At 60.8% G+C, this 57671-nt stretch carries 51 protein-coding genes and 1 riboswitch (1 of these 52 only partly in view); of the genes, 34 read left to right on the top strand and 17 right to left on the bottom strand.

Features of this window, described 5'->3' with window-relative positions; genetic code table 11:
* The 3 genes from KVT38_RS11050 to KVT38_RS11040 form a co-directional block, all read left to right on the top strand.
* Positions 1-20, top strand: partial view of a GNAT family N-acetyltransferase gene (locus KVT38_RS11050; RefSeq protein ID WP_217593774.1) — the final stretch only. Its footprint begins 499 nt before the window's first position; only the last 20 of its 519 coding nucleotides appear in the window; its start codon lies beyond the left edge, outside the window; its stop codon occupies positions 18-20.
* Between the two features lie 399 nt (positions 21-419).
* Positions 420-1145: a hypothetical protein gene (locus KVT38_RS11045; RefSeq protein WP_217593773.1), complete on the top strand. Its 726-nt coding sequence runs from the start codon at positions 420-422 to the stop codon at positions 1143-1145.
* Between the two features lie 42 nt (positions 1146-1187).
* Positions 1188-2525, top strand: coding sequence for a polysaccharide deacetylase family protein (locus tag KVT38_RS11040; protein ID WP_217593772.1), 1338 nt, complete (start codon positions 1188-1190; stop codon positions 2523-2525).
* 54 nt (positions 2526-2579) lie between these two features.
* Here KVT38_RS11040 and KVT38_RS11035 read toward each other — a convergent pair whose 3' ends face one another.
* Positions 2580-3233, bottom strand: a complete 654-nt coding sequence (locus KVT38_RS11035; RefSeq protein ID WP_217593771.1) for a DUF2306 domain-containing protein — start codon at positions 3231-3233, stop codon at positions 2580-2582.
* 344 nt (positions 3234-3577) lie between these two features.
* Here KVT38_RS11035 and KVT38_RS11030 point away from each other — a divergent pair, with 344 nt between their 5' ends.
* The 6 genes from KVT38_RS11030 to KVT38_RS11005 all read left to right on the top strand — a co-directional run bounded on the left by KVT38_RS11030 (position 3578) and on the right by KVT38_RS11005 (position 8378).
* The gene (locus KVT38_RS11030) at positions 3578-4270 is read left to right on the top strand and encodes a response regulator transcription factor (protein ID WP_217593770.1); all 693 of its coding nucleotides are present in this window, start codon (positions 3578-3580) and stop codon (positions 4268-4270) included.
* Positions 4267-5337 (top strand): HAMP domain-containing sensor histidine kinase, encoded by a 1071-nt coding sequence (locus KVT38_RS11025; RefSeq protein ID WP_217593769.1) that lies wholly within the window; start codon positions 4267-4269, stop codon positions 5335-5337. Before KVT38_RS11030 ends, KVT38_RS11025 begins: the two co-directional genes overlap by 4 nt.
* Before the next feature lie 530 nt (positions 5338-5867).
* On the top strand, positions 5868-6284 hold the full coding sequence (locus tag KVT38_RS11020; protein ID WP_217593768.1) for a hypothetical protein: 417 nt from the start codon (positions 5868-5870) through the stop codon (positions 6282-6284).
* An 89-nt stretch (positions 6285-6373) separates the two neighbouring features.
* Positions 6374-6952, top strand: coding sequence for a TetR/AcrR family transcriptional regulator (locus KVT38_RS11015; protein ID WP_217593767.1), 579 nt, complete (start codon positions 6374-6376; stop codon positions 6950-6952).
* A 68-nt stretch (positions 6953-7020) separates the two neighbouring features.
* Entirely contained in the window at positions 7021-7581 is a 561-nt protein-coding gene (locus KVT38_RS11010) for an NAD(P)H-dependent oxidoreductase (protein WP_217593766.1), read from the top strand.
* Positions 7582-7661: 80 nt separating this feature from the next.
* A complete protein-coding gene (locus KVT38_RS11005; protein ID WP_217593765.1) occupies positions 7662-8378 on the top strand; it encodes an SDR family oxidoreductase in 717 nt (238 codons plus the stop codon).
* A gap of 62 nt (positions 8379-8440) precedes the next feature.
* Here the strand turns inward: KVT38_RS11005 and KVT38_RS11000 are convergent, their stop codons facing one another.
* Positions 8441-9331 (bottom strand): copper amine oxidase N-terminal domain-containing protein, encoded by an 891-nt coding sequence (locus KVT38_RS11000; RefSeq protein ID WP_306795313.1) that lies wholly within the window; start codon positions 9329-9331, stop codon positions 8441-8443.
* A 282-nt stretch (positions 9332-9613) separates the two neighbouring features.
* A complete protein-coding gene (locus KVT38_RS10995; RefSeq protein ID WP_217593764.1) occupies positions 9614-10042 on the bottom strand; it encodes a LysM peptidoglycan-binding domain-containing protein in 429 nt (142 codons plus the stop codon).
* Positions 10043-10262: 220 nt separating this feature from the next.
* Between KVT38_RS10995 and KVT38_RS10990 the strand changes: the two genes are divergently transcribed.
* Positions 10263-11054 carry an endonuclease/exonuclease/phosphatase family protein gene (locus KVT38_RS10990; RefSeq protein ID WP_217593763.1) on the top strand — a complete coding sequence of 264 codons (792 nt, stop codon included), beginning with the start codon at positions 10263-10265 and terminating at the stop codon, positions 11052-11054.
* Positions 11055-11281: 227 nt separating this feature from the next.
* Positions 11282-11845 carry a CBO0543 family protein gene (locus tag KVT38_RS10985; protein ID WP_217593762.1) on the top strand — a complete coding sequence of 188 codons (564 nt, stop codon included), beginning with the start codon at positions 11282-11284 and terminating at the stop codon, positions 11843-11845.
* Positions 11846-11931: 86 nt separating this feature from the next.
* Here the strand turns inward: KVT38_RS10985 and KVT38_RS10980 are convergent, their stop codons facing one another.
* From KVT38_RS10980 to KVT38_RS10970, 3 genes are all read right to left on the bottom strand, one after another.
* Positions 11932-13638, bottom strand: a complete 1707-nt coding sequence (locus tag KVT38_RS10980; protein WP_217593761.1) for a type 2 periplasmic-binding domain-containing protein — start codon at positions 13636-13638, stop codon at positions 11932-11934.
* Between the two features lie 120 nt (positions 13639-13758).
* On the bottom strand, positions 13759-15366 hold the full coding sequence (locus tag KVT38_RS10975; protein ID WP_217593760.1) for a response regulator transcription factor: 1608 nt from the start codon (positions 15364-15366) through the stop codon (positions 13759-13761).
* Positions 15367-15403: 37 nt separating this feature from the next.
* Positions 15404-17185, bottom strand: coding sequence for a sensor histidine kinase (locus tag KVT38_RS10970; protein WP_217593759.1), 1782 nt, complete (start codon positions 17183-17185; stop codon positions 15404-15406).
* 147 nt (positions 17186-17332) lie between these two features.
* Here KVT38_RS10970 and KVT38_RS10965 point away from each other — a divergent pair, with 147 nt between their 5' ends.
* Together KVT38_RS10965 and KVT38_RS10960 are read left to right on the top strand one after the other, a co-directional pair.
* Positions 17333-18274 (top strand): ABC transporter permease, encoded by a 942-nt coding sequence (locus KVT38_RS10965; protein WP_217593758.1) that lies wholly within the window; start codon positions 17333-17335, stop codon positions 18272-18274.
* A 16-nt stretch (positions 18275-18290) separates the two neighbouring features.
* Positions 18291-19163 (top strand): carbohydrate ABC transporter permease, encoded by an 873-nt coding sequence (locus tag KVT38_RS10960; RefSeq protein ID WP_217593757.1) that lies wholly within the window; start codon positions 18291-18293, stop codon positions 19161-19163.
* 643 nt (positions 19164-19806) lie between these two features.
* Here the strand turns inward: KVT38_RS10960 and KVT38_RS10955 are convergent.
* Positions 19807-22020 carry a glycoside hydrolase family 3 N-terminal domain-containing protein gene (locus tag KVT38_RS10955; protein ID WP_217593756.1) on the bottom strand — a complete coding sequence of 738 codons (2214 nt, stop codon included), beginning with the start codon at positions 22018-22020 and terminating at the stop codon, positions 19807-19809.
* Positions 22021-22237: 217 nt separating this feature from the next.
* On the opposite strand from KVT38_RS10955, the gene KVT38_RS10950 reads away from it, so the two are divergent.
* The 7 genes from KVT38_RS10950 to KVT38_RS10920 all read left to right on the top strand — a co-directional run bounded on the left by KVT38_RS10950 (position 22238) and on the right by KVT38_RS10920 (position 31028).
* On the top strand, positions 22238-23224 hold the full coding sequence (locus KVT38_RS10950) for a LacI family DNA-binding transcriptional regulator (protein ID WP_217593755.1): 987 nt from the start codon (positions 22238-22240) through the stop codon (positions 23222-23224).
* Positions 23221-26016: a glycoside hydrolase family 3 protein gene (locus tag KVT38_RS10945; protein WP_217593754.1), complete on the top strand. Its 2796-nt coding sequence runs from the start codon at positions 23221-23223 to the stop codon at positions 26014-26016. Before KVT38_RS10950 ends, KVT38_RS10945 begins: the two co-directional genes overlap by 4 nt.
* Before the next feature lie 139 nt (positions 26017-26155).
* The gene (locus KVT38_RS10940) at positions 26156-27556 is read left to right on the top strand and encodes a spore germination protein (protein ID WP_217593753.1); all 1401 of its coding nucleotides are present in this window, start codon (positions 26156-26158) and stop codon (positions 27554-27556) included.
* Between the two features lie 26 nt (positions 27557-27582).
* Positions 27583-28779 (top strand): Ger(x)C family spore germination protein, encoded by a 1197-nt coding sequence (locus tag KVT38_RS10935; RefSeq protein WP_217593752.1) that lies wholly within the window; start codon positions 27583-27585, stop codon positions 28777-28779.
* Positions 28776-28997, top strand: coding sequence for a hypothetical protein (locus KVT38_RS10930; RefSeq protein WP_217593751.1), 222 nt, complete (start codon positions 28776-28778; stop codon positions 28995-28997). The genes KVT38_RS10935 and KVT38_RS10930 overlap by 4 nt, the downstream gene beginning before the upstream one ends.
* Before the next feature lie 17 nt (positions 28998-29014).
* Positions 29015-30112, top strand: a complete 1098-nt coding sequence (locus KVT38_RS10925; protein WP_217593750.1) for a GerAB/ArcD/ProY family transporter — start codon at positions 29015-29017, stop codon at positions 30110-30112.
* Positions 30113-30185: 73 nt separating this feature from the next.
* Positions 30186-31028, top strand: coding sequence for a DUF2935 domain-containing protein (locus tag KVT38_RS10920; RefSeq protein ID WP_217593749.1), 843 nt, complete (start codon positions 30186-30188; stop codon positions 31026-31028).
* A 123-nt stretch (positions 31029-31151) separates the two neighbouring features.
* Here the strand turns inward: KVT38_RS10920 and tlp are convergent, their stop codons facing one another.
* Entirely contained in the window at positions 31152-31376 is a 225-nt protein-coding gene (gene tlp / locus KVT38_RS10915) for a small acid-soluble spore protein Tlp (protein ID WP_217593748.1), read from the bottom strand.
* An 875-nt stretch (positions 31377-32251) separates the two neighbouring features.
* Positions 32252-33136 carry a LysR family transcriptional regulator gene (locus KVT38_RS10910; RefSeq protein ID WP_217593747.1) on the bottom strand — a complete coding sequence of 295 codons (885 nt, stop codon included), beginning with the start codon at positions 33134-33136 and terminating at the stop codon, positions 32252-32254.
* A 135-nt stretch (positions 33137-33271) separates the two neighbouring features.
* Here KVT38_RS10910 and KVT38_RS10905 point away from each other — a divergent pair, with 135 nt between their 5' ends.
* Entirely contained in the window at positions 33272-34507 is a 1236-nt protein-coding gene (locus KVT38_RS10905; protein ID WP_217593746.1) for an MFS transporter, read from the top strand.
* A 137-nt stretch (positions 34508-34644) separates the two neighbouring features.
* On the opposite strand, the gene KVT38_RS10900 is transcribed toward KVT38_RS10905, so the two are convergent.
* Entirely contained in the window at positions 34645-35346 is a 702-nt protein-coding gene (locus tag KVT38_RS10900) for a glycosyltransferase family 2 protein (protein WP_217593745.1), read from the bottom strand.
* 159 nt (positions 35347-35505) lie between these two features.
* Positions 35506-35586: riboswitch (cyclic di-GMP riboswitch) on the top strand.
* A 126-nt stretch (positions 35587-35712) separates the two neighbouring features.
* On the opposite strand from KVT38_RS10900, the gene KVT38_RS10895 reads away from it, so the two are divergent.
* Positions 35713-37992: a putative bifunctional diguanylate cyclase/phosphodiesterase gene (locus tag KVT38_RS10895; RefSeq protein WP_254639145.1), complete on the top strand. Its 2280-nt coding sequence runs from the start codon at positions 35713-35715 to the stop codon at positions 37990-37992.
* A gap of 79 nt (positions 37993-38071) precedes the next feature.
* Here KVT38_RS10895 and KVT38_RS10890 read toward each other — a convergent pair whose 3' ends face one another.
* On the bottom strand, positions 38072-38695 hold the full coding sequence (locus KVT38_RS10890; RefSeq protein WP_217593744.1) for a TetR/AcrR family transcriptional regulator: 624 nt from the start codon (positions 38693-38695) through the stop codon (positions 38072-38074).
* 107 nt (positions 38696-38802) lie between these two features.
* Here KVT38_RS10890 and KVT38_RS10885 point away from each other — a divergent pair, with 107 nt between their 5' ends.
* The 5 genes from KVT38_RS10885 (at position 38803) to hmpA (ending at position 44443) form a co-directional block, all read left to right on the top strand.
* Positions 38803-39372 carry a cysteine hydrolase family protein gene (locus KVT38_RS10885; RefSeq protein WP_217593743.1) on the top strand — a complete coding sequence of 190 codons (570 nt, stop codon included), beginning with the start codon at positions 38803-38805 and terminating at the stop codon, positions 39370-39372.
* A 52-nt stretch (positions 39373-39424) separates the two neighbouring features.
* The gene (locus KVT38_RS10880) at positions 39425-40648 is read left to right on the top strand and encodes a multidrug efflux MFS transporter (protein ID WP_217593742.1); all 1224 of its coding nucleotides are present in this window, start codon (positions 39425-39427) and stop codon (positions 40646-40648) included.
* Positions 40649-40790: 142 nt separating this feature from the next.
* Entirely contained in the window at positions 40791-41825 is a 1035-nt protein-coding gene (locus KVT38_RS10875; RefSeq protein ID WP_217593741.1) for an ROK family transcriptional regulator, read from the top strand.
* Positions 41826-41870: 45 nt separating this feature from the next.
* Positions 41871-43070, top strand: coding sequence for an MFS transporter (locus KVT38_RS10870; protein ID WP_217593740.1), 1200 nt, complete (start codon positions 41871-41873; stop codon positions 43068-43070).
* A 128-nt stretch (positions 43071-43198) separates the two neighbouring features.
* Positions 43199-44443: an NO-inducible flavohemoprotein gene (gene hmpA, locus KVT38_RS10865; protein WP_217593739.1), complete on the top strand. Its 1245-nt coding sequence runs from the start codon at positions 43199-43201 to the stop codon at positions 44441-44443.
* 18 nt (positions 44444-44461) lie between these two features.
* On the opposite strand, the gene KVT38_RS10860 is transcribed toward hmpA, so the two are convergent.
* Positions 44462-44968, bottom strand: a complete 507-nt coding sequence (locus tag KVT38_RS10860; protein WP_217593738.1) for a Crp/Fnr family transcriptional regulator — start codon at positions 44966-44968, stop codon at positions 44462-44464.
* Positions 44969-45044: 76 nt separating this feature from the next.
* Positions 45045-45518 carry an HPP family protein gene (locus tag KVT38_RS10855; protein ID WP_217593737.1) on the bottom strand — a complete coding sequence of 158 codons (474 nt, stop codon included), beginning with the start codon at positions 45516-45518 and terminating at the stop codon, positions 45045-45047.
* A 182-nt stretch (positions 45519-45700) separates the two neighbouring features.
* Between KVT38_RS10855 and KVT38_RS10850 the strand changes: the two genes are divergently transcribed.
* A complete protein-coding gene (locus KVT38_RS10850; RefSeq protein WP_217593736.1) occupies positions 45701-46192 on the top strand; it encodes a pyridoxamine 5'-phosphate oxidase family protein in 492 nt (163 codons plus the stop codon).
* Positions 46193-46341: 149 nt separating this feature from the next.
* Here KVT38_RS10850 and KVT38_RS10845 read toward each other — a convergent pair whose 3' ends face one another.
* From KVT38_RS10845 to KVT38_RS10835, 3 genes are all read right to left on the bottom strand, one after another.
* Positions 46342-47241 carry a sigma-70 family RNA polymerase sigma factor gene (locus tag KVT38_RS10845; protein WP_217593735.1) on the bottom strand — a complete coding sequence of 300 codons (900 nt, stop codon included), beginning with the start codon at positions 47239-47241 and terminating at the stop codon, positions 46342-46344.
* A gap of 206 nt (positions 47242-47447) precedes the next feature.
* On the bottom strand, positions 47448-47912 hold the full coding sequence (locus KVT38_RS10840) for a carboxymuconolactone decarboxylase family protein (protein WP_217593734.1): 465 nt from the start codon (positions 47910-47912) through the stop codon (positions 47448-47450).
* Positions 47913-48013: 101 nt separating this feature from the next.
* Positions 48014-51145, bottom strand: coding sequence for a CBM35 domain-containing protein (locus tag KVT38_RS10835; RefSeq protein WP_217593733.1), 3132 nt, complete (start codon positions 51143-51145; stop codon positions 48014-48016).
* 307 nt (positions 51146-51452) lie between these two features.
* Between KVT38_RS10835 and KVT38_RS10830 the strand changes: the two genes are divergently transcribed.
* Both KVT38_RS10830 and KVT38_RS10825 read left to right on the top strand, forming a co-directional pair.
* Positions 51453-52481, top strand: coding sequence for an SDR family oxidoreductase (locus KVT38_RS10830; RefSeq protein ID WP_217593732.1), 1029 nt, complete (start codon positions 51453-51455; stop codon positions 52479-52481).
* A gap of 125 nt (positions 52482-52606) precedes the next feature.
* Positions 52607-53062 (top strand): Rrf2 family transcriptional regulator, encoded by a 456-nt coding sequence (locus KVT38_RS10825; protein WP_217593731.1) that lies wholly within the window; start codon positions 52607-52609, stop codon positions 53060-53062.
* Positions 53063-53267: 205 nt separating this feature from the next.
* On the opposite strand, the gene KVT38_RS10820 is transcribed toward KVT38_RS10825, so the two are convergent.
* Entirely contained in the window at positions 53268-53882 is a 615-nt protein-coding gene (locus KVT38_RS10820; RefSeq protein ID WP_217593730.1) for a TetR/AcrR family transcriptional regulator, read from the bottom strand.
* Between the two features lie 178 nt (positions 53883-54060).
* Between KVT38_RS10820 and KVT38_RS10815 the strand changes: the two genes are divergently transcribed.
* The 4 genes from KVT38_RS10815 to KVT38_RS10800 all read left to right on the top strand — a co-directional run.
* Positions 54061-55242: a YhgE/Pip domain-containing protein gene (locus KVT38_RS10815; RefSeq protein WP_217593729.1), complete on the top strand. Its 1182-nt coding sequence runs from the start codon at positions 54061-54063 to the stop codon at positions 55240-55242.
* 273 nt (positions 55243-55515) lie between these two features.
* Positions 55516-56055 carry a GNAT family N-acetyltransferase gene (locus tag KVT38_RS10810; protein WP_217593728.1) on the top strand — a complete coding sequence of 180 codons (540 nt, stop codon included), beginning with the start codon at positions 55516-55518 and terminating at the stop codon, positions 56053-56055.
* 105 nt (positions 56056-56160) lie between these two features.
* Positions 56161-57153, top strand: a complete 993-nt coding sequence (locus tag KVT38_RS10805) for an iron-hydroxamate ABC transporter substrate-binding protein (RefSeq protein WP_217593727.1) — start codon at positions 56161-56163, stop codon at positions 57151-57153.
* 210 nt (positions 57154-57363) lie between these two features.
* The coding region (locus tag KVT38_RS10800) for an FAD-dependent oxidoreductase (RefSeq protein ID WP_217593726.1) at positions 57364-57671 on the top strand (308 nt) is incomplete at its 3' end.

Here is a 57671-nt window from a genome sequence, read left to right as displayed (position 1 = left end):
TCCGCGAGACGGACGGCTGATGCGGGTCGCGAATAGGTGAGCAGATGGCGTCGGACTCGGGGGGACGTTATGAACCCCGATCAAAGCTAAAAAACGCTGGAAATCCCGAAATAGCGTTACCTGAGTCCGCGAGAGGCCGCGAATCGAGATCGGAGCAAGGTTAACGGCTCCTCGATCCGAAAGCGCCGCTATAGGAGCAAACCGCCGTGCCGAGAGAGGAAAGCGAATTTGCAAGGGAGAAGTAGGCGCCGCAGCGTGCAGCGAATGCGCTATCATCCTCGTTCCCCCGCCTTTTAGCCTAAGTGCCGGTATTCAAATAGGTACTTCGGCCCCGTAAATAAATTGGAAAATTCATCTATAATGAAAAATAACATCATTCGACACGAATCAACATTTATTCAGAAAAGGTGAATTCATCGATGTTTTCTCCCTTCCTAAAGAAGAAGAACGGCGCGGAGCAGCAGCCTTCGCGCGAAGAAATAGACTTGAGGAAGGAAGCGCCGGAGGCCCCGGTCGAGGGAACGGCCTTCGCGAAGGGGGCGGAGGATGGCGAAGCGTCGTCGGACGCGGCTATAGTGCCTAGGAGCCATATGGACAAAAGGTCGCTCGATCTGATTTTTGCCGTCGAACAGATGATCAAGGAAAAGCAGCATGTCGAGATGAGCCATCGGGATCTGGAGGATCGGCTCAATCATGCGAACGGCCAGACCGACCGCCTGAACCGGGATCTTAGAAACCTGGGCAAGGTCGTCGAGGAGCGCGAGAAAAGCATCCAAGAGCTTGAGCGGCGGCTGGTCGACAAAAATCTGAAGGTCGATCAGATGATGGAGGATTACCGGGAGCTGCAGGCCGCGCTTGCCGGCGAGATCGAGGAGCTCAAGGGCATGCTCGAGCTCGAGCGCCAGAACTACGCGGGGCTGCTCCAGAAGTACAACGGCACCTCCGCGGAGAAGAACAAAAAGATCGGCGAGCTTGAGGAAAAGAGCGAGCGGCTCGAGTCGGAGCTCGCCCAAATGAAGCAAAAATTCGACGCCCTGCGCCAGGAGAAGACGCATCTGCTGACGATCGTGAACGACTTCACCAGCCGGCTGACATCGCCGTTCGGCTCGAACGCGGGCAGGACGGACGGCGTCTCGGCCGACTAAGGCTTTTTCAATCGGGACCGGGAGCAGAAGGGCGAAGAAGTCATGAAGACTTACAGCATTCAGGTAATGGAGCTGCTGTCGCTCGGGCGTACCGAGGACGGTAGAAACCGGATAGAAATCGCCATGTCCTGCGAAGACAGGCAGCATACGTACGCCATCGATATCGACGAGCTTACTTATTTGGAATTGGAAGCCTTGCGGCCGCTGGACGGCGGCCGGGCGAGGCTCTCGCCCTATCCCAAGTGGGATCCGTACAGGCAAGCGTATTATAGCGCGCTGGTCCGGATGACGAACGCATTGCAGGACACGCTGTACTTCACCTGCAGCGAAGCGTATCTGGCGCAGATTCGCCGGATCAGGCAGGGCGATCCTTCGCTTCTCGCGCCGGACGGAGGAGGCGGGAAGATCGGACAGGAGCGGCCTGCCCGGAGCCGGGGGCTGCTGCCGCGGAAGCTTGCTGCATACGGTCCGAGGCTGTCGGCGCTGCTCCTGCTGCTGCTATGCGGAGCAGCGGTCGTCCTCTATGTGTCCACCGGCGGCAGGGCGGATGCACTGCCCGGCGGTGAGGCGCTTGGCGCCGAGACGAAGCCGGCCGGCGTTGCGGAGACGAGCGCCGCGGTCGAGCCTGTCGAGCCTGTCGCCGCGCAGGACAATGTCAAGGAAGCGGCGGTTCATGCGGACGTCCGCGCAGACGCGAATGAGGCTGCCGATGCAGAGGTCGCCGCGATTCCCGCCAAGCAGGCGGCGCCCGCGCAAGCCTCGCTTCAGCAGGACGCCAAGGCAACCGGATTCGTCGTCGTGGACGTCGACGCGAAGAAGAAATTCTTCGGGCTGCCCAAGGATGAAGTCGCCCTGACCTTCGATGACGGGCCGTCCCCGCTTACGAAGAAGATCGTGGATATTTTAACTGCGCACAAGATCGCGGCGACGTTCCTGTTCGTCGGAAAAAACGCGGAGCGCCATCCGGAAGGCGTAGTCTACGCGCACGAGCACGGTATGTCGGTCGGGAATCACTCATGGGATCACAGCGTGCTTACCAAGGCCTCCGCGAAGGATCGTAGCAAAAATTTGTCCATGACGAGTAGTCTGCTGGAGTCGTTGACCGGCGAGAAGGTGACCCTGTTCCGGCCGCCGTACGGCGCCGTCGACGATGCGCTCGTATCCGCAGCCGCGAAGGAGCGGATGAAGACGATCCTGTGGAACCGGGATCCGGAGGACTGGAACGCCAAAAATGCCGACGACATCATCCGGTATTTCCGCGAGGTCGAGGCTGCTGGCGGCGTGTACGTAATGCACGAAGACCAGCACACGGTAGAAGCTTTGCCTGCCATCATCAAGTATCTAAAAGCGAAGGATTTAAAGTTCGTTATTTTTAAATAAGCGCTGACAAAAAAAACGGCTTTCTCACGAAAGCCGTTTTTGGCGCGCGCGGCGCTAATGAAGCGCGCTAGTCGTTGTTCGCGGCGAACTCGGGACAGTCCGCCGGGCGATCAGCTCCGCGATCAAGGCCAGCAGCAGGATCGTGGCATAGACGCTGACCGCGTATGCCGTCGCATAGGGCACGCCGAACGCGCGCGTCAGCGCCATCTCGAGCAGATGGATGGACAGATTGGTGAAGCAGAACGCGTAGCTGCGAATCATCCACCGGCGATGCCGGTCGACTTGCTTGCGCCGGATCGTCACGAAGGCGGCGATCGTCACGGCGATCCAGATCATGTTCAGCAGGTTAAAAGCCATCGATACCGCACGGCCGCCGGTCGCGTAAGGCGCCAGGTAGCCCGACGTCACGACGACGACCAGCACGCTAAAGAGGTATAGATAACCGACCGCCCGATGGCGGCCTCTGCGCACGCCCGGCGGGCGGCCCGCGAAGTTGAGCGCACCGGCCAGCAGCGCCAGGCAGGCGAACGCGATGTGGACATCCAGTACGCGCAACCATGCCGTCAGCCGAAGCGGACGCGCGAGATCGGTCTTGTGGGCGAGGAAGGCGGCGAACTGCGGATCGAGGACGAACCGGTTCAGCAGCGTCCAGACGACGAAGCCGATCGCGACGATAACGAGGGCGCGCAGCGACGCCTTAGCGTTCATCGCTGCGTCTGCGGAAGCCGCGTCCATCGCGAAGCCGGGAGAACCTGAAGGCGACGAAAACGAAGAGGGAGACCCCGAACCAGAGATTGGCCGTGAGCAGAAGTTGACCGTGAAACGACATGCGAACAGCTCCTTAAATGAGATTTAGGCTAACGGGATGCAGGCAAGCCCTTCGTTTAAGCATAATCGGATCTTGTCTCGAAAGGGGGCGTTCATCCGTCACGAAACCGTCAACGAACGATCACGAAGCTTGCCCGTAAGACGTACGGAGAGCCCGAAGTGCTATACTGAAGGGACCAAAGAAAGGCCGCCGGCTGCGGCCGGCGAGAAGGCGGGTACCGAACATGCAGCAACGGACGATTCTGGTCGTGGACGATGACGAGAGCATCGTGGAGCTGATGCGCGACTTTCTGGAAAACGACGGATTCCGCGTTTCGACGGCGCTCCGCGCAGAGGAGGCGATGGCGACGTTCCAGGCATCCGACGTCCATCTCATTCTGCTGGCCATCATAATGCCGGGGCTGGACGGCTTCGAGCTCTGCCGCAGGATCCGCGCGATCAGCGGCGTGCCGATCCTGTTCCTCAGCGCGCGGGACGACGACATGCACAAGATTCGGGGCCTCGGCATCGGCGGCGACGATTACATCGTCAAGACAGCATCCCCCAGCGAGATCGTCGCGCGGGTGAAGGCTGCGCTGCGGCGCGCCGAGGCTCCTCCGATGCATGCCGGACCGCGGCTGCTTGACTTCGGCCGTCTGCAGGTAGACCCGGCCAGCCGCGACGTGAAGGTCGACGGCGTCAGCGTGCCGCTGACGCCGAGGGAGTACGACCTGCTGCGGCTGCTGTGCGAGCGTCCCGGCCAAGTGATCACTTACGAGCAGCTGCTCCGGCAATTCTGGGAAGGGATCGGCGACAAGCACACCGTCCGCGTCCATATCGCCCGACTGCGGGAGAAGATCGAGCTCGATTTGGACCAGCCCGGCTATGTGGCGAACGTATGGGGCGTCGGCTACCGCTTCGAGGGCAAGCCCCGATGAGGCGCCTGCGGATTCGAAGCTTGCTGGTGCTCTCGCTGCTGGCGGTCCTGACGCTCACCTGGACGACGTACGCGATCGCTGCGATCGCCGACGCGGGCGGGCTTCATCTCGGAGAAGGGGCGCCGAGCCGGATCGGCATCTGGATCGCCGCGCTGTCCGGCGTGCTGCTGGTCGCCGCGCTCCTCGAATATGGCCTGCGCCGATGGATTGCGAAGCCGCTGGAGGCGATGGGGCGGAGCGCCCGGGAGATCGCCGGGGGCGATCTGGACATCGTCCTGCCCGAATCCCGGATCCGGGAGATCGCGGAGGTGCGGGACGGCTTCGAGGCGATGCTCGCCGGACTCAGGCAGTCTTTGGCGGAACGGGAGGCGCTGGAGGAGGAACGCCGATTTTTCATCGGAGCGATCGCCCATGACTTACGGACGCCCCTGTTCGCGTTAAGAGGGTATCTCGAAGGGCTGGAGCAAGGCATCGCCGCTTCGCCGGAGCAGGCGAAGAGATACGTCGCGGTATGTCAGGACAAGGCCGGCCAGCTTGACCGTCTCGTCTCGGATCTGTTCGCGTTCGTGAAGACGGAATATCCCCGCGCGGCGCTGGACGGAGAGACGCTGGATCTGGCGGCGGAGGTCCACCGTGCCGTCGAAGGCGTGCGCGGAGCGGCGCAAGCGAAGGGTGTATCGATCGTGGCGGAGCCCCCGGGCGCCGAATCTTGCGCCGTGCGCGGCGACGCCCACCAGCTCTCCCGTGCGTTCGGCAATCTGCACGACAATGCGGTGAGACACGTCCCGCAGCAGGGGGCCGTGGTCGTGCGCTGCAAGCCGGAGGGCGACCGCGTCGTCGTCGTCGTCAGGGACACGGGCGCGGGGTTTGCCCCCGAGGACCTTGCCCGGGCTTTCGAGCCCCTGTACCGGGGCGAGTCGTCTCGCAGCCGGGATACGGGAGGTGCGGGGCTGGGGCTGGCGATCGCGCGGCGCATCTTTCGCGCGCACGGCGGGGACCTGACCGCAGCCAATCGGCCGGAGGGCGGGGCGGAGCTGCGCGGCTGGATTCCGGCCTCGCGCGCCTAGGCCGTATGGGACGTCTACCCGTCAAGAGGGCCTAAGCGTGTAGACCGTCTGGATCGTCTAGAACGTCCAGGCGTCTAGGTCGTCTATACAGTTCCGATCGTGCAGCACCATCCTGCGAAAGTGCATCCAAGGCTGGAAGGAGGTTCTTGGCGCTCAAGACAGTGCCGATAAGCGCAAATGGGCATTACCGCCACCACTGTGTGTCGCTCAAGACAGTGCCGATAAGCGCAAATGGGCACTAACGCCACCACTGTGTCGCTCAGGACGGCGGCGATAAGCGCAAACGGGCACTAACGCCGCCACTGTGTCGCTCAAGACGGCGCCGATAAACGCAAACGGGCACTAACGCCACCCCTGCAGCGCTCAAGACGATGCCCATATTGAGAACGATTGGTAAAAATAATTCTTTACTGATCGTTCTCAATATGTTATTCTGTATTCAGAAGCAAGGACGCGGAACGGCCATCGGTCCTCATTCAAGAACGATCGTTCCCGTTAAATGCGCATAATGAGAAGAGGAGTTGGACGGCATGCGTTACTTTGAATCGAAGCACGGCAAGGTCTCTTGGGACGACGAGCTGCGAAGCGTTGTCATCGAGTGGAAGGGGTTCGCATACGGCGAGGAATTTCAGACGATTCTGCTCAAGGGCGCGGATCTGCTGAAGCTGCGATACGGCAGCAAGGTGCTGATGGATATTCGCGAGGGCTCGGCGATCAAGGCCGAGGACAAGGCATGGATCGGAGAGTTTTTCATCCGGCGCGCTTACGAGAGCGGGCTTCGTCATCTGGCCATGCTCGAGCCGCATAGCGCAATCGCCAGGATGAGCGTGAATCGCACGGTCGAGGGTCTCGGCACGCTGCCTTACCGGCAAGAGAGCTTCGAGGATCGGGACGAAGCCGTACGCTGGCTGTCGGCGCAGGGGCGGGAGCTGCGCGCGATCGGTTGAGGATCGCACGCTTACATGAGCGGCTTGCCTTGCCCTTTCTTTACCGGTCGTTCTCAAAATGCTATGATGGGGATCGGGAGGGAATTTTAATGGCCAGAAGCAAAGAGTTCGAAGAAGCCGCTGTCCTGGAAAAAGCGATGAAGCTGTTCTGGGAGCAAGGCTACGAGAAAACGTCGCTGAACGATCTCGTCGAGCATATGGGCATCCATCGCAGGAGTCTTTACGATACGTTTACCGACAAGCACACCTTGTTCCTCAAGGCGCTGGAACGGTTCGAGGACCGGATCGGCGACCGGCTGACAGCCTGCGTCAAGCGGTCCCGGTCGGCCGGAGAAGCGCTGCGGCTCGTCTTTGGCTTCATCATCCACGGGGAAGAAGATGCGCCTGCCGGCTGCATGCTCGTCAACTCGGCCGCCGAGCTGGCGCTGCGGGATGCGGAGGTGGACGCGAAGGCACGCGAAGCGTTCGCGAGCACGGAGCGTCTGCTTGCTGAGATCGTCGTCCGGGGACAGGAGAGCGGGGAGTTCACCAAGCGGTACGACGCTGCGGAACTCGCGGAATATTTGCACAATGCGCTGACGGGACTTCGCGTCATGACGCGGACGACGACCGCGAAGGAGAAGCTCGAACGAACCGCCGAATTGACGATGCGCATTTTGGAGCCTTAAGCGCATCGCCCTTTTTTTCAACATTCTAGAACGATCATTCCCAATACTTCAATACAAGGAGCGTGCTTATGAAAACGTTGATTATCGTCGCTCACCCGGATCTGTCGCAATCCCGAATCAACAGGGCTTGGGCCGAACGTCTCAGGCTGCTGCCCGACATGACCGTGCACGAGCTGTATCCGACGTATCCCGACCGTCGAATCGACGTGCGCCGCGAGCAGGCGCTTCTGGACGCCCATGACCGAATCATTTTCCAATATCCGCTCTACTGGTACAGTACGCCTCCGCTGCTCAAGCAGTGGTTCGACGAAGTGCTGGCGCCGGTTTGGGCATTCGGTCCGGGCGGCGAGCATCTGAAGGGCAAGGAGATCGGCATCGCCATATCGACGGCGGGGACGGCGGCTTCGTATCGGCCCGGCGGATACAATCTGTTCACAATCGGGGATATCGCTAAGCCGATCGAAGCGCTGGCAAATTACGTCGGCGCGCATTACCTGCCGCCCTTCGCCACGCATGGCGCAAGACATTTGACGGATGAACAGCTGGCCGAAAGCGCAGAAGCGTACGTACGTCACCTGGCGACCGCGAGTCGCGTAACAGCGGCGGACCTCGTCGCAAGCAACGGGTAATGACGTCGGTCGGCCACAGCAAATATCGGAATGACGGCTTTTATCCGAAGATCGAACTTATACGAGGAGGCATTTTTATCATGGCAAACCAGAACAAAATCGCGTTAGTAACGGGTGCAAGCGGCGGAATCGGGCTTGAGGTCGCCAGGCAGCTGGGCCGCCAGGGGATTACGGTGCTGGTGTCCGCGCGCACGATCGGCGCCGCGGAGAAGGCCGCGGCCGAGCTGCGTCTGGAAGGCATTCAGGCCGAAGGCGTCGAGCTCGAGGTGACCAATGCGTCGCATATCGCGGAGCTGGCACGGTATATCGCGCAGCAGTACGGCCGCCTGGACATTCTGGTGAACAACGCGGGGATCTGGGCGGAGAGCGGCGCGTACGAAGGCGACGCATTCCGGGATACGTTCGAGGTGAACACGTTCGCGCCGTTCCTCATTACGGAGACGCTGATGCCGCTGCTGCTGAAGAGCGACGCGGGGCGCATCGTGAACCAGAGCAGCGCGCTCGGCTCGATTCACTTCATCCTGAACAACGAGCTCGCGCAGCGGATCGCCACCCCGGCCTACGCGGCCTCCAAAGCGGCGCTCAACATGCTGACGGCTTATTGGTCGCAACGGTCCAAAGGCACGAGCCTGAAGGTCAATTCCGTTCACCCGGGTCTGGTGAAAACGCGCATGGGCGGAGACAAGGCGGAGCTGACTGCGGAGGAAGGCGCGGTCACGGCCGTTCGCCTGGCAACGCTGCCCGAAGACGGGCCGACCGGCGGGTTCTACTATATGGACAGCGAGCTTCCTTGGTAATAGAAAAAAACTGCGCTGCGGGTCCGTCTCGGACTCGCAGCGCAGTTTTCGTTAACCGGTCTTTATGGATTGTCGTAGATTACAACGGATTGGGATACCGGCTCCCACTTGACCGTCGAGTCCAGCGCTTCGCTGACGAAACGCACGGGAACGACTGTACTGCCCTTCACGACGGTCGCGGTGACGTCCAGTTTAACGGTTTTCCCGTTGACGTACGCCGTCTTGCTGTTCAAGACGAGCTTGACGGATGTGCCGTCGCGGGTCACGGTGACCGTGCGGTCGGCGGCGTTATAAATGACTTCCGCCTTCAAGGCTTCGGCGATGGCGCGGAAAGGCACCAGCGTGCTGCCGTCGCGGATGATCGGCGCTACTGCGGGAATCGTCTCGTCCCCGTTTACGAACAGATTCACGCCGGTCTTGCCCGACTTTTTGTAAAGCTTGCCGAGCTTCTGGTAGCTGGCCAGGTTTTTGGCGTTGGCTTTGATGGCTTCTTTTTGCACATACACGGCGTCGACGACGCTTCCCTTTTGGTCGAGCAAGTCGGCGATCGCGGACAAGGCTTTATCTTGCTCCTGGATGGCCTCGAGTTCGGCCTTTTGCTGATCCGTAAGCTTCATCTCGTATTTGGTGAGCAGGAGATTGGCCAGGACGGGACCGGCGGGCTTGTCCTTGACGTTCTCGATGGCGTGGAGCAGACCTTTGTAGCCGTTCGGTCCTCCGTATGTAGCGGACGTGACGCTTTCCGAGTTGCCGTATGTAGCGGAGGAAGCGCTTTCCTTTTTATCATGGCCGTTGGATTCGTTCTTCTTCTCTTCCACCTGCGTTTTGACGGCGGCCGAATTGCCGCCTTTGTTGCCGTGCTGCTCGGCCGATTTGGCGAATGCCGCCGTTCCAGACATCAAGCTTGCCGCCAATACGCAGGACAGGATCGCGGTCCATTTCATTTTCATCATTTCCGTTACGCCTCCTTGAAGTTTGTACTGAGTTGATTGGTGCGGGCTGTAACAGCTGTCGGAGCGACAGGGTTCGGTCCCGCAAATCGGTCCCCCGCCGGGAACGAATTTGAGGCTTATATTACCACAAGCTCTAAACGAAATGATATGGTCGTTTTGTCGTATTGTGTCGTTTAAGGATAGGTCTTGACAGGCATTCACTGTTTCATTAAATACGCCATAGCAATTAAGCCGCCAATCTTTCCGATTGGCGGCTTATGTCTTTTTCTGTTATTCGTATTATTAATACTGGCTCTGCATCGCCGGTTGCGTCTGCTGCTCCGATGCCGGCATTTCCGTGTAAGACTTTTGGCACATCATATTGGAAATGCGGGGGATGTAAACCATCTCGCCGGCTTGAAGCTGGTTCGGATTGGACAGATGCGGGTTGGCTTCTTCCAGAATCGCATGTGGGATATTGTATTTGTGGCCTACAGAAGCTAACGTATCTCCTGGCTGAGATTGATGCTGCGCGAAAAGCATATCGTCCGATTGTCCGTCCCTGAAGAAGGGGAAAAAGAACGGAGAAAAGAAGAAAAACGGAAATAAGGCGCGGCGGGGGAAAAAGGGATGGGGGAAGGGACGAAAGAAGGGACGACCGAACCCGCCGCCGCCAAATCCGCCGCCAACTCCTCCGCCAAATCCGCCGCCGGGAAAAAATGCACGATTCATGATAAACCCTCCGTTAAAATGGTCATTTGTCTATATAGAGTATCGTGCTAGGCGAAAAAGGTGACAGATTCGGTTAGAAAAAGGAGCGGTCGTCGCCGAATGCGTTTTCGTTGTGGAGCGTTCCGACGTGAATGGCGGATATAGACCGAAGGGGACACACGCGGTAAACTGGTTTCAAGTTGCATGGCATGTGCGCCAATACGAACTTGAGGTGATACGCGTGGAATGGAAAGTGATGACGTTTAATCTGCGAACGAACGTCCCGTCGGATGGCGAAAATGCCTGGCCGCACCGGCCGCGAGCCGTCGCACAGGCGATCCTGCGCCACGCACCGGACGTCGTGTGCATGCAGGAGGCGCTTTATGCGATGCTGTTGGATCTCGCGCCGCTGCTCCCGGATTATGCGTGGGTGGGCGAGGGCCGGCGCGGCGGGCAAGCGGACGAATTCTGTGCGGTCTGGTACAAGAAAAGCAAGGCGAGGGTCGTGGAATACGGCAGCTTCGGGCTGTCGGAGACGCCCGAGCGGCTCGGCGAGCTGGGCTGGGGCGCGGATTATCCGCGGATGTGCACGTGGGCGAGGCTGGTCGGCACGGCGGACGAAGGCGGGAATGGGGGCGGCTTGACGATATTCAATACGCATCTCGACCATGTCAGCGAACCGGCGCAGGTGAACGGGATGCGGCTGATCATGGATCGGATCGAAGCGCTGCGCGCGCGATCGGAGACGCCGGTCGCGTTGACCGGCGACTTCAACGTCGGGCCGGAGCACGCGGCCGTGCACGGATTGGAGCAAGCGGGTTACGTAAACGGCTACTCGGCGCTCCCTGGCGGAGCCAAGGCAGCCGGATCGACGTTCCATGAGTTCAGAGGCGGCGAGGTTGGGGAGCCGATCGACTACATCTTCGCTTCGCCGGACGTCGCCGTGGCGCGGATCGAAGTGGACCGGGGCCAATACGAGGGTCGTTATCCTTCGGATCACTATCCCGTGTGCGCGGTGCTGTCTACGAAATAGCAAGCCATTACGAAGAACGGAGGCCGGCGGTTTGCCGACCTCCGTTTTTTGCTGGGCGGAGCGTCAATTGAACAGTGTCCCGCACGTCCGCATAGATATACCGGCTCAGGCAACAATAGCCAGAGTACGACTACGCTCAGGCTGTGCAACCGCGGCAGCGGCCGTCGCCGGAGAGGATTCGCGGTGTCGGCGGTCGGTGAATGGAATTCGGATCGGAGGTCGAACGAATGTCGAGCGAGTCCCTGCTCGGAGAAATGGAGGATGTCCATCGGAAGCTCACAGCGCTCGGCCATAAATATTGGCTGCACTACGATCTGTTCGCGCCGCAGTGGTGGCTGCTGCTCGCGGCATTCATCATTCCCTGGATCGTCTGGTGGAGACTCGTCGATAAAGCCCGGCTCCCGAACATTTTGTTATTCGGCGTGACGATCAGTTTTCTCATCTTTTTGTTGGATCATATCGGCTTCGAGCTCAATTTGTGGATTTATCCGCATAAGCTTTTTCGGTTTATTCCCGAGCTTTCGTCGATTGACCTCGTCATGCTGCCCGTTTTGCACATGCTGGTCTATCAGTACTTTCCCAAGTGGCGGTCGTTTTTGATCGCGGAAACGATTATGGGAGCGGTGTTTGCGTTCATTTTGGAGCCCATCAGCGTCTGGATCGATCTGTACGAGATGCTCAATTGGCATCACGTCTACTCGTTTCCGATCTACGTCGCCAAATCCGCGCTCGTCAAAGGCGCCTTGGAGGGCCTGCTGCGCAAGGGGGCCAGGGCGACGGCAAGCTCCTGAAGCAAGGATGGTTATCGCATCAGCCGCACGCAAAAAAGACGGCCGTGAGATTGCTCTCGCGGCCGTCCCTTTTTTGCCGATCCGCCTTATTGCTGGACCGACTTGAACCAATCGTTCACTTCCTTGGTGACCTGATCGCCGCCGTTCGCCTTCCAGCTGGCGACGAACGTGTCGAACGCGTCGACCGGCAGCTTGCCGTAGATGATCTTGTTGAACGTCTCCAGCTCGGATTGCCGCAGGAGGTTCCACTTGGCGATCATGGTCGGCGTCGCGGCGCCGGTGAAGTAGTTTTGTTTGCGGACGTCAATCTGCGACATGACGACCTTCGCGGCGTACCAGTTTTCCGGCTTGCGGGACTCGGCCTGCTGCTTCTCGTAAGGCGTCTCCGGCTTGCCGCCGTCGGCGAGCTTGACGAGCGTCTTCATGTACAGGTCCGGAATGCGCGCCGGGCCGGTGATGAACGGGAACTTGTCGTTGTAGTTTTTGATCTTGGACGCATCGCTCGTCGGCTGGCCGTCGACGATATCCCAGTCGTAGCCTTTGGCGAAGCCGTGCTCGTACGGGCTGCCTGCGGCCGGGTTGGCGAGGTTATCCAGCATGTAGTTGTAGTACAGCAGGATCGCTTCCGGATGCTCGGCGTTCTTGTTGACCATGAAGCTGCTGTTGACGCCCGAGTTCTGCCACTTGGTGCCGATCTTGCCGTCCGGACCCGCCGGGACCGGGTAAGCCTTGTACTTCGCGCCTGCCACGTTCTTGAGCAGGTCCGGAGCCGGCCAGTCCGGCACCCAGTTCGCGCCCGGCAGCACGCCGGCGTTGCCCTTGGTCCAGATCTCGGCGGACTTGCCTTCGTCCCACAGCGCGGTATCCGGGTGAATGTAGCCCTTTTTCATCCACTCCTGCAGCTTCGCCAGCGCTTGCTTCGCGCCCGGGTTCACGGAGCCGTATTCGAGATTGCCGTCGGCGTCCTTGTTCCACTGCTCTTCAATCGTGCCGTACGCGCCGAACAGCCAGTCGAGGCCGCCCATCCACGTGTTCGTGTTGTTCTTGAGCGAGATGGCGAGCGGGTAGACGTCCTTCGGCGCCAGGCCGTCAGGGTTTTGATTCTTGAACTTGTCCATGATGTTCTCAAGATCCGCGATCGTCTTCGGAGCTTCAAGGTTGAGCTTCTCCATCCAGTCTTCGCGCAGCCAGAGCAGCGTGTCGTCGTTGTCCGTGTACTCCATGATCGGCAGGTTCCAATGCTTGCCGTCCTTGGTGAACGGGTACCACAGCTCAGGATGCTGGGCGGCGTGGTCCTTCCAGACCTTTGTGGCGTACTTGTCGAAAAGCTCGTCGATCGGCATGAACTCGCCCGAGTCGATCAGCTGGTTGGTCAGCACCGAGTCGGTCGGCACCATGATGAAGTCGGGCAGCTTCTCCCCGGAGGTCAGGGCGAGCTGAAGCTGCTGCTTGTATTGATCGCTGCCGGCCGGATACCACGTATCCTTGCTCAGCTTGATGCCGAGCGTGTCGAGCATCCAGCGGTCGTGCACGTTGTTCTCCTTGGTGTCGCCGTTCGAGTACGTCGTCGGCATAAGGATCGTGCTGATCTCGATCGGCGGATCGTACTTGCCTGCCGCGAACGCCTTGTCGGCCACGGATTGCGCGGAAGAAGCGGATGCGGACGCGCTTGCTCCCGATGCCGCGCCGGACGGACTTGCGGCTCCGTTGCCGTTGCCGTTGTCCGCGCAGCCGGCCAGCATGGCGACCGACATAGCCGCGGGCACGAGCCAAGACTTTTTGAATTTACCCATATTTTATCCCCCACTGTCGCATGATGACTGCCTGTGTTAACTGTACCAACCGTTCGGGGAGGGCTTCCATATGGAGATATTAGTTTTCGTAGGACTCTGTTAGGCTGTTGGCGAAACGTTTCAATGACGCTCTCTGTACTCCTGCGGCGTGACGTCGAACTGACGCTTGAACACCTTGATGAAGTACGCGGGGTCGAGGTATCCGATCTCCATGCTGATCTCGTAGATCTTCTTATCCGTCGACTTGAGCAGGTGGCAGGCACGGCTCATGCGCAGCGCGGCGACGTAGTCGCTGATGCCCTCGCCGGTCTCGAGCTTGTAGATCTTGGACAGGTGCGTCGGATGCAAATTGACATGGTCCGCGAGCGCGCGCAGCGACACGTCGAGATGCAAGTTCGCGTCCACGTAGGCTTGAATCTTCTGCACGTAATGCGAGCGCGCGTCCTGGGCGTCGTCGACCGTACCCTCGCGCAGCCGGGCAAGCGCCGCGAGCGCCCATTTGCGCAGCTTGCCGATCGAGGCGAACGTCTCCCCCAGCTGCGCGAGCTCGTCTTCCCCGCCCAGCAGGCCGGCTAGCGTCTTGCCGCCGCGGTGCGCCAGGTGCATGAAGGCGGACGAGATCGCGAAGCCGACCTCCATGCAGTGTTCCCAGGACTCGGAGCCCTTGTCCTCCAGCTCCGCGAAGACCGCGGCGAGCTTGTCCTCGACCGCATCCCATCTCCCCGCCTCGAGCAGATGGAGGAGCACCGGCGGCCGATGCAGCACCTCGAGCGCCCCGAGCGGCGAAGGCTGCTCGGCCGAGTCGACCTTCATGACGAATTCGCGCTCGTCGCCGACGATCCGCCGGAAGTATGAGGCCGCTTGCCGGTACTGCTCCGCCAGCTCCCCGGGGAAGCGGAAGGGCTCGGTGATGACGACCGACAGCGAGCCCTTGAGATACTGCTTCACCTTAGCCTGCACCTGCATGGCCAGGTTCTCGAGCAGCAGGTCGGGCCGGTCCACGGCCGCGCCCTGCTTCAACTGCAGCAGAAACGCTAGATACCCGTGTTCCTCCTTGACGCTCCAAACCTCCATGAACTCGCCGAAAATTTCCTCCGCGATATTGGCGATCGCATACTCGAGCAGATGCTGGCCGTTGTTCCGGTACGGGTCGAACTCATCCTCCAGGCGCACGAGCGCGAGCGCGCAGTTCCCGTCGCGGAACGGCAGTCCATAGGTGTCCAGCTTGCGCGTCCACTCCTCTGCAGACATCCGCTCGCCCCGGATGGCGCCAAGCAGCAGCTGGCCGCGCAGCATCGGCAAGTTCTCGCGCAGGGCGAACTGCGTACGCTCCAGCGAGCTGACGCGTTCCCACTCCGCGTTCAGCTGCTCGATCGCCGTACGGACGGCCCCGAACAGCTCCTCGTCGGTCGGCGGCTTGAGCAGGTAGTCGACCGCGTGGTTGCGGACGGCTTCCTTGGCATAGTCGAAGTCCGCGTGGCCGGACAAGATGATGCACTTGATCCGCTTGTCGTACTCCCTGATCTTGCCGATGAGCTCGACGCCGGTCATCTCGGGCATGATGATGTCGGAGATAACGATGTCGATCGGATGCGTATTGATAATTTGCAGGGCCTCATGGGCGGAATACGCCTTGTGAACTTGCTCGATGCCGAGCGTGTGCCAAGGCTTGTGCATGGACAGATTGTCCACCCAATGCGCTTCGTCGTCTACGATGATCATTTGCATATGATAGCACTCCTTGTCCGAATCCGTAGGTTGTGGGTCATGGCGCCGACTTCGGCATCTCCCAGACGATCTCCGAGCGGACGCCGCCGAGTTCGGAGCGGAAGAAACGGAGGCTTGAACGCTTGCCGAAGAAATGGATGATGCGTTGGTTCGTATTCCAAAGGCCTGCGCCCATATCTTCCTCGAGCGGGCCGGTCAGCCGTTGATTCAGCAGGGCCTGTCGCTCGGGCTCCATGCCGGGACCGTCGTCGTCGACGAAGATCCGGCAGAGACCGTCCACCGCCATCTCTCCGCGGATGCGAATCTCGCCCGAGGCGTACGACTTGCCGACGCCGTGGATGACGGCATTCTCCACTAGGGGCTGGAGCATCAGGCGCGGCACTTGCTGGCCAAGCATCTCCTCGGGCACGTCGATCGTGTAGTGGATCCGGCCGTTGCGCAACTTCTGGATGTCCAGGTAGTTCGCGATCAGCTTTATTTCCTCCGCGAGGCTCGCCGTCTCCTTTTCCATCCGCGTGATGTATCGGTAATAGGCGCTAAGGTTGTACCCCATCGCGACGACGGCGTCGTTCTCCTTCATCTGCGCCATGTTGATCATGTAGCCGAGGCAGTTGTAGAGAAAATGCGGATTGATCTGCGCCTGCAACTGCTTCATCGTCGCCTCCTGGGCGCGCATCCGTTCGTTCAGCACGTTTTCGACGAGGCGCTCGATCTGACGCGACATGTCGTTGAACCGGTAGAACAGAAACGTGAACTCGCCGTTCGCCTTGGCGTCGATGCGCGCCGAGAAGTTGCCCCGCTGCACCTTCTTGAGGCCGCCGATGAGCTTCGCGATCGGACGCTGCACGTCCCGGTAGAGCAGGACGGAGATGAAGGTGCCGAACAGGAAGAGCAGCAGCATCGACAGGTAAAAAAGGTTGCGGCTCGACGAGATCGGTCCGAGAACCTGGTCGAGCGGCGCGATGTCTACGAGATAACCGCCGAGCAGCGGCGACTTCACGAGGCTGACCAGGTAGCTGTCCCCGTTCAGCCGGATCGTTCGCTGCATCGTGTCGCCGAGGGTGAGCCCGTCCAGGTACGACCGGACCTCCGCGACGAGCTGTGCGGACGCCGAGCGGTTCGGGATCGGGGCGCGGCCCTTGTAATAGAACAGCGGATCTCCTTGGCCGCCTTCCTTGTACGTATCCAGCATGTTCTGGATATTCTCCCGGCCGAAGCTGGCCTGCACGACCAGATTGCTCCCCGTGAGCTTGTTCTGCTGCCCGAACGAATCGGTGTAAAGCCAGCGGAACGCCTTGGCTTCCCCCGACGCCGGCGCCTGGTCGTCGTAGATCCAGCTGCCCGACAGGTTGCGCGCCAGATAGTCCTCGTCGTACGGGGCGTCCGTGTTCGAGTTGGTGACGGCTTCCTTGTGCACCTGCGAATACACCGTGAACTCGACCGGCCAGATCGTCACGATGCCGGACTGCAGCTCCATTTTTTCCTGGAGCATGTACTTTGTCTGCATCCGGTCGTACTGGTCGTCCCAGACGCCGAGCCCGTTGAACTTCTGGACATTTGGATCCTTGGAGAACGTGAAGACGAAGTCCATCGTCTGATTGATCCGCGAGTCGATCTGGCTCGAGAGGAACGACAGCTGACTGATGTTCGAAGCCCGCATCTCCGTGCCGATGACGCGGTTCGCGACGTTGTTGGCGTAGGCGAACACGATGCCGATCGGGATAAACAGGGCGACGATCAATCCCGTGTATTTGGCGAACATGCTCATCTTCAGCGGCCCGCCCTTCATCGAAGGCGCGCCTTCCATATTCCAGCGCATACGCGCGTTCCTCCCCCGCTCAATTGCTTAACAAAACCCTATCGATCCTAACAATGTCTTATAGTTGTAAGGCCTTTCCGGTTGCTACTATGGCTTAACAAGGGTTCGCTCTGTGCCCATCAATCGATCCGCAAACGGGGGAGAGCTATGGAAGCAAACACAACCAAGTCCGCGGCGCGCGAGCTCAAGGACAGAAAACGCGGCTACAAGCAGCCGTGGACGCTTCACCTCATGGTGCTGCCGGCCGCCCTGCTCGTGCTTATCTTTTCGTACGTCCCGATGCTGGGGAACGTCATGGCATTCCAGGATTATAAGGCCAGGCTGGGGTTCGCCCATTCGCCCTGGGTCGGATTCAAGCATTTCCACTATATGTTCACCAACGATTACTTCATCAAGATCATCGGAAACACGCTGCTGTTCGCCTGCTCGAAGGTCGTGCTGAACCTGGTCGTGCCGTTCCTGTTCGCGCTGCTGCTGAACGAGGTGCGCAAAATGGGGCTCAAGCGCTCGATCCAGACGTTCGTCTATCTGCCGCACTTACTGTCGTGGGTCACGCTGTCGGGCATCCTGATCGACCTGCTCGGGCAGACCGGCATCGTCAACCAGCTGCTGAACAACGTTTTCGGCATCAAGCCAATCTTCTTTCTCGGCGACGGCACCTGGTTCCGCATCACGATCATCGTGAGCGACGTGTGGAAGGAGTTCGGCTTCAACACGATTATCTTCCTCGCGGCGCTGTCCGGCATCAATCCGTCGCTGTACGAGGCGGCCGAAGTCGACGGCGCTTCCCGCTGGAAGCAGACGCTCAATATCACCGTGCCGTCGCTGCTGCCGATCCTCATCGTCGTCGCGACGCTCGCGATGGGCAACGTCCTGAACGCCAACTTCGACCAGGTGTTCAACCTGTACAGCCCGATGATCTACCAGCAGGGCGACATCATCGACACGTTCGTCTATCGCGAAGGCCTCCTGGGCGGACAATTCAGCTTCGCGACGGCCGTCGGCTTCTTCAAGTCGGTGATCAGCCTGATCCTCATCGTATTCTCGTACCGGCTTGCCTACAAGTTCGCAGGATACCGGATTTTCTAGAAAGGGGTGAAGCCTCGTGTATCATAAAACGCTATCTTATCGCGTGTTCAGCGCATTCAACAATACGGTGCTCCTGGTGATCGCAATCCTCTGTCTCCTGCCGATGTTCCACCTGCTGATGGTGTCTCTCAGCTCCAGCGCCGCGGCCAACGCGGGGCTGGTCACGCTCTGGCCCAAGGGGCTGACGTTCGAGGCGTACGCGAAGACGTTCAACAACGCCAACTTCCTCAAGTCGCTCTGGATCTCCATCGAACGAACGGTGCTCGGCACGGCGCTCGGCATGCTCGTGAACGCGATCGCAGCCTACGCGCTGTCCAAGGACACCCGCGTGTTCCGGGCGCGCAACGTGTACCTGTGGTTTTTCGTCGTCACGATGCTGTTCCCGGGCGGCCTCATCCCGAGCTACATTCTGATTCTGAAGCTCCACCTGATCAACAACCTGTTCGCGCTCATTCTGCCGGGCCTGGTCGCCGTCTACAACATCATCCTGCTCCTCAACTTCTTCCGCTCCGTGCCGAAGGAGCTCGAGGAGGCGGCGTTTATCGACGGCGCGGGCCACGTGCGGACCTTCTGGTCCGTCTACCTGCCGGTCTCGTTGCCGTCGCTGGCGACCGTGTCCCTTTTCACGATGGTCGGACATTGGAACGCGTACTTCGACGGTCTCATCTACATGAAGGACGCCGCCAAGCTGCCGCTCGCCAGCTTCATGCAGACGATCATCGTGCAGGCGGACATGACGAAGTTCGATCCGGCCGCGATCGAGGGCCTGTCCCAGCGCACGCTGCGGGCGTCCCAGATCTTCATTGGCGCACTGCCGATCCTGATCGTATACCCGTTCCTGCAGCGCTACTTCGTCAAAGGCATCGTCATCGGTGCGGTGAAAGAGTAAACAGTTTGCGCGAGAGACGCGCGTCCGGCCGAGCCGGGCGCGCTTTGTTGCGTGCAGCCGCGAGCGTGCCTGATTGTTGCCAAGTACCGTCGGAAGCCGGGGCGGAGATGCACGGAAAAACCACGTAACTCGCGCAGAAGTCATCGGCTTGGGCGGAGATGCACGGAAAAACCGTATAACTCGGACACAAGCCATCCTTCGGGCGTGAATTACACGGAAAAACCGCGTAACGTCTCAGAAACAAACGTCCAGGAACTCCGTTGCACGGAAAAACCGCGTAACTTTGCAGAACCTCTCGTCCGGGCGCAAAGTTGCGTGGATAAACCGTGTAACCTCTGTGCCCGATAAGCGCCAAAAGGCACTATCGCCGCCTCCAAGGCACCCAGAAAGGTGCCGATAAGCGCCAAAAGACACTATCGCCGCCTCCATGGCGCCCAGAACGGTGCCGATAAGCGCCAAAAGGCACTATCTCAGCCTCCATGACGCCCAGAACGGTGAAGATACGCTCCAAAAGGCACTATCGCCGCCCGAAGATTGTTTTGCCGCCCTAACGGGTTCGGAATTTCCTGTCCGAAACCTCAGCGTAGCCCATTACTTCTGCAAAGGAAAGCCCTCAGAGCGCGCTCCGAGGGCTTTCCTTTATTTACTTGACGAGCTTGAACGGCAGCGACGCGACGTCCCGGCTGTTCGGGCCGACCATCGCGAGGAACGCGCCTGCGTCGCTCGCGTGCGTCAGGTCCGCGTGGTAATACCGGAGCTGACTCTCGCTCAGCTCGAACGCGACCTCGGCGCTCTCGCCCGGCTGCAGCTCGATCTGGCGGAATGCCTTGAGCTCCTTGACCGGCCGGACGACCTCGCCCGCGATATCGCGGACGTACAGCTGGACAGTCTCGACGCCAGCGACCGCGCCGACATTGGTGACGCGCACAGTGACCGTGATCGGCGCATCCGGCGTCATTGCGTCCGCGGACAGCGCGGCTTCGCCGTATTCGAACGCGGCGTAGCCGAGTCCGTAGCCGAACGGCAGCAGCGGCTCGTTCGGGATGTCCAGGTACTGGGACACGTACCGGACCTGCGCGTCCGGCGCGCCTTGCGGCCGCCCGGTGTTGAAGGCATTGTAGTACACCGGCACCTGGCCCACGCTGTACGGAAAAGACATCGTCAGGCGGCCCGACGGATTGGCGTCGCCGTAGAGCAGATCGGCGACCGCGACGCCGCCCTCGGAGCCGGGGAACCACGCCTCCAGCACGGCATCGGCTTCGTCGATGATGCCGTGCAGGTCGAGCGGCCGGCCGTTGAACAGCACGGCCACGACCGGCTTGCCCAGCGCCTTCACGCGGCGCACCAGCGCGAGCTGCGCCTCGGGCAGCCGGATGTCGGCCCGGCAGCCGGCTTCGCCGCTCATGTCGGAGTGCTCGCCGAGCGCGAGCACGATGACGTCGGCGCCTTGCGCGGCGGCCTCGACTTCGAGCAGCTGCGCCTCGGTCGATGCCGTCTCGATGCCGCAGCCCTCCGCGACAGTCACCGCTTCAGGCGCCGCCGCCTTGGCGCGGATCGCTTCGGACACGCGGACGACCGCGTCCTGCGACCCGGTCCACGACCACGGCCCGAGCAGGTCGCCGCTGCGGGCGAACGGACCGACGACCGCCACCTTTAGCGCGGGCGACAGCGGCAGGATGCCGTCGTTTTTGAGCAGCACGCACGATTTGCGCGCCAGCTCCAGCGCGGCCGCACGGTGCGCGTCGCTGAACACGATTGCCCGCTCCCGCTCGGGATCGGCTGCGCGATAGGGATTGTCGAACAAGCCGAGCTTGTCCTTGAGCTGCAGAATGCGCATGACCGCTTCGTCGATCAGCGCCGCATCCACTTCGCCGGCTTCGATCAGCTCGGCCATATGCTTCGCGTAGCACGACGTCATCATCTCGATGTCGACGCCGGCCTTCATCGCCTTCAGCGCCGCCTCGCGCTCGTCCGCGGCGATGCCGTGGGCGATGAGCTCCTTGACCGCGCCCCAGTCGGAGATGAGCACGCCGTCGAAGCCCCATTCCTCCCGCAGCAGCTTGCGCATCAGCGGTACGTTGCCCGTGGCCGGGACGCCGTCGACCGTGTTGAACGACGTCATCACCATCTCGCAGCCTTCGTCGAGCGCAGCCTTGTACGCCGGCAGGTAGAACTCGCGGAGCTGGCGCGCCGACAGGTCCACGGTGTTGTAGTCGCGTCCGGCTTCGGCTGCCCCGTAGGCGGCGAAATGCTTGACGCAGGCCGCGACACGGTCGAGGTCGCCGCTCAGATCGTCGCCCTGGAAGCCGCGGACGAACGCCCTGGCGAACTCCGCATTCAAATACGGATCCTCGCCCGTCGACTCCATAACCCGGCCCCAGCGGGGATCGCGCACGAGATCGACCATCGGAGCGTAAGTGACGTGAACGCCGGACACGGACGCTTCCTTGGCGGCGATCTCCGCGCTGCGCTCCGCGAGCGCGAGGTCCCACGAGCAGCCGATGGCGAGCGGCACGGGGAAAATCGTCTTGAAGCCGTGCACGATGTCGGCCATCATGAGGAGCGGAATGCCGAGGCGATTGTGCTCGAGATGCTTGCGCTGGACGTTGATCGTCTCCTGCGCGCCGGCCATGCCGAGCACGGACCCGGCGCCGCGGACGGTATCCTGGCCGATGCCGAGCGAGGCCATCGGGCCGGTGATCAGGCCGGCATCCGACGCGCCTTCGAAGAAGGGAACGGCCAGCTGGATCAGCTGGGCGATTTTCTCGTCCAGGGTCATCCGTGCGAGGAGGGCATGCAGAGGCAGCTTCTCCGAAGAAGACGAAGACGAAGATGAAGGGACTTTCGATTCGGACATGACGTATATGACCTTCTTTCTGCTGATAACGCTTTATCGAAACGTTTCTACGGACATTATAATTCTACGATTACAAGGCGTCAAACCTATAATTTAAGTTGCCTGAAGTGCCGATTTCATATAAATTTAGAGAATATCGGCTAGTCGAAGATTAAATTGAAACGTTTCGAAAGCTTGTTTTCGCAACATACAGAAATCAGGAAAGGAGAGGGGAAGCTTGGTCAGCATCAAGGATATCGCCAGCGCGGCGGGGGTCTCGATATCTACGGTATCGTATGCGCTGAACGGCAGCGACCGGATTACGAAGGAGACGGCGGACCGCATCCGGTCGATCGCGGACGAGCTGGGGTACGTGCCCAACCGGGCGGCCCGCATGCTGAAGAAGCGGGAGACGATGCTCGTCGGCGTCTTCCTCACGGACTTCAGCGGCCACTTTTACGGAGACCTGCTGTATGGGCTCAAGGAAGAGCTGAACCGCAGGGACTACGATCTCATCGTCTGCAGCGGCCGCCGGTCGCATCGGATGATCCCGGAGCGAGCGTTCGACGGGGCGATCATTCTCGACGCGACGTTCGCCGACGAGGAGCTGATCGGCTATGCGGACCGCGGGCACAAGCTGGTCGTCCTCGATCGCGAGCTCGACCATCCCAACGTCAACCAGGTGCTGCTCGACAACAAAGCGGGCGCGACGCTGGCCGTGGAGCATCTGCTGAGTCAGGGACTCTGCCGGATCTGCGCCGTAGGCGGGCCGGAGTCGGCCTTCGACGCGCGGCAGCGAATGCGGGCGGTCAGGCAGGCGGCAGAGCGCGTGCCGGAGGCAAGGCTCGAGGAGCTCCCGGGCGCTTTTGACAAGGCCTCCGGCTATGCGGCAGGTGCGCGGATCGCGGAGGTTGCGCGGGAAGGACCGGTCGGCGTCTTCTGCCTGAACGACGAGATGGCGATCGGCCTGTGCGACTACTTGCGGACGCAGACCCCGCTCCGGATCGGACGGGACGTCCACGTGGTCGGCTACGACAACATCGAGCTTGCGCAGTACATGCAGCCCCGGCTGACGACAATCGATTACTCCAAGCGCAAGTGGGGGGCGCTCGCCGCCGAGCAGCTGCTGAAGATGATCGAGGGCCGGCCCGTCGAGCAAGAGCGGATTTATGTGCGGCTGATTGAAGGCGAATCGGTCGGACAACTAAAGGAGGATGCGAAATGACGACATCGATGATCGGCGTTCCCTTGGACGGCTTCGCCGCGTTCAGCCGTAGGGCAGCCGCAGAAGGCGCAGTGCTGCTGAAAAACGAAGGAGAAGCGCTGCCCCTGCGCCAAGGGGATAACGTCGCCGTGTTCGGGAGAACGCAAGTGAACTACTACCGCAGCGGCACAGGCTCCGGCGGCAGCGTCCATGTGGCGTATACGACGAACCTGCTGGACGGTCTTCGCGGCAAGGCAAACGTGGCGGTCAACGAGACACTCGCGGCCGTCTACGAGCAGTGGATCGAGCAGAACCCGTTCGACAACGGTGGGGGCGGCTGGGCGGCGGAGCCCTGGCATCAGCGGGAAATGCCGTTGACGGACGAACTGGTCGCCGCAGCGAGGCGCATCTCGAACAAGGCGATCGTCGTCATCGGACGCACGGCCGGGGAGGATCAGGACAACGCGGGCGAGCCGGGCAGCTACCTGCTCACGGACGAGGAGCGGGCGATGCTGAGGCGGGTGACGGCGCGCTTCGAGCGGACCGTCGTCGTGCTCAACGTTTCCAATATCGTGGATATGAGCTGGCTGGAAGACGACGCGTACGTTCACCCGATCGCAAGCGTCGTGTATGCCTGGCACGGAGGCATGGAAGGCGGCAACGCGATCGCCGACGTGCTGGCCGGCGATGTAACGCCGAGCGGCAAGCTGACAGACACGATCGCTTATGCGCTCGAGGATTATCCGTCCACCCGCAACTACGGCAACGAGCTCGCCAACCTTTACCAGGAAGACATCTATGTCGGCTATCGCTACTTCGAGACGTTCTGTCCGGATCGCGTGCAGTTCGAGTTCGGCTATGGCCTGTCCTATACGACGTTCGGCCTCGCGGCGGAAGACGCCCGTCTGACCGATGCCGACGGCGAAGCCGTCATCGCGGTCGATGTCGTCGTAACGAACACGGGCAAGGTCTACGCCGGCAAAGAGGTCGTTCAGCTGTACGTTGAAGCGCCGCAAGGCGCGCTGGGACGTCCGGCCAGAGCGCTCGCCGCCTTCGCCAAGACCGATCTGCTGCAGCCGGGCGAATCGCAGCGCCTGACCGTCAGCTTCCCCGTCCGCGCGATGGCCGCCTACGACGACGCCGGCGCGACCGGCCATGCTTCCGCCTACGTGCTGGAGGCGGGAACCTATCGCTTCTATGCGGGGACCAGTGTGAAAAAAGCTTCGGCCGTCGCCTTTGAGGGGCAAGACGGCTATGTCGTCGACACGCTTCGGGTCGTGCGGCAGCTCGAGGAAGCGATGGCGCCGACCGCGAGTCTCTCGCGGATGAAGCCGGGCGCGCGCCGGGCCGACGGCGCCTACGAGCTGGCGTACGAGGATGCGCCGAAGCGCAAGATCTCGCTGGCGGACCGCATCGGGAGCCGGCTTCCCCAAGAGATCGCACAGACCGGCGATAGCGGCTACAAGCTGAAGGACGTTCGCGACGGCAAGGTCGGCCTCGAAGCCTTCGTCGCGCAGCTTGGCGACGAAGATCTGGCCGCGCTCGTCCGCGGCGAAGGCATGAGCAGCCCGCTGGTCACGCCGGGGACGGCTTCGGCCTTCGGCGGGGTGACGGATGGCCTGCTGGGCTATGGCATCCCGGTCGCCTGCACGTCCGACGGGCCGTCCGGCATCCGCATGGACAGCGGGCACAAGGCGACGCAGGTGCCGATCGGGACGCTGCTCGCCGCGACCTGGAACACGGCGCTCGTCGAGGAGCTGTACGTTCTCGAGGGCCGGGAGCTCGTGCGCAACGAGATCGACGCGCTGCTCGGACCGGGGCTCAACATCCGGCGGAGCCCGCTTAACGGGCGCAACTTCGAGTACTTTTCCGAAGATCCGCTCATCTCGGGCGTCTTCGCCGCAGCTTGCGTGCGGGGCATTATGAAAGGCGGCTCGAACGCCACGCTCAAGCACTTCGCCTGCAACAATCAGGAGAAGCACCGCAGCAAGGTCGACGCCGTCGTATCCGAGCGCGCGCTGCGCGAGATTTACCTGAAGGGCTTCGAGATCGCGGTCCGGGAGGGCGGCGCCAATTCGGTCATGACGTCGTACAATCCGATCAACGGACACTGGGCGGCGTCGAACTACGACCTGAACACGACGATCCTTCGCGGCGAATGGGGCTTTAAGGGCATCGTAATGACGGACTGGTGGGCCGTCATGAACGATGTCGCGCGCGGCGGCGTCCCGGATCGCAAGTATACGAACTGGATGGTGCGCGCGCAGAACGATCTGTACATGGTCGTCAGCAACTACGGCGCGGAGACCAACGCTTACGGGGACCATACGATCGCATCGCTTGCCGACGGCACGCTCTCGAGAGGCGAGCTGCAGCGGTCCGCGATGAACATCCTCGGCTTCATTCTGCGGGCGCCGGTCGGCGCGCGGGATCGGGTCACGCAAGAGACGAGTGAAGCGTTCCAAGCGCTGACTGCCCCTGCCGCCGAGCAAGAGCAGCGCGCTCAGCCGGTTGCGGACGGCGCGCGGATCGTGCCGAACGTCGCAGGCGCGACCTTCATTCGAGTGGAGCAAGCGGGCGCCTACCGGCTGTTCGCGAGCGCGATGTCCGCCGAATCCGAGCTGGCGCAGAGCGCGAGCAACCTGAGCCTGAACGGGAGGCCGCTCGCGACCGTGCAGACGAACGGAACCGGCGGCGCCTGGACGCTGCACAAGCTGCCGAAGGCCGAGCTGGCGGCCGGGTTGTACGAACTCAAGCTCGATGTCGTCAAGCCCGGTCTTGAGATCGGCTGGATCGAATTCAGAGCGATCTGATTGAGGCTCGAAGCCGTCGCCGACTACGATCTTGCTCGTTCATTCTCCCTTTTAAGGCACCCGCTGCGGGTGCCTTTTTCCTGTTTATGCATAAAAATCGCGACCCGGCGGATGCTATTACCAAAAAAGGAAGGCCTCTATGGAACTGGCGCATTGGTTAAACGACCGGCTGAAGGCGCGTCCCGACATCGTCACGCAGAAGATCGAGCAGGGCAGCTTCTCTTGCGCGGTCTACTATATGACGGACGCGATCGATCTGGAAATGCTGCAGACGCACGTGCTGCGCACGCTGCTCGCGCCTTACAAGGGCAGCGATGAGGAGCGGCTCGGGGATATTCTGGAGCGGAGATCCTTTTTCCCCACCCCTTATTCGCTGACGCGTTCGCCGGAGGCGGCGCTGGACGGGCTTCTCAACGGACAGGCCGTGCTGTGCATCGACGGACAAGCGGCGGGCGTGCTGTTTCCTTTTCAACAGAAGGCAGCTCGCTCGGTATCCGTCTCGGAGAACGAGAAGACGATCCGCGGTCCGAAGGAAGCGTTCGTGGAGGACGTCTGGACGAACCTGTCGCTCGTTCGCCAGCGCGTTAAGAGCGACAAGCTGGTTGTAGAGGAATTCGTCATCGGCAGCGAATCGCATACGACAGTCCTGATGCTTTATATGAAGGACAGCTGCGACCAAGAGCTGATCGCTAAGGTAAGGACGAAGCTGCAAGAGATCCGTACGAACCGGCTGCCGGGCAGCAGTTATCTGGAGGAGGCGCTGGACGATCGGCTGACCTCCCCGTTTCCGAAAATGCTCAACACGGAAAGGCCCGACGTCGTGGCGTCATCGTTGTTCGAGGGAAGACTCGCGCTGTTGACGGACGGAAGTCCGAGCAACCTGGTCGCGCCAGCAACCTTGTTGTCCTTTATGCAGTCCGCGGAGGATTACTATCAACGCTACTTTTACAGCAGCTGGGTTCGCGTACTCCGCTACGTCTTCTTCGGACTGAGCCTGGTCCTGCCTTCGGCCTACGTCGCGATCACGACGTTCCACCCGGAGATGATGCCTTATAATCTGTTGATCTCCGTCGCCTCGAGCCGGGATATCGTGCCGTTCCCCGCGATTCTGGAGGCGCTTATCATGGAGGTCACCTTCGAGGTTATGCGGGAGGCGGGGCAGCGCATCCCGTCCGCCATCGGGCAGACGATCTCCATCGTCGGCGCGATCGTCATCGGAGACGCGGCGGTGCAGGCGGGCATCGTCAGCGCGCCGATGGTCATTATCGTCGCCCTGACCGGTATTTCTTCGTTTATCGTGCCGCACTTTTCGATGACGCTGACGGTCCGCTTTCTCCGGTTCATGCTGTTGTTCACCTCGGCGATTTTCGGCCTCCTGGGCCTGATCGTCGGCGTCTTTTTCGTCTACATCCACCTGCTGTCGATGGATTCCTTCGGCACGCCCTATCTGTCTCCGTTCATTCCTTACAAGTCGGAGCGGATGAAGGATGCCGCGGGACGGTACCCCTGGAGCAAAAAGATGGGCGTCAAGCGCTCGTAAAAAAGAGAACGAAACGGGGAGAAGCGATGCGCAAGCGTCTAGGCATCCATTCCGTCGCCATCGCGCTGACGATCGTCCTCACGATGGCGGGGTTGACGGGCTGCTGGTCCAAGCAGGAGCTCAACGACCGCACCTTCGTGTCGACGATGCTCGTAGATCTCGACGAGCAAGGCCGAACGGAGATCTCGACTATGTTTCTCCTGCCGAACCGCATCTCCGTCGGCTTGAATGCTTCTCCGGGCCAGGACAAGCCGTTCGTCTCGCTCACGGGCAAAGGACGGGACATCACGGAAGCTTTCCAGCAGATTCAGAAGGACCTGCCGCGTACCGTCGCTTGGGGACAGATGCGCACGATCATCGTGGGAGACCGATACGCGCGGGCGGGAATGGCGCCTTTGTTCGATTTTCTCATCCGCGCGACGGATTTTCGTTTTCGGGTGTACATGTTTTACTTCAATGGCGAGGCCCGGAATATCGCCAAGCTGACGCCCGTATTCGAGCGCTTCCCGACCGAGATTTGGCGGGAGTCGGCGCATACCCGGCGTCTGCCGCCGGTCAACATACGGGATCTGCTCTATTCGCAGTGGAACAACCTGGGGGACGCTTATATTCCGGAGCTTCGGCTAAGAGAGCTGAGCGTGCTGACCGAGGAAAAGCCCGTACAGTGGTCGGGCATCGGCGGCGCGGCGATCATGAAAGACAATGCGGTCATCGGGAGCTTCACGGCGGACGAGACGATGGGAATCACGTTCATGAAAAGCCGCACGCCGGAATTGATGCTCACGGCAAAAATAGCGGATCCCGAAGGGCTGTTCAGCGTCAGGCTGGTCGATATCAAGCAGTCGACGAGATCCGAACGGCGCGGAAACAAGGTGCTCATCCACGTATCCATCGACGGCAAGGCGGACCTGGTCTCCATCCAGTCGAAGCTAGACCTGCACGACCCGGGTAGCATGCGGAAGCTCGAAAGGGCGCTGAACGTGCGGATCCGGGACTTGGCGCAGTCCGCTGCGGACAAAGCCCAGGAGGAGCATGCGGACGTATTCCAATGGAGCGAATACGTGAAGTACAAGTACCCGTCGTTATGGCGGGGGTGGGCGGACCAGACGCGCGAAAACCTGTTTGCGAGCATGAAGCCGGTCATCCACGCCCGCATCCTTCTGCGGACGCCGGGCATCAGCCATTCGCCCAGACTATACTCGGAAGGAGGCAGCTCTTCATGATTATCCTGACGCTGGGCATGGGCATCGTGCTCGCGCACCAAGTCCTTCTCCTGCGGCGCGGTTCGGCAAGCGGGCGCGACCGGGCCGTGGCCTTTGCCGTGACCGGCTTCGCATTCGTATTCGCCGCTTGCGCGCACTATGTTCCAGAATGGGTCAATCCCAACCGCGCGATCGAATTCATCTTCGGGCCGCTGCAGGGCTTGATCGTCCGCAAATAAAAGAGAGGGGGATTGTCTTGAAAAACCGGGGGACGATAACGGGACTTCAAATCGGCGCGCTCGTCTTCGTTTACGTGTTTTCGACGACGATCGCCTTCTTGCTCGGCCCGCTGGCCCGGAACACCGGCTTCGACGGCGTATACAGCATCGCGCTTGCCGCCGTAGCCGGGACGGCGCTTACGGCGATCAGCCTTCGATACGCGCTGCGCCGCCCCTCCGCCTATGTCGGCATCCAGGGAGCAAAGACGGTCGGCAAAGTCGGGAACATCGCGATTTTGCTGCTCTCGGCGTTTTTCTTTCTTCACTTGGCCGCGCATATTCTCCGCGAATTTACGGACTTCTTCGTGCCGACCTATCTACGGGAGACACCTTCGGTCGCGGTAGCCGTGCTCGTCATGTCGGCCGCGGCGTCAATGGCCCAATCGGGCGTTCCGGTCTCTTTCCGGTTCGCGCAGGGCTGCTTTTTCGTCATCGGCTTTCTCTTTTTCATCAAGCCGCTGTTCTTTCTGCCGGAAATGAGCACGCCGATGTGGCACGAGTTCACGCGAATTCACGATTGGAAGGCGCTATGGAACCAGACTTACGCGCTGATTCCTTGGTACGGGGAATTGGTGCTGCTCGCGTACATCGTCCCGCAATTCGACGCCCGCCAGAAGGTACGCAGGGCGCTTTGGATCGGTTCGATGGCGGGAACTTACATCCTCATCTCGGAGTTTCTGCTGATGATGGTGTTCCTCGGCCCGAAGCTTTCGGGTGCGCTTATGTACCCGGCGCTGGAGCTGAGCGGATTTTTGCATCTCGGCGACTTCGTGCACAATATGGACGCGATCATCGTCTCCATCTGGTTCGCGGGGCTTTTCATCAAGCTTGCCATCGCGTTCGCCGTCGGCACGCTGCTGACCTCCCAAGCGCTCGGGTTGAAGGACTACAAGCCGATCACGTTCTCGGTCGCGGCCTTCGTCGTCGCGCTGTCGGTCGTCCTGGCGCGATATCCATCCGAGCTGGCCCAATACTTCGACAGAAGCTGGGCGACCTTCGCTTTGTTCGTCGAATGCCTCGTTTTTCTGTATCCGCTCGTCTCCCGGCTCGGGGGCGGCCGGCAGCGCGGCGAGTAAATCGCGACTACCGGCATGCCGCCCTTCATACAATGGTGAGAGCAAATCCGAATGCGAGGGAGGGCGCTCATCGATGGCGCAAGACGGGGGCATGTCGATCAAGGAAGAGCATCTGTTCTGGCTCGAGGTACTGGAGGATCACGCGCATTTTCTGAGGGACTATCTGTCGCCATCGGAGACGAGGTGGTGGCAGGAGGCCGAGCGCTTCTTCGAGCCGTTCCGCGAGGCGATCGCGCGGGCGGAGGCGCTGCCTCCCTTCGAGCCGGCCGAGGCTCCGGCGATGCGGGCGTTTGCGGAGAGCGTCTACCCGCTCGCGGACGGCTACTGCCGGCTGGAAGGGCATATGCAGCATTTGCGGTTGTTCAATCAGGTGAACCTCAACCTGACGCCATCCTACTTCAACGGCACGATCAGCGAGAACCAGGAGTATCTGCGCCAGCTCTCCTACTGGACGCAGGGGATGCCGGCACCGCCGCTGGCCTTGACCCAATTGCTCGATCTGTGGATCGAGGATCAGCTCGGTCATGCCGTGCTGCTGCACGGGCTGTTAGATCCCGTCGAGCAGACGCTGGGCGCGCAGGCGGACAAGTTCGCCACCGTCTTCTCCACGTATATGGTCAAAAATCGCGCCATGCAGAGCTACGAGCGCTTCACGTCGCCCGGCTTCCCGGCGGAGACGCGATTTGCGGCCGAGGTGCTCGCGACGGTGAGGGACTTCTATGCCTTCGTGCAGCAGGTGGTAGCCGAATACATCGGCACCGAGCTGTTGTCCAAGGCCACGCTGCGGTTTCTCGAGCATCACTTTCCGGAGTCGTGCTACTTCATGCGCAAGCTCGCCGTCTTCGTGCCCGGTGCGCCATCCTATGCCGAGTGCCCGCTGAGGAGGCCGTCGAGAATAGGGAGCGGAGCGTCGTGACGTCGGCAGCTCGAGCGCGACAAGCAAAGAACGAACAGACCGTCCGGGCCCGGCTGGGCTTGAGCGGTCTGTTCGTTTCCGTTTTCGATGGGTTGCGGATCAATCCGTCCTGTCGCGAGCTAACTACTCCTGGGAGTAGGCGGCTTCGTCCTTGATCTCTTCGCGGAAGCCCTCGATGCTGCTGCGGCGACGTTCGTTTTTCTCCTCGATGCGCTGGCGCTCCTCGCTGCCGATCTCCGAAGAGAACTCGCTCAGATAGTCTTCGGCTTCGCCCAGGTTCTCAAGCGTATCCTCGATCTTTTGCTGCAAATGCTCCACGTTGTCCGCGCGATTGTCCGGCTTGGCCATGGCGAATCCCTCCTGCTCGTCATGCGCCCTTCGGTAGGCGCTGCACGTTAGCTTGGGCGGACGAGGGGGCGTTTATGCATGCCGTGGCGGCGGAATCGCTAAACCAACAGGCCTGTCGCGTGGAGCGCGGCGGTGTTCCTATGTAGGAACAAATTCGGCAAGCCCGGCGCGTAGAGTGCGGCGGTGTGCCTATGTAGGAACAAACTCGACAATCCCGGCGCGCGGAGTGCGGCGGTGTTCCTATGTAGGAACAAATCCGGCAAGCCCGGCGCGTGGAGTGCGGCGGTGTTCCTATGTAGGAACAAATCCGGCAGGCCCGGCGCGTGGAGTGCGGCGGTGTTCCTATGTAGGAACACATCCGGCAAGCCCGGCGCGTGGAGCGCGGCGGTGTTCCTATGTAGGAACAAATCCGGCAAGCCCGGCGCGTGGAGTGCGGTGGTGTTCCTATGTAGGAACAAATTCGGCAGGCCTGTCGCGTGGAGCGCGGCGGTGTTCCTATGTAGGAACAAATTCGGCAGGCCCGGCGCACGAAGTGCGGCGGTGTTCCTATGTAGGAACAAATCCGGCAGGCCTGTCGCGTGGAGTGCGGCGGTGTTCCTATGTAGGAACAAATTAGGCAGGCCCGGCGCATGAAGTGTGGCGGTGTTCCTATGTAGGAACAAATTCGGCAGGCCTGTCGCGTGGAGCGCGGCGGTGTTCCTATGTAGGAACAAATCCGGCAAGCTCGGCACGTGGAGTGCGGCGGTGTTCCTATGTAGGAACACATCCGATTTGGAAGCGTTGGAAAGAGCCTAGTAATTCACCTGACCGCCGTCTGTCCCTCGCCCTCCCTCATCCCCTTCCTCGCGAAGCGGTCGTTTTGCTTTTCAACCCGCCTACAACTTCCCGAAAAACTGAATCGCGAACTGCCGGAAATGCACCGCGGCTTCGGACAGATAATGCTTCCTGTTCCACGCGATGCCGAACGTCCGCCTGCATACCGGCTCGGCGATTTGCACCTGGGCGGTGCCCGGGTTTGAGGCGCGATTGCCGAGCGAGAGCGGCAGCGTGAAGGTGATGCCGAGCCCCATCTCCACAAGCGTCTGGATCGCGCTCACCTCTTCGAGCTCGAAGGCGACGCGCGGCTCGAAGCCGGCTTGGCGGCAGAAGCTGTCGGTGATCTCCCGGAAGTTGGACCTCGGCGACAGTGCGATGAAGGGCTCGTCCGCCGCCTCGGCGAGCGAGATGCGCTCCCGTCCGGCAAACCGGTGCCGCTTGGGCACGGTCAGGCATAGTTCTTGCTCCGCGAGCGTCAGCCATTCGATATCGGGACCCGCGATCGGCGTCGACGAAACGCAAAAGTCAATGTCGGCATTGGCCAGCTTTGTCTTCATCTCGTGCACGGAGCCAAGCTGATGCTGGATAATACGGACATGGGGATGCGCGGTCAGAAAATCCTTAAGCAGCGTCGGCAGCACGTAAGGGAGGGAAACGCAGATCGAGACGATGCCGTGCTCGGGACCTGCCATATCCGCCAGCTCGCGCTCACCCTCCTCCAGCTCGAGAAACGCCTGCTCAACGCGCTTCAAATACGTTTTGCCGAACGCGTTCAGCTTCACCTGGCGCCCCTGGCGCACGAACAGCGGCACGCCGAGCCGCTTCTCGAGCCGCGCGATCGCATTGCTCAGCGAAGGCTGGGACACGTTCAGTTCCTTCGCGGCCTTCGTGATATGCTCAAGCCTCGCCACGGCCTGGAAATATTTGAGCTGCAAAAGCTCCACCGTTTCATCGCGCTCCTTTTATCACGTTCATGTGATGAATTCATCATCGAATTAGTATTATACATGATGAATCTGCGGGCTTATAATGTTTGCACACTAGAGAAGCTTGACCGGGAGAATGGAGCGCGAAACGTTGTGATCAAAGATAAAATTTGGACGAGGGATTTCGTCGTCGTTTGTTTGAGCAGCTTTTTTATGTTTTTGACGTTTTATATATTGGCTACGGCCTTCCCGCTCTACGTGAAGGACAGCATGCACGGCAATCAGCAGCAGATGGGTCTCGCGATCACGGTCTACGTCGTCGGAGGCGTGCTCGGCAGACCGCTGTCGGGCATGTGGGCCGACCGGTTCGGCAAAAAACGGATGACGCTGATCGGCCTGGCCGTCTTCCTGGCGGCCTGCATCGCCTACTTCGGGGCAAAAGGGATGGCGTTGTTCCTCGCGGTACGGCTTGTCCACGGCATGAGCTATGCCGTAGCGTCGACTGCGTCGAGCGCAGCGGCTACGTCGCTCATTCCCCGCTCGCGACAGGGAGAAGGCGTCGGCTACTTCAGCATGTTCATGAGCATCGCCATGGCGGTCGGGCCGGCGCTCGGCTTGTGGCTGTGGAAGGACAAAAACGTCGACGTGCTGCTGCTTGCGGTGTGCGTTATCGCGGCGTTGTCGCTTGCGTTCGCGGTGGGCATGCGGGTACCGGGGGCCAAGCCGGAGCTTGCGCGGGCGGCCGCGCCCGAGCCGGCGGCCGATGCAGGAGCAAAAGCGGGGCGTTTGCGCTGGAGCGACGTCATCGAGCCGAAGGCGCTGCCGATCTCGATCGTCGGCTTCGTCGTATCGTTCGCCTACAGCTCGCTGTCGGGCTTTTTCGCGGCGTTTACCGAAGAAATCCACCAAACGCATGTCACGGCGCTGTTTTTTGTCGTGTTCGCGGTGATGATCGTCGCCTCCCGTCCCGTCATCGGGCGGGTGTTCGACCGGTATAAGGAGCATTACCTGTACTATCCCGGCATCGCGCTATTCGCGATCGGCATGATCGTACTCGGTCAGGCGCACTCCGCCTTCGCCGTGCTGCTGACCGGCGCCGCGATGGGCATCGGCTACGGCGCGCTCCTGCCCTGCTTCCAGACGCTGGCGATCAAGCTGGCGCCGGAGCACCGGCGAGGTAGCGCGACCGGCACGTTTTTTCTGATGTTCGACCTGGGCTACGGCATCGGCTCCTACTTCATGGGCATGATCGCATCCGTCTCGGACTACCGCATGATGTATGCGGGCGCGGGCTCGATCGCGTTGGTGTCGGTGCTCTTCTACGTCATGCTGCACCATCGTCGCCGGACAGCGCTTCCCGCGCCGGAAGCGCAGGCGAAAACGGCATAATGATCCTTCGCCGGCTGCCGGCACCGAATCAGGCCATTCCGGGAGGGTGGCCTGATTTGTCGTAGATTCAGTTCGCAACCGTGCCCGACGGGACAAACAAGAACGTGGCACATCGCTATTCCTAGGCTCTGCAACGCTCAAATCTTCCGAATCGCGTACGAACGATAGCGGTCTGTAACAGCGACGTGCCGGCTGCCCTTCAAGTAATAGCGGTCGTTCACTTTCCACGTATGCGTGCGCTTGTCTTTGCGGCGAACGTAGACGTAGTTATAAGGCGAGGTCGCGTACACGCGGTGTCCTTTTCTCGCGCAGCTTCGCAGGAACCGCACGTCCTCGCCCAGGGAGATGTCGGCGAACCGCGCGTCCTTCAGCACGTTCCGGCGGAACAGAATCGTGCCTCCCTGCACGAAGCTCATGAAGCGGTGCCGTTCGCCGGGGGAGCGGACGATCAGCCGTCGGCTCCCCGCTAAATACACGAGGCAGGCATGCTTGCCGACGACGGAGCTGCCTGTTCGCTGGAGCGCCCGAACCTGCTCGCGCAAATAGTAAGGCGAATAGTAGTCGTCGTGATCGAACTTGGCAATGAGCGGATACTTGGCGCGCGAGATGCCGCAGTTGAGGCATTGGCCGAGAGAGATCCGCTCCGGTACGTGATAGACGGCGACGTCGGGGCAGCGTGCGGCCTGTCGGCGCATGGCCCGCAGATCGACGCCATCCTTGTTGACGATGACGATCAATTGTTTGCGCGGATACCGTTGGCGCACGTAGTTGCCCAGCACGTTGGCGAAAAATTCGGGACGGTTCGTGCAAGCCACGATGGTTACGCCAGGTTTGCTCAAGGCTGCTTCCCCTCCGTTCGTCTTCCATCATATGTCTTTCATCCGCCTCTGCGTATCGTCAGCCGCCTATTATAGATGATAACGAAATCTTTTCTTTTATAGGAAAAAAGTTCTATGTATTTAGCTCGAAAAATGATAGTATATAACTAGTTGAATAGGTTTTGAGAAGGGCAAACTCGTCGAAAGGCGAGGACGCAAAGCTACGGGCCTAAGGGAAACTATGGCCGCCGGGTTGCCAGGGATCAGTACCGTATACAAGGTTATTTCCATGGGGAATAACTTTTTGTTTTCCCTTTTTTTAACCGGTTCCATCATGTATTCCTCGATTGTATCGCTGCCCAATATTAGTCATCGTGAGGGATTACTATGTTGCATGCTCGACGCTTGCCTCTGTTTTTGCTGTCCGGATTCGCCGCGGCCATCGGATGCTGGTATTTGATCTACTGGGATAACGAATGGATGCGCGTCCTGGGCTCGAACATGCTGCAGATGGCGGCAGGCGCCATCGGCGCGTTTTGGACCTTGCGAACGGGTCTTCGGCTGAACGGCAAGCGCCGCGGATTTTGGTTGATGGTCGGCACGGGGCTGATCTTGAATGCGCTGTCTAATTGTCAATTGCTCTACAAGCAGCTTGCGTCGTCCGCCACCGAGTATTCCGCATTCTCCTATGTCATCTGGCTGATCGCCTATTGTTTTTTTCTCGCGGCCCTTTTCTGCAAATACAGGTCCGTCTACGGTCGTTCGGCGGGAGCCGGCTACATATTCAACATCGTCGTCTTTACGATCACGGCCGTCAGCGTCAGTGTCCACTTCGTGATCAATCCGATCATCTCCATCCCCGATGAATCGCCCTTCGTCACGCTGCTCTCCGCCGCTTATCCGCTGGCGTCGCTGAGCATCTTCCTGCTGACGCTGATTCTGTACTATACCTTGCTGCAGCAGGGCGCGCTGACTCCCTCGATGCTGTACGTCGTCTGGGGCATGCTGTGCCAGATCGCGGGCGATCTCGGCTTCGCTTATCTCTCCGAGCAGCAGGCGCAGAACTCGGGTCAATTCGTGGACGTATTATGGGTGCTTGCGTTGCTGCTGATCGGTCTGGGCGGCCGCTCTGCGGGAGACGGGCCGACCGCGCCGATACAGGAAAGCGAGCCCGACATGCGGATTAAGGAGTCTGTCTTCCCGTATGCCAGCATCGCGGGTCTCGTCGTTCTTTTCGTGCTGGGCAGCCGTTGGGATTTTAACGCGCTCAGCCTCGGCTTGCTGCTGCTGTTTCTGCTGATCGTGGGACGTCAGCTCCGTATGATGCGCGTCCTGAACGAGCTCATGGGCGAGTATCGCCACCTGGCCTATCACGATCCGCTCACGGGACTGAAGAACCGCATCGGCTTCCGGCAGGATCTGGAACGGATCATCGGCAAAACGGACGTGCGCGCGGGCCTGCTGCTGATCGAGCTCGACCGGTTCAAGGTGATCAACGATACGCTCGGTCATCATGCCGGAGACCGCATCCTGATTCAGACGGCCGAACGGCTCAGGCGTTCTGTCGGCGTCCGTTCGCCGCTCTACAGGCTTGGCGGCGACGAATTCGTCGTGATCCTGACCGATGCCGAGAATTCCTGGTGTGCGGCCGCGGCGGACCGGATCCTGGGGCAATTCCGCGAGCCGTTCCGCTGCGAAGAGATCGAGATTATCGTAACGCCGAGCATTGGTATCAGCATCTACCCGGATAACGGCTGCACGAGCAACGACCTGTTAAAATACGCGGATGCGGCGATGTATCTGGCGAAGGAAAGCGGCAAAAACAGCTTCCGGTTTTACGATACGGAGCTGCACGCGATCATGGCCCGCAAAATGAAACTGGAGCACGAGCTCAGGCGGGCGATCGAGCGCCGCCAGTTCAAGCTTCACTACCAGCCGAAGGTCGAGCTGCGGACGGAGCGTATCATCGGCATGGAGGCGTTGCTTCGCTGGGAGCATCCGGAGCTGGGCGTCGTCTCTCCCGCGGAGATTAGTCCGGTCGCCGAGGAGACGGGCCAGATCGTCGCGATCGGGGACTGGGTGCTGGGGCGGGCTTGCGAGCAGAACAAGGCATGGCAGGACAAGGGCTATCCGCCGTTATGCATCTCGGTCAACGTATCGGTCCGCCAGTTCCAGCACCGCGAGTTTCTGATGTCGGTGTGCAGCGTGCTGCAGCGCACGGGCTTGCCGGCCGGCTATCTGGAGCTCGAGATCACGGAGAGCATCATGCAAAACGTGAAGGAGAGCACGGACGTGCTGCGCGCGCTCAGAAAGATGGGAATCGGCGTCTCGATCGACGACTTCGGCACGGGCTATTCGTCGCTGTTCATCATCCCGAAGCTGCCGATCGATCGGATCAAGATCGACAAGTCCTTCATCGACGATATCGACGATCGCGTTCAGCTGTCCATGCTCAAGACGATCATCGACCTGGGGCTCAGCCTCAACCTGGGCGTCGTCGCGGAAGGGATCGAGTGCGAGCGCCAACGGCAGGTGCTCGTCGCGCACGGCTGCCCGGTCGGTCAGGGATACCTCTACTCCAAGCCGGTGAGCCCCGAAGCGTTCGAGGAGATGCTGTCGGCCGCTGGGGATGCCGGGGCGGGCACATGTCCCGTTATCGCGAATTAAGGCAGCAAGCACGATCTGCAGCACGTTCAATAAGCGCTCTCCGGTTGTCCGGAAGAGCGCTTATTTCATGGAGCCGTCGTCAGTCCCGCTCCGGGAAAAAGGTCAGGCCGAGCTGTTCGACGATCTCATCCGGCGACAGGCCGCGAACGTTCCGCTGGGTGGCGTAGGATTCGCTGCTGAGCGCCACGAGCAGCATGTCCGCCCTGAATACGGCGCTCGAGTGTGCTGCGGCTTCGTCGTGGCCGTTTCCGGTCATCGCCTCGAACTGTGCAATGAGGATCTCGTGCAGCTGCCCGTATAGCGGACTGAGCGCTCTGGGCCGGGTGCGGGTTGCGGGAGGGGAATCCTCTATGCCCGCCAGCAGCTGGTTTTTTTTCTCGCGAAAGCCGACGAACAAGCTCACGATCCCCCTAAGACGCAGGTTCGGCGAGCTGTCGCGATGCGCCTCGATAAAGGCATCGATATCGTCGAACAGCAGCACGATATTGTCCTTCATCAGGTCGAGGCACAGCTCGCTTTTGTTGCGGTACCGGCGATACAGCGTGCCCGGGCCGATCTGGGCTTCGGTCGCGATCTGGTTCATGCTGACCTGGCCGGCGCCGTACCGGTCGAACAGCCGGAGCGCCGCATCCAGAATGCGCTGGCGATTCTCGGCCGCATCGCGCCGCTCCGGGCGCGCGCCGTCCTCTTGTCTCTCATCCATCTTCGGCAACCCCCATTTGATGCTTCTTGACAGCGGAGAGGTCTCCGTTTAACATGAAGTGGAGAGTTCTCCGGTTAATCTTATCATGATGGTGAGGAGTGTTCAACATGGATCGACAATCCGGCAAGACGGCGCTGCTTGTGATGGATATGCAGCAGGCGATCGTCGCGAGGTACGCGCTGGACGAAGCGCAGTGGCTGCCTTTTCAGACGGCCGTTCGCGCAGCGCGCGAGCACGGCGTTCAGGTTATCTATGTCCGGCTCGCCTTCCGGGACGGGTACCCCGAGGTTCATCCGGGCAATAAAATGTTCGCCGGGCTGGCCCAATACGGCGGCGCGACGGTCGCGGACGCAGGCACGCAGATTCTCGACGAGGTACGGCCAGAGCCGGGCGAGCCGGTCGTCACCAAGGTCCGTGTCAGTGCGTTCGCGGGCAGCGGGCTCGACGTCCTGCTTCGCGCGCGCGGGATCGATTCGCTCGTCCTCTGCGGCATCTCCACGAGCGGCGTCGTGCTGTCGACGCTGCGGGAAGCGGCGGACCGCGATTTTACGCTGACGGTGCTGTCGGACGCCTGTCTCGACGCCGACCCCGAGGTACATCGCGTGCTCACCGAGAAGATCTTCCCGCGTCAGGCGGATGTGCTGACTGCGGAGGATTGGGCGAGCAGGCTGTTTTAACGAAGCGCGGGACCCGCATTCGGTTTCGCGGCGGAAAGAAGGCTTGTCGGCCATGCCGATATGGAAAAGAAATCTGATCGTATGCTGGTTCGGGATGTTCGTCACGGGCATCGGCATGAGCCAGCTGGCGCCGGTGCTGCCGCTATTTATCCAGCATCTGGGCATCGAAAATAAAGACAGCGTCTCTCAATTGTCCGGTCTCGCGTTCGGCATTACGTTTATCGTATCGGCGATCTTCTCGCCGATCTGGGGGCACGCGGCGGACCGGTTCGGACGGAAGCCCATGCTGCTGCGCGCAAGTCTCGGCATGGCGATCGTCATCGGCTGCATGGGCTTCGCGCACAACGTGTACGTGCTGATCGGGCTCCGGCTGCTGCAGGGCGTCATCACAGGCTACGGAACGGCCTGCACGACGATGATCGCGACGCAGACCGACAAGGAGCATGCGGGCTACGCGCTCGCCACGCTCTCTACGGCGAGCATCGCCGGATCGCTGCTCGGCCCGACGGTCGGCGGCTTCATCGGCGAGAACTTCGGGATGCGCGACGTGTTTTTCTTCACGGGCGCGCTGCTGTTCCTCGCCTTCGCCGCGACTGCGCTGTTCGTTCGGGAGTCGTTCGTCCGCGAGGACAAGCGGCAGGTGCGTCGGTTCCGCGAGGTGTGGGACTCCATCCCCGACAAGAGCCTTACGCTGATCCTGTTCGCGACGTTTTTCGTGCTCACGGTCGCCCTGTATTCGGTAGAGCCGATCCTCACCGTCTATATCACGCATCTGTCGGACGGCGCAGGCCATGTCGCGCTGATCGCGGGCATCACGTTCTCGGCGTCGGGCCTCGCCAACATCTTCGCCGCTCCGCAGCTCGGGAAGCTGTCCGACCGGATCGGCGCCCACAAAGTCATGCTCGTCTCGATCGCCGTCGCGGGATTGCTATTCATCCCTCAGGCGTTCGTGACCGCGCCGTGGCAGCTCATGGTCCTGCGCTTTCTGCTGGGGCTCACGTCCGCCGGACTGACGCCAGCGGTCAATATTATGCTCAAAAAAATTACGCCGCAGCAAATCATGGGCAGGGTTTTCGGATTTTCCATGTCCGCGGGATACTTGGGCGTGTTTGCCGGCGCCGTGCTCGGCGGTCAAGTCGCGGCGTGGTTCGGCCTTCGGTATGTGTTCGGCTTGACCGGCGCGCTGCTGCTGATCAACGCCGTATGGGTGTATGCGAAGGTGTATCGGAAGCTAGTGGCGCAGCGAGTCGATGCGGAGGGCGTTGCGGCGAACTAAGGATACGGCACATCGTTATCCGCACTGAGAGGGGCTCGCCCCTCTTTTTTGTGCTTTTCAAAGCGCGCCGCGTCTGTTAAACTTGCGAAAACCACTTATTAAATCGTTTTAAAAAGTCGAAGCTGCGAAAGGCGGACACCACATGAACGAACGAATCGCGACACCCAAGGATCGCAGCCGATTGATCTATAGCGGCATACGCGCCGCGCTGCTGACGCACGGCAGCCTGACGAAGGTCGATCTCAGCCGGATGCTGGGCATCAGCTTCCCGACGATCAGCAAGTTTCTGTCCGACATGGAGCGCGAAGGGGAGTTGGTCGCGGCCGGACTCGACGCGTCCAGCGGCGGACGGCGGGCGCAGCGATATGCCTACAATCCCGATCATATGCTCGGACTCGCTTTATTTCTGGAGAAGCATGAGACGCATTATTCGATCTTCAACTGCCTGGGCGAGGTCAAGGAACAGGGATCGACCTCGAGCCTGCTCGAGTGGGATGCGGAGGCTGTGGCGGCGTACATCGCGCAGATCGTCGCCCGACAGCCCGGCATTCGCGCGATCGCCGTCGGCGTCCCCGGGTCGGTCAACAACGGTCGGATTATTTTTATACCCTGCTACGCGTCCTTTCAGGATTTCGATCTGAAGGGTTATTTGGAGACGCGATTCGGGGTCCCGGTCGTCGTAGAGAACGACATGAATGCCGCCGTCCTCGGCTTCAACGAAAAGAAAAGCGAACATGTCAACCCGTCGATCGTCTACCTGTACTTCGGCCAGAACGGTCCGGGCGCCGGCATTCTCGTGAACGGGGACATCGTGCGCGGGAGCACCTTTTTCGCCGGGGAGGTATCGTTCCTGCCTCAGTACGAGGACCGGAACTTCACGCAGGCGCTGGATCGGCCGCGTGCCTCCCCGCCGGGACGCATGAACGACAGGGAGCTGGACGCCGTCAGCCGGATGGTCGCTTCCTGCACGGCGATTTTGAACCCGCATACGATCGTATTTTGCCGGGACGAGGTAAGCGAATCGCTGCTGAACCGGATCGCGGAGCGAAGCGCGGCCTACGTGCCGCCGGCGCATCTGCCGCGCCTGACCGCGAGCGACTGGCGGCAGGATTACCTGGACGGCCTGCGGAGCCTCGGGCTTCATCGGATGATCTCGGGCGCAGGCATTCAGGAATAAAGCATTCAGGAATAAAGCATTCAGGAATAAAGGAGCAAGAAAGCGATGGCAACCTTTTTCTTATTGATTATTTATCTCGCGTTTATCAGCCTGGGGTTGCCGGATTCGCTGCTGGGCGCGTCGTGGCCGGTCATGCACGCGGACCTGAAGGCGCCCCTCGGGACGGCGGGCGTCCTCTACATGATCGTTGCGGCGGGCACCATCGTATCCAGTCTGGCGAGCGGAGCCGTACTCAAGCGTTTCGGCACGGGAAAAGTCGCGGCGATCAGCTGCGTCATGACCGCGGGCGCGCTGCTCGGCTTTTCGCAGTCGCCCTCGCTCCTCTGGCTCGTCCTCTCCGCCATTCCGCTCGGACTCGGGGGCGGTTCCGTCGACGCGGGGCTCAACAACTACGTGGCCGAGCATTACGAAGCCCGGCACATGAGCTGGCTGCACTGCTTCTGGGGCGTCGGCGCCACGCTGGGACCGATGATCATGGCCGGCTACATTGCGGGCCCGGGCTCCTGGCGGGACGGTTATCTCGCCGTGGCGGGAATCCAGTTCGTCCTCGTCGTCATTTTGTTCGCATCGCTGCCCTTGTGGGACCGGGTCGCACGGAGCCGGCAGCGCGACACTGCCCGTCAGGCGCAGGAGAAGGCCGCCTTGCCGGGCGAAGACGCCGGGAGCGCCGGGCCGGTCAAGCCGCTGCAGGTCAAGGGCGTCAAGCTGGCGCTCGTCTCCTTCTTGTTCTATTGCGGCGTCGAGTCGACCGCCGGCCTATGGGGCAGCAGCTATCTCGTCGGCATCAAAGGGCTGTCCGCCGCGACCGCCGCGCAGTGGGTGTCGATGTACTATATGGGCATCACGATCGGGCGGCTGATCACGGGCTTTGTCACCTTCAAGGTCGGCAACCGCGCGCTCATCCGCTGCGGGCAAGCGACGGCGCTGGCGGGCGCCGCGCTGCTCGTCCTTCCGCTGCCGGCAGGCTTCTCCTTCGCGGGCTTGATGATCGTCGGCCTGGGCCTGGCCCCGATCTATCCGTGCATGCTGCACGAGACGCCTGTGCGATTCGGCAAGCGGCGCGCCCCGTCCATCATGGGCTACCAGATGGCCGTCGCCTATACGGGCAGCACGCTGATGCCGCCGCTGCTCGGCTTTCTCGCCTCGCATTCGACCATCGGCATCTTCCCGTCTTACCTCGCACTCTCGGCCGCCGCGATGCTTTTATTTTCCGAACGATTAAATGTTTACCTGAAAAAGGCTTAGCCATCCCCCTGTCTCCGCCGTCTCTTCACACATCCTTGCGATTTGGTGTGATCGAGATCACACTGGCTCGACTCCGCGCTTTTATATACTTGGATCATCCCGAGTCCACGAAAGCGAGGAAAGCCGCTATGCTCAGTTCCCGTACAATAGAGATCATCAAATCCACGGTGCCCGTGCTCGAGCAGCACGGCACGACGATCACGAAGCGCTTCTACCAGACGATGTTCGCTGCGCATCCGGAGCTGCTGAACCTGTTCAACCATGCGAACCAGAGCCAGGGCAGGCAGCAGACGGCGCTCGCCAACGTCGTCTACGCCGCGGCGCTGCATATCGACAAGCTGGAATCGATCCTGCCGGTCGTGAAGCAAATTGCGCACAAGCACCGCAGCCTCGGCGTGACGGCCGATCAGTATCCGATCGTCGGCAAGTATCTGCTTGGCGCGATCAAGGACGTGCTCGGCGACGCGGCGACGGACGACATTCTTGGAGCATGGGCGGAGGCATACGGCGTTATCGCGAACGTCTTCATCCAAGTCGAGGAAGGCATGTACGCGCAGGCGGAAAAGCAGGACGGCGGCTGGGCGGGCTTCAGAGCGTTCCGCGTCGTGCGCAAGACGGCGGAGAGCGATGTCGTCACTTCGTTCTACCTGGTGCCGGCGGACGGCGGAGCGGTCGCGGTTTTCGAGCCGGGACAGTACATCAGCGTGCGGCTGGACATTCCGGGCGAGGCCAATACGCATATTCGCCAGTACAGCCTGTCGGACGCGCCGGGCAAGCCGTATTATCGGATCTCGGTGAAACGGGAGGACGCGCTTCCCGGCAAACCTGCGGGCATCGTGTCGTCGTACCTGCACGCGCAGGTCGGGGAAGGGGACGTGCTGCATCTGTCGGCGCCGGCGGGCGAATTCGTCCTCGACCTGGCGGATACGCGGCCGCTCGTGCTCATCAGCGGCGGCGTGGGGCTAACGCCGATGGTCAGCATGCTGAAGGCTGCGGCAGAGGCGCAGCCCGATCGCGAGATTGCGTTCATTCATGCCGCGCGAAGCGGAGAAGCCCATGCGCTGCGTCAGGAAGCGGAGGAGGTCGTTGCGAGCAGCCCGCATGTATCCGCGCACTGGTGCTACAGCCGTCCGTCGGCTTGGGACCGGGAGACGGAGGCTTTCCACAAGGAAGGCTACGTCGATCTGACCTGGCTGCAGCAGGTCGTGCCGACAACGGAGGCGAGCTTCTACTTCTGCGGGCCGACCCCGTTTATGAAGACGGTGTATGCCGCGCTGCGGTCGTGGGGGATCGCGGAAGAGCGGATTCGGTTCGAGTTTTTCGGCCCGTCGGGAACTCTGAAGGAGGCGGAGGCGGACGCCGTTCAAGCTTGATTCCGGCTTCAGGCGAAATTACGGCAGCGGCTGCCGCTTGCGCAGCAGCCGGTTGACCGTCTCCCGGCGCAGCCCGACGAACTGGCCGATCTCCTCCTGCGTCAGCACGTCGGTGAGCGGTGCCGGTCCGATATAGGTCTCGAACCAGGCGGCGAGCTTGCTCAGCTTTTCCGCGGGAGATGTCTCGGTCAACTGATCGAACCGTTGCTGCAGCAGACTCAGCCTGTCCTGCAGGAGGAGCGCCACGGTCCGGTAGCGCACGGGATCCTGCGCCAGCTCCTCATACCATTCCGCCGCGGGCAGCACGTCGATCTCGCTGGTGGAGAGCGCGACGGCCGTGCCGAAGTACGGCTTGGGGCTGATGAGCGAGTGATGGGGGATCGTCTCGCCGGGCACGATGACGTTGACCAAGTATTGCGAGCCGTCCGGATGAAGGCGCACGATCTTGAGCAGGCCGCTTTTCAGATGGAACAGGGGGCCCGATTCTCCCTGCCGAAATAAAACCTCGCCTTTATGCAAAATCAAGCACGCCGCCTCCGCTCTCGGGGGATATAAAAAAGCGAATGCGCCGCGGTAAAGGGCGATTCGCTTTTTTTGCTATTTAGCCGGACTCCGCCTGGCTGGCGCGCCGGGTCTGCACGGGGATGATGCGTTCTACGTGATGGGCGATCCAGAGCGTAAGCACCAGCCCGATCAGGGAGGCGCAGACGGACGCCGGAATGACCCAGACGAATTCGGTATGCACGAAAAACGGAATGAGCGACACCGCGAGAATCGGCGGCGCATTCCATTTAAACCGGTTGATCAAGTAGATGACGACCAGCAAGTTGACCAGCAAGGAGACCGCGCCCGGGTATACGTAGGACAACGCGGTGCCGATCAGAACGGAGACCACAGCGCCGAAGGCGACCTTGCCCAGTTTGCCCGGAGAAAAAGGATGCGCGATAAAAAGCAGGCTAAAAGCGCCGAGCGTCGGAAAAAATAAAGCGTGCATCGAGGGCATGCGCGACGAGATCCAATAAATGCCCACGATATATAAGCAAATAGCGACAGCCTTGAAATTCAAACGGTTCAACCTCTTCCTCGTTCATACCTGATCTATTCCCATGGACTTACCGACATTATTTTACGCCTCATCCTTTCTGCGCGTCAATGCTTTACTGAAGATGGTTGGCCTAATGGTTGAAGGGGAGTCGATTCGGTTTAAATAATACGGAGAGCGCCGAAAGGCTTATTCCATAACGATGAGGTGAGGACATGCCAAATATGCATACGGGCAGCCAGGAAGCGATCGACAAGGTGAGAGACCTGATCAAGGGGATCGATACCGCCATGCTCACGACGGTGACGCCTGAAGGTCTCGTATCGCGCCCGCTCAAGACGCAGGAGGTCGAATTCGACGGGGACCTGTGGTTTCTGACATCGAAGGAGACGGACAAATACGAGGAGCTGCTGGAGGATCCCCGCGTGAACGTCGCCTACGTCGGCAAATCGTACGTGTCGGTGCGCGGCGAAGCCGAGCTCATCAGCGACCCGGCCAAGATCCGCGAGTTCTGGAACGTCGCGTACGAGAAGCTGCTGGACACGACTTACGACGATCCGAACCTGGTGCTGATCAAGGTTCGAGCAGAGACGGCCGAGTATTGGGAGACGGGCAGCAAGATGAAAATGGTCGCGCACCTGTTCCAGCGGCTGACTGGCCACGATAAACCGGATTCGGATCTGAACAGGACCGTGGATCTGCATTGAGATAAACCTGCATCCTAAGGATGGAGCGGCGCCTGCTGCCCCATCCTTTTTGCTGCGTCGGCGCTTCGGCCCGATGGCGATGGGTCGAAGGACTGGCGAACAAATGCGGGGCCGATGCGGACAGTGCGGAGGGAGAAGGAAAGCAGCAGCTAGAAAGAGATGCGCGTCAGCTTCTCCGGATTGGTGACCATATAAATGGTGCGAATCCCGCCGCGGCCGTCCGGCTCGAGCGCATAGGCGACCGGCGGCAGCGTGTCCCGCTCCAGCAGGAGGCCCGGCTGCCCACTGATGCGCACGCGCCGCCACTTGCCGTCGAGCGAGCCCTTGCCGGCGATGCCTTTGAAGAAGGCGACGATGCGCGCCGGGCCTTCGATCGGGTTGATCGCCGAACGCACGACGCCGCCCCCGTCGCTCAGGAGCACCGCATCCTCGGCGAGCAGATGGATGAACGCATCCGGACGCCCGGACGCGAGCGCCTCCTCGAACGAGCGGACGAAGCGGTCCATCGCGGGTTCCGGCGCCCCCTCCCGCTCCGCCGCAGTCAGGTGGCCGAGCTTGGCGGAGGCGCGGCTGAACAGCTTGCGGCAGGCGGCCTCGCTCTTGTCGAGCATGGACCCGATCTCGGCGTAGTCGTAGCCGAACGATTCGCGCAGTACGAACACGGCCCGCTCGGGCGGCGTGCACGTCTGCAGCAGCGCGAGCATGGCGTAGCCGAGCCGTTCCTGCCGAAGCATCTGCTCGAGCGGCTGTTCCTTGTCGTCCAGCTCGATGATCGGCTCGGGCAGCCACTGGCCCGGGTAGCTTTCCCGGCGGCGAGGCGCGGCCTTCATCATATTGAGCGCGCGATTCGTCGTCATTTTGACGAGGTAAGCCTTCGAGTGCTCGATCTCCCCGCCGCCGTCCATCTTGCTGAAGGCGACGAACACGTCCTGCACGGCATCCTCCGCTTCGCTCATCGAGCCGAGCATCCGGTAAGCGATCGAAGTCAGCAGGGGCTTGTATTCGCGATAAAGTCGTTCGACGTCTTGCGTCGCGTCGCCGGTGTTCAAGGAGTCCGCCTCCGTTTCTAGGTTGCTTTTATTCTATCCAACTTCATTCGGGGACGCCAACAAAGCCACCCGGCCGGGTGGCTTTGCTGATTCGGTGCGGCTTTTCGTATGCGCAGTGCGCGAGTAAAGGGCACTCCGAAGCGGAAATAACAGAACCTGCGTTAACCTGCATTCGCATGCCGCTTATCGACGACGGATCGATGTCCTCACGCCTGTGTCGCCTGCTTGTCGAAGCAGCCCGGGAACATGCCCGTCGAGATTGCGATGCGGTTCCAGCTGCCGATCGCGTTGACCGCCATCACGATGGCGACGTATTCGCTCTCGCTGAAATGCCGGCGCGCCTCGTCGTAGACATCCTGCGGAACGCCTGCGTCGGCAATGCGGACGACGGCCTCTGTCAGAGCCAGCGCGGCCCGTTCCTTTTCGGTGAACTGCGGCGCTTCGCGCCATACGGCGATCAGGTTGATCCGCCGTTCGGATTCGCCCATCTTGCGAAGGTCGGTCGTATGCATGTCGACGCAGAAGGCGCATCCGTTGATCTGCGACGCCCGAATTTTGATCAGCTCGTAGAGCACCGGCTCGAGGCCCAGCTTTTTCACCGAGTCCTCCAGCTTCAGCAACGTCTGGAAAGCGGCCTGGTTCGCCGTCATATAGTTCATTCGCAATTGCATGTCGATTCCTCCGTTTGGTTTGTATTTGTCGTTCTCGCTATCTAAGACAACGAGGCAGAGGGATTTGTGACAGGAGGGCCGAATTTGTTTTCCCGATCAGGTTACCAATTGTTCCCCGAGCCCGACACCGTAAAGCTGGACGAGGTGTTCAGGAACTTGCCCGAAGGCGCGCCGTTCACGGTGTTGTTCGTGAAGGTCGAGCTGCCCGTCGCCGTGCCCCGCACATAGACGCCATACGTGCCGGCGTTGGTGACGGTGTTTCCCGAGTACGTAACGGAAATATTGGGCGCGGGCTCTTCGATGAAGATGCCGGAATAGGTGCTGTCCTGAATCGTATTGCCCGATACGGTCACGGTCAGGTTCTGCGCTCTGCCGTTGTTGTTTAACCAGTATGCCCAGATTCCGCCGATCTGGTAGCCGTAATCCTTATGAAAGGAGCCGGTTCGCAGCAGCAGATTGTTCTGGATCGTCAGCGTGCCCGTCATGGACGGCGGGTCGAAGTTGGTGCCGAAGGAAATGCCGGAGCCGTTTACGACGGTGTCCGTCAGCAAATTTCCGATGACCTTGTTGCCCTGGCCGCCGTAGATCGCGATGTTGTTCGCGAGCGTGGGGATTTGGACTGTGTTGTAGCTGAACGTATTGTTCGTGTCCAGGTATACGTCCGACCACATCGCGAGCCCGTCGTCCCCGCTGCCCCGGACCGAGTTGTTCGTGACGGTCGTATTGGACGTGCCTCGATGGAGGTTCATGCCGTCCGCCCATACTTGCCGCACGCGGGAGTTCGAGATCGTCGCTCCGTTCGTCTGGTCGGTCAGCCAGAAGCCGACTTTGGCATGCTCGATCCACAGGTTGGTCAGCGTGGAATTGGTGCCGACGCCTTCGACGGCCGTCACGCCGTTATAGACGTCGCGAATGACGTCCTTCGCGCTGATCTTGAAGTCCGACAGCGTCACATTGCCAGCCCGCATGAAAATGCCTGCATAGATGCCCGCGGGCGTCGTATACCAGATGCCCGCGCCCTTGATCGAACTCCCGCAGTCCAGGTACAGCCGCGTGCCCGAGCCGTCGAAGCCCGCGCCGCGATTGCCGTTGTTCAGGTTGAAGGTTCCTGAAGGAATCCAGATGCCTTTAAGGACCCCCCCGGAGTTTTTCACCGCGTTGATCGCGCTGTTGATCGCCGCCGTATCGTCTGCTCCGTCGCCTGCGATCGCGCCGTAGCTGGCGATGGACGCATAGTTTGCCGGCATGGTCAGCGCGGCGGGGATCGGCTCCGCTTCGACGAGGTCGACGGTGACGCTTGCGACGGAGCTGAAGTTCAGGTTAGCCGCATTGCGCTGCAGCTTGATGACCGTGCCCGCCGGATACTGCTGGTCCAGTACGACGGCGACTCCGTCGTACATGTGGAGCGGGGTGTTCGGCGAGGCGTTCGGAGTGTTCGAGCAGCGGGTCTGTCCGCCTTCCGTCCCCCACGAGCCGTAGATCCAGCTGTATTTGGACGTCAGCGGGACGTCCTTGATCAGCGTGCCCCCCGCATACAGGCTGATCGCCGAATCGATGCCGGTGCCGGCCGCGTTGTCTGGAATAGAGTAGCGTATGGTAAGTCCCTTGGCGGTCTTGGACAGCGTGAACTGCACATACTGCCCGGCCGATGTGAGCCGCACGGCTTTGCGTCCGGACGCCTCGGAGGCGATATTGCCGAATGTCGTATTTGGACCGACGAGCGTGCCCGTATGCGTCATGCTTTCCGCCTCGTACGTGTCGTAAGGCATCGTGGCGCCGTAAGTGCCGACAGGCGGCGTCGGTGTCGGCGTTGGCGTCGGGGTGGCGACGACGAACGCCAGATCGAGCCGGTCGAGGTTGACGTTGCCGGTGTCGGTCGTATCGTACTTGTACAGGATCGTGTTGCTGCCGGCGTTCAAGGAGACGGTGTCGGTCTTGACGGCCCAGGTGTCCCAGTTGGACGTCGCAGGCAATGAGATCTGCGTCTGCTTCGTGCCGTTCGCGTAAAGGCTGAGCGTCTGCGTCACACCTGAGCCGTTGGCATAGCGAAGGCTTAAAGCGTAGTTGCCCGCCGTGGCGACGTTTACGTTGAACTGGAGCGATGCATTTCCCTTGTTGGCGTCGGTGAACCCGCCGACAAAGCCGGAGCCGCTGTAGCCGGCGTGGTCTGTCGCCACGACCGTGCCGCCCGAACGGATGCCCGACTCGGCTTCATACGTACCGCTCGGCGGAGGCGTCGGCGTTGGGGTAGCGGTAGGCGTGGCTGTCGGCGTCGCCGTAGGCGTTGCAGTCGGCGTGGTCGTCGGCGTCGAGCCGGACCCGTACACCTCGAATTCGGCGACCTGACCGCCGGTGGAGCCCGTGTTGGCCGTAAAGCTCAGCCGGACATACCTGACGGATGCCGCGGTAAATGCGATGCTCACCGTGTTGTCCGAGCTGGGATTGAACGCATACGACTGCGAAGCCTTCAGTGTGCTGAAGCTCGTATTGTTCGAACTGCCGGACAAAGACAGCGTCTGCGAGCGCGCCCCCCAGGAGGCCGGCAGCTTGAGGACGACGGTACCGACGCTCTGGGCGCTGCCGAGGTCGACGGTCAGCGTATTGGGATAGGCGCCTGCCGCGCCTTCATAATAGGTTGAGGCGTTGCCGTCCACGGCGCCCGCCGCCGGAAATCCGCCGTAGCTGTTGTTGGCGACGATCGATTTGCCGAGCGCCAGGTTGTCACCCAGCGAGACATCGACCGTCAGGCTGTCGATATTGACGTTGCCGGTGTCGGTCGTGTCGTATTTGTAAGCGATCGTATTAGTGCCGGACGCCAGCGTCACGGTTTCCGTCGCGGTCGCCCACGTATCCCAATTCGCGGTTGCGGGCAGCGACGTTTGCTTCAGCTTGCTGCCGTTCACGTACAGGCTGAGCGTCTTCGCAGCGCCGGTACCGTTGGCATAACGCAAGGACGCCGTGTAGCTGCCGGAAGATGAAGCGCTTACAGAAAACGTCGTCGAAGCGCTGCCTTTATTGGCGTCCGTATAGCCGCCCACAAACCCGGAACCGCTGTATCCCGCGTGATCCGTCGCCGTGACCGCGCCTCCCGCCTTGGCGGCGGACTCCGCTTCGTAAACGACGGGTGCCGCGGAAGCCACCCCCGTGCGCTGCAGTTGCCATGCCAGCGAGGCGAGCAGCGCTATAGTGAGCGTGCTGGCCGTCAGCTTTTTAAGCCAAGTCGTTTTTAACATTTCACAACCTCCGTGTCGTGGAAAATGAGAGTCTGCGATGCCCGTTCCTTCTTTGCCGCAATAGAAGCCTCCTTTCTCCGTGCGGGCGGTCCGCACGGGTACCGGCCGCGCCGTGAACCCATTGTAGGAGCGCCGTTGTCTTGCCTGCTACCATGCTGGTGACTTCGGCCGCCAGAATTGTGACCAAGGAAGCGCCTTAGCCCAATTTTCGGACCTTACGAGACAGGACCGGTCTTCCCGGCGGCGAATACTAGATAGGGACGAGTATGATCGCTCGCTCTATCTCGATTACCGGAGGTGCTTATTTATGAAAGCGTTATTTATCGGCGGCACGGGTACGATCAGCGCAGCCATCACGAGACAGCTGGCGGCGCAAGGCTGCGAGCTGTATGTGCTGAACCGGGGCACGCGCAATGCGGGGCTGCCGTCGAACGTCAAGACGCTCGAGGCTGACATCAATGACGAGGCGCGCGTGGCCGACTTGATCCGCGACATGTCGTTCGACGTGGTGGCGGACTTTATCGCTTTCGTACCGGCCCAGTTGGAGCGGGATTACCGTCTTTTCGCGGGGAAAACCAAGCAGTTCATTTTTATCAGCTCCGCCTCCGCCTACCAAAAGCCGCTGTCCGACTATCGGATCACGGAGAGCACGCCGCTCGCCAATCCGTATTGGGAATATTCGAGAAACAAGATCGCCTGCGAGGAATATCTGATGAAGCAGTACCGCGAACAGCGCTTCCCGATCACGATCGTTCGGCCGAGCCACACGTACGACGAGCGTTCGATACCGCTCGGCGTACACGGCAGCAAGGGCTCTTGGCAGGTAGCAAAACGAATGCTTGAGGGCAAGCCTGTCCTCATTCACGGGGACGGTACTTCGCTCTGGACGATGACGCACAATGAGGACTTTGCCAAAGGGTTCATCGGCCTCATGGGCAACTTGCATGCAATCGGGGAGTCGGTGCAGATCACGTCGGACGAGTCGTTGACCTGGAACCAGATTTACGCGGCCATCGCCGACGCGCTCGACGTACCGCTGAGCGCGGTGCATGCGCCTTCCGAATTTCTGGCGGCGTGCAGCCGGGAGGATTTTACGGGCGGGCTGATCGGGGACAAGGCGAATTCCGTCGTCTTCGACAATGCCAAGCTGAGGCGTCTTGTCCCCGGCTACACGGCCGACATCCGCTTCGACCAGGGGGTCAAGCGGACCGTCGCGCACATCCTCGCGCATCCGGAGCTGCAGCGGGAGGATCCCGAGTTCGACGCGTGGTGCGACAACGTTATCGCGGCGCTCGATGAGGCGGCTGCGGCGGTCAGACGGTCGCTCGCGGATTAACGCGCCTTGCCGATGGGAAGCCGAGCAGGATTCGGCTTCCCTGAGTGGCGGGATTATAAAGCACGCTTGGGTTGACACTTGGCACGTGTTGTAACTATAATCATCACAACGAAAGGGTGTTGCTTATGCAGATCAGCAGCAGATTTTCCATTGGCGTGCACATTTTGTCCCTGCTGGCGATTCAGCCGCAGGATCACCATACGTCCGAGTGGCTGGCCGGCAGCGTCGGGACGAATCCGGTCGTCATCCGCCGGGTGCTCGGCCATCTGAAGAAGGCGGGACTTGCGAACGTCAAGGCGGGGAGCGGCGGCGCTACGCTGGCGAGGGAGCTGGACGATATCACCCTGCTGGACGTGTACCGCGCGGTCGACGTCGTGGAGGAAGGCCGGCTGTTCCATATGCACGAGCAGCCGAATCCGGCTTGTCCGGTAGGCGCCAACATCGAGCAGGTGCTGCGCCTGATGATGTTTAAGGCACAAGCGGCGATGGAGGGCGTGCTGGCTGCCGTGACGATGCGCGAGCTCGTCGACGTGCTGGCCCGGGAGATCGAGGAGAAGCGTGCCGCTATATCGCCCAAGTGACGCATTCCCACTCCAATAAGAATGTGTCACATCGCTATCTCGTCCTAGCGGCGCTTTCCGGTCCAAGTAAGAATGTGTCACATCGTTATTCAGCCCCAAGGACGCGTCACTTCAACGAAATGGACTTTAGCTCCGCGATCCCCGCCGCCCTCCTGATCGCTCCGCCTGCTAATTACTCCACCAGCCTAATTACTCGCCAGCCTAATCACTCCCGCCCCGGCTTCTTCCGAATCCCTCCTGAGATGAGGGGGCCGTAGTTCATCAAGCTGACCATCATCTTGGCCATCTGCGCGGGTGTGAGCTGCCGGCCCGTGTCCAGCCAGTGCGTCACGATGCCGAAGTTGGCGGAGGCGACGTAGGAGATGAGATAGTCGAGAGGGACGGCGCTCTCATTCGGCGACAGCGTACTCAGTTTGGCATGAACGCGAGTGGCGAACAGCTCCCGCAGCTGCCTTGCAAACGAGAGATCGCCTTTCTCGCCGAGCATGATGCGCAGAAATTCCCCGTGCCTCGCGATCTCCTCGAAAATAGAGACGCCGATCGGATAGGGCTCGTCCCGGTCGATGTATAGCATGGCCACCGAAATGTCGAGCTGCTCGATGATGACGCGCATGCGGGTCAGCACCTCGTCCTTCAACTGCTGCAGCATGTCCCTGACGTCCCGATAATGCAAATAAAATGTGCCTCGATTGACATCCGCGCGATCGGCGACGTCCGTGACCGTGATCGATTCGGCGCTCTTTTCTTGCAGCAGCGCCATGAGCGCGTCGTAGAGGAGCTGCCGGGTCCTCGCTTTTCGCCTGTCCAATTTATCCTCCATCGCCTCGCCTCCGCCTCTTTTTCTGAGTTGCTCAACAGCCGAGTATCGATCTGCCGATTAATGAACACCGCGATCGCACATTGACGATTGAACGCCAAACTCTCTTCATTATAATGAACAATGTGAACATTAATCAACAACATGTTCAATTACGCGGACAAGAGGAGCGAATAGAGGAATGGCGATATTTAAGCAAAAAATCGTGTGGATCGGTACGTTGATCGTCCTGATCGTGCTGGTCGTGTTCGGGGCGGCGATGATGGGCTCGGTGCTCGGCGCGAAGCCGAAGGAGGTGCCGGTCGCGCTCGTGGTGCTCGATCGACCGGCGCAACTGCCGGGCGGCGAATCGCTGGCGGTCGGGGAGATGCTGAAGGAAAAGCTGACGTCGAACGCGCAGCTGCCGATCGCCTGGACGATCGTCGGCTCCGAAGCCGAGGCCCGTGAGGGGATGGACGACCGGCAATACTACGGTGCGCTGATCGTTCCGGCGGATCTCAGCGCCGGCGTAGCCTCCTTGGCGGGTGCCGAACCGAAGCCCGCGACGGTGAAGATCGTCGCGAACGAGGGGCTGAACACGCAAGCCTCTACGGTCGTCAAACAAGGGCTCGCTCAGGCGATGCGCCTCGCCGGCGCGGAGCTGTCGAAGACGATGCTCGAGCGGATCGGCGCGCAGACGCAGCAGGTGCCGGTGGCGACGGCAGCCGCGCTGCTGTCCCCCATCGTCGTGCAGGAGGAGACTGCCCACGCAGCGGGCGCGAACAACGCCACCGGCAACGCGCCGGGGCTGCTTACGCAGATCATGTGGATGGGCAGCCTGGTATCGGCGCTGATCCTCTTCTTCGCCGGCGGCGCCGCCATGAAGGCCGGCTCCCGCAGACCGGCCGCGATCGTCTGGCAGCCCGTCGCTGGCGTCCTGCTCGCCGGGCTCGCTTCCGCCTTCCTCGTCTGGGAAGCCACCGCCTGGTACGGCATGGAGCTGGCCGACGCGACTCAGACTTGGCTGTTCCTGTGGCTCGCCGGCGCGGCCTTCTATATGCTCCAATCCGCGCTGCTCAACTGGATCGGGATGCCCGCAATGGCGATTCTCGTGCTGCTGATGTTTTTCTCGATGCCGATGCTGAACATGGCGCCGGAGTTCCTGTCGGCGGCATCCCGCGACTGGATCTACGCCTGGACGCCGCTGCGTTTCGCGGCCGTCGGGCTGCGCGAGGTCATGTACTTCGGCGGATTGGACGCGGCCTCCTCGAATGCGGCCGTACTCTGGAGCGTCGGGGGCGGATTCCTGCTGCTGCTGGTCGGAGCAGGCTGGAAGCGGACGAAGCCCAATCGCCAAGCGGTTCCTTCGGTGGAAGCGGCCTGATTCTTCTTTACAACGGATGCGGCACATTTTATTCTGAATGCAGGTTGTATGCGGAAGGAGAATTTATCCTTTATGCCAGTTTCCTTGTAATGGACCGAGCGCGCGCTAAAATCTCGTGATTTTATAGACGGGATACGTGCGTCTTCCAGAGCCGTTACAAGGGACTTCGAGACAAGTATGCGACGATACTTGCGGAGTGCCTCTTTTCAGGCGCTCCGCTTTTTGTTTTACGCCGAATGCCGATTGCCAATATAACGACGAGGTGCTTCTCAAATGACGCTTTCCTTTACGATAGAAACCGATTCGATCCGCCTCCGCGCGTTCGCGCCGCAGGATGTCGACGCGCTGCGCGCGCTCACCATGCAAGCCGAGATCACCGACTTCCTGCCCGATTGGGCGATGACCGAGGCGCAGCTGACGGATTTCCTGTCGTTCGTCATCGGCAGCTACGACCGCTTCGATCCCGCTGACGTGCGCATTCTGCTCGCGGTCGAGCACAAGGCGGACGAACGGTTGATCGGCTGGTGCGGCGTTTTCCCGAACGATCTGCTGGATCCGGTAGAACGCGAGGTGGCGTATGCGGTCTCCAAAGATGATCGCAACCGCGGCTACGCCACGGGGGCGGTCCAAGCGATGATCGCATTCATATTCCGTCAGACCGAGCTTGAACGGGTGGCGGCTATCGTGAAGCCCGTGAACGGCGCTTCCCGCAGCGTGCTGCTGAAGGCCGGATTCCGACTGGTCGACCGGCGCAGGCTGTCCAACGGACAACAATATGATTATTTTGAGACGCGCCGCAGTTGGTACGAGTAAATCCCCGCACCGTTATTGACAATCCTGGAAGCCGTCTTTATAGTTATAAAAGTGATACTGATAATCATTATCGATAAGTAGAGAAAAGGGAGTGTCGTGCTCGGCATGAAAAAGAAAATGTGGGCCCCATTGGCGCTGCTGCTGATGCTGGTCGTCAGCGCGTGCGGCAACAACGCGAACAACAATAACGCTGGCGCGTCGCCAAGCGCAAGCGAATCAGCATCGCCGTCCGCGAGCGCGCCGGCATCGCCGTCGGCAGGCGCTTCCGCAAGCGCGAACGCCTCCGGCAAGATGACTTACGAATCCGAGAACGGGCCTGTCGAGGTACCCGCCGCGCCCAAGCGCATCATCGCGCTGAGCAGCGCGCCGAACGTCATCTCGCTGGGCGGCACGCTCGTCGGCGTCGATCAGTGGACGGCGGGCAATCGGCTTTTCAAGGATAAGCTTCAGGGTGTCGAAGTGGTCTCCGCGGAAGATCTGGAGAAGATCATCGAGCTGAACCCCGACCTCATCATCGTGGGCAGCACCGAGAAGAACATCGACAAGCTCAAGGAGATTGCGCCGACCGTCGTCTATACATGGGGCAAGCTCGACTACTTGAAGCAGCAGATCGAGATCGGCAAGCTGCTGAACAAAGAGCAGGAAGCGCAGGCTTGGGCCGACGACTTCTCGAAGCGCGCAGCCGCTATCGGCGACGAGATCAAGGCGAAGGCCGGCGCGGACGTCACCGTGACGGTGTTCGAGCTGTACGACAAGCAGTTCTACGTCTTCGGCAACAACTGGGCCCGCGGCACGGAGATCGTGTACCAGGCGATGGGCCTCGGCATGCCGGAGAAGGTCAAGAAGGACGCGCTTGGCCCAGGCTACTACACGCTGTCGACCGAGGTGCTGCCGGAGTACGCCGGCGATTATATCATCCTCAGCAGAAGCGCGACCGGCGACAACGGCGCGCTGAACACGGACACCTGGAAGAACATGCCGGCCGTCAAGGCGGGCCATGTGATCGAGATCGATACCGAAGCTTCCAGCTACAGCGATCCGATCACGCTGGAATATTTGATGAACATCTTCAAAGAAGGCATTCTGGGCAAAGCCTAACTGCACATGCACCGGCGAAAGGGGACGCGCAAGCGTCCTCTTTTGCTGTGCTGCAGCGCTTTCCCATGCATCGCTCAAGGCCTCGTCCTGCTCGCGGACGAAGGACGAAGATCGGACCATCGCGGCAGCTTGCCTATTTTTTTGGCGTTGCTGTCACATTTCGAATCCCTTCCCCGTCATACAGGCAAAATGGCGAAGGGATGATGAGCGATGCAAAAGTTTGACGTAGTCGTGGTCGGTGGAGGAATCGCGGGTTTAACCGCCGCTATTTACGCAGCCCAGGCCGGGAAGCGAACGGCAGTCATCGAAAAGCAGAACCGGTTAGGCGGCCGCGCCGTCTCCAACAAGAAAAAAGGCGCGTACTTCAATCTGGGCGCGCATTCCTTGTATATGGGGGATGCGTACGCGACCTTCCGGGAGCTCGGGCTGAACCTGCAAGGGAAGCGGCCTTCATCGTTCGCTTACGGCATTTGGAAAGGGAAGCTGAGCGCCTTGCCTTCGGATATGAAGTCCTTGCT

This window comes from Cohnella sp. GbtcB17 (assembly GCF_019091135.1).
GTDB lineage: Bacteria > Bacillota > Bacilli > Paenibacillales > Paenibacillaceae > Cohnella.
The sequence above is the reverse complement of the archived record's forward strand: the minus strand, read 5'-3'. Positions and strand labels throughout refer to the sequence as shown.

What these genes read in the sequence shown, in the direction of transcription:
- KVT38_RS10975 (WP_217593760.1), bottom strand. Translation starts at nt 15,366, where the DNA reads ATGCAAATGATCATCGTAGACGACGAAGCGCATTGGGTGGACAATCTG.
- KVT38_RS10965 (WP_217593758.1), top strand. Translation starts at nt 17,333, where the DNA reads ATGGAAGCAAACACAACCAAGTCCGCGGCGCGCGAGCTCAAGGACAGA.
- KVT38_RS10930 (WP_217593751.1), top strand. Translation starts at nt 28,776, where the DNA reads ATGATTATCCTGACGCTGGGCATGGGCATCGTGCTCGCGCACCAAGTC.
- KVT38_RS10805 (WP_217593727.1), top strand. Translation starts at nt 56,161, where the DNA reads ATGAAAAAGAAAATGTGGGCCCCATTGGCGCTGCTGCTGATGCTGGTC.
- KVT38_RS10830 (WP_217593732.1), top strand. Translation starts at nt 51,453, where the DNA reads ATGAAAGCGTTATTTATCGGCGGCACGGGTACGATCAGCGCAGCCATC.
- KVT38_RS10920 (WP_217593749.1), top strand. Translation starts at nt 30,186, where the DNA reads ATGGCGCAAGACGGGGGCATGTCGATCAAGGAAGAGCATCTGTTCTGG.
- KVT38_RS10885 (WP_217593743.1), top strand. Translation starts at nt 38,803, where the DNA reads ATGGATCGACAATCCGGCAAGACGGCGCTGCTTGTGATGGATATGCAG.
- KVT38_RS10875 (WP_217593741.1), top strand. Translation starts at nt 40,791, where the DNA reads ATGAACGAACGAATCGCGACACCCAAGGATCGCAGCCGATTGATCTAT.
- KVT38_RS10945 (WP_217593754.1), top strand. Translation starts at nt 23,221, where the DNA reads ATGACGACATCGATGATCGGCGTTCCCTTGGACGGCTTCGCCGCGTTC.
- KVT38_RS10955 (WP_217593756.1), bottom strand. Translation starts at nt 22,020, where the DNA reads ATGTCCGAATCGAAAGTCCCTTCATCTTCGTCTTCGTCTTCTTCGGAG.
- KVT38_RS10820 (WP_217593730.1), bottom strand. Translation starts at nt 53,882, where the DNA reads ATGGAGGATAAATTGGACAGGCGAAAAGCGAGGACCCGGCAGCTCCTC.
- KVT38_RS10850 (WP_217593736.1), top strand. Translation starts at nt 45,701, where the DNA reads ATGCCAAATATGCATACGGGCAGCCAGGAAGCGATCGACAAGGTGAGA.
- KVT38_RS10840 (WP_217593734.1), bottom strand. Translation starts at nt 47,912, where the DNA reads ATGCAATTGCGAATGAACTATATGACGGCGAACCAGGCCGCTTTCCAG.
- KVT38_RS10890 (WP_217593744.1), bottom strand. Translation starts at nt 38,695, where the DNA reads ATGGATGAGAGACAAGAGGACGGCGCGCGCCCGGAGCGGCGCGATGCG.
- KVT38_RS11025 (WP_217593769.1), top strand. Translation starts at nt 4,267, where the DNA reads ATGAGGCGCCTGCGGATTCGAAGCTTGCTGGTGCTCTCGCTGCTGGCG.
- KVT38_RS11015 (WP_217593767.1), top strand. Translation starts at nt 6,374, where the DNA reads ATGGCCAGAAGCAAAGAGTTCGAAGAAGCCGCTGTCCTGGAAAAAGCG.
- KVT38_RS11010 (WP_217593766.1), top strand. Translation starts at nt 7,021, where the DNA reads ATGAAAACGTTGATTATCGTCGCTCACCCGGATCTGTCGCAATCCCGA.
- KVT38_RS10815 (WP_217593729.1), top strand. Translation starts at nt 54,061, where the DNA reads ATGGCGATATTTAAGCAAAAAATCGTGTGGATCGGTACGTTGATCGTC.
- KVT38_RS10935 (WP_217593752.1), top strand. Translation starts at nt 27,583, where the DNA reads ATGCGCAAGCGTCTAGGCATCCATTCCGTCGCCATCGCGCTGACGATC.
- KVT38_RS10810 (WP_217593728.1), top strand. Translation starts at nt 55,516, where the DNA reads ATGACGCTTTCCTTTACGATAGAAACCGATTCGATCCGCCTCCGCGCG.
- KVT38_RS10825 (WP_217593731.1), top strand. Translation starts at nt 52,607, where the DNA reads ATGCAGATCAGCAGCAGATTTTCCATTGGCGTGCACATTTTGTCCCTG.
- KVT38_RS11040 (WP_217593772.1), top strand. Translation starts at nt 1,188, where the DNA reads ATGAAGACTTACAGCATTCAGGTAATGGAGCTGCTGTCGCTCGGGCGT.
- KVT38_RS11045 (WP_217593773.1), top strand. Translation starts at nt 420, where the DNA reads ATGTTTTCTCCCTTCCTAAAGAAGAAGAACGGCGCGGAGCAGCAGCCT.
- KVT38_RS10980 (WP_217593761.1), bottom strand. Translation starts at nt 13,638, where the DNA reads ATGGGTAAATTCAAAAAGTCTTGGCTCGTGCCCGCGGCTATGTCGGTC.
- hmpA (WP_217593739.1), top strand. Translation starts at nt 43,199, where the DNA reads ATGCTCAGTTCCCGTACAATAGAGATCATCAAATCCACGGTGCCCGTG.
- KVT38_RS11030 (WP_217593770.1), top strand. Translation starts at nt 3,578, where the DNA reads ATGCAGCAACGGACGATTCTGGTCGTGGACGATGACGAGAGCATCGTG.
- KVT38_RS10995 (WP_217593764.1), bottom strand. Translation starts at nt 10,042, where the DNA reads ATGAATCGTGCATTTTTTCCCGGCGGCGGATTTGGCGGAGGAGTTGGC.
- KVT38_RS11035 (WP_217593771.1), bottom strand. Translation starts at nt 3,233, where the DNA reads ATGAACGCTAAGGCGTCGCTGCGCGCCCTCGTTATCGTCGCGATCGGC.
- KVT38_RS10895 (WP_254639145.1), top strand. Translation starts at nt 35,713, where the DNA reads ATGTTGCATGCTCGACGCTTGCCTCTGTTTTTGCTGTCCGGATTCGCC.
- tlp (WP_217593748.1), bottom strand. Translation starts at nt 31,376, where the DNA reads ATGGCCAAGCCGGACAATCGCGCGGACAACGTGGAGCATTTGCAGCAA.
- KVT38_RS11005 (WP_217593765.1), top strand. Translation starts at nt 7,662, where the DNA reads ATGGCAAACCAGAACAAAATCGCGTTAGTAACGGGTGCAAGCGGCGGA.
- KVT38_RS11020 (WP_217593768.1), top strand. Translation starts at nt 5,868, where the DNA reads ATGCGTTACTTTGAATCGAAGCACGGCAAGGTCTCTTGGGACGACGAG.
- KVT38_RS10970 (WP_217593759.1), bottom strand. Translation starts at nt 17,185, where the DNA reads ATGCGCTGGAATATGGAAGGCGCGCCTTCGATGAAGGGCGGGCCGCTG.
- KVT38_RS10940 (WP_217593753.1), top strand. Translation starts at nt 26,156, where the DNA reads ATGGAACTGGCGCATTGGTTAAACGACCGGCTGAAGGCGCGTCCCGAC.
- KVT38_RS10985 (WP_217593762.1), top strand. Translation starts at nt 11,282, where the DNA reads ATGTCGAGCGAGTCCCTGCTCGGAGAAATGGAGGATGTCCATCGGAAG.
- KVT38_RS10870 (WP_217593740.1), top strand. Translation starts at nt 41,871, where the DNA reads ATGGCAACCTTTTTCTTATTGATTATTTATCTCGCGTTTATCAGCCTG.
- KVT38_RS11000 (WP_306795313.1), bottom strand. Translation starts at nt 9,331, where the DNA reads ATGATGAAAATGAAATGGACCGCGATCCTGTCCTGCGTATTGGCGGCA.
- KVT38_RS10880 (WP_217593742.1), top strand. Translation starts at nt 39,425, where the DNA reads ATGCCGATATGGAAAAGAAATCTGATCGTATGCTGGTTCGGGATGTTC.
- KVT38_RS10835 (WP_217593733.1), bottom strand. Translation starts at nt 51,145, where the DNA reads ATGTTAAAAACGACTTGGCTTAAAAAGCTGACGGCCAGCACGCTCACT.